This window comes from Streptomyces cupreus (assembly GCF_014257025.1).
Classification (GTDB): domain Bacteria; phylum Actinomycetota; class Actinomycetes; order Streptomycetales; family Streptomycetaceae; genus Streptomyces; species Streptomyces cupreus.
Window position 1 is genome coordinate 1 of record NZ_JACMSF010000028.1, and the last position, 57,671, is coordinate 57,671.

Genomic DNA, 57,671 nt, shown 5'->3' on the forward strand with positions numbered 1-57,671 from the left:
AGCGCCCCGGCGCTGCCCAATACGCCGAACACGCCCGCCAGTTGATCCCTAACACCACAGCAAGGGACACGACCTCAGTGCGGTCTCGTTTGCTCTACCGCCGCAGATCGCGCAGTACCTCACGCGCGGCGCGTGCCCCCGAGGCCATCGCGGCCTGCACCGATCCGGTGGCCCGGTGGTCGCCGCACACGTAGCGGCCGGGGCCGACCCGAGTGGTTCGCCTGGGCGGCCGCGAAAGCGGCATCGCGGGTACAGCGTCCTCGACCGTACGCCCGTCAGCACGTCCCCGTCCTCCGTGGCCGTGTCGTAGGCCTCGCCGAATACCTCCCGCCTGCTTCTCCCGACCCTCGGTGTCGGGGCCCAGGACGGAGGTGGCGATCAGCGCGTGGCCCCCCGGGCAGCAGCGCGCTCCAACCTGCCATTGAGCTGCCAGATGACGACGATCGACAGCGCAGCGGCGCAGAGGTCCAGGCCGCAGCTGAACATGATCTGCCGCAAGGCATCACGAGCTGGGATCGTGGTGGTGGCCTCCTTCAAATCCTCGGAGGCATCACTCACCGTATACGCACTGGCTGCGACCAGGACAGACAGCCACCACGCCGTGAGCAGGGGGTGTCCGCGTCGACGTTGCGGTTCCGGCCGGCTGGCAGCCCACAGGTCGTTCACGAACATCTTGGGCACGAAGACCTGCGCAACCGGTACGACCCAGCCAAAAACCAGCCACGCCCTACGCCGACGCTTCCCTGACGCCAGAGCACGTCCGCGACATCACGCATGTTGGCAAGCCAGATGCAGAACTGAAGCAGCGCGACGAGGAACAGCCCCACCCGCCAGCCCATCAGGTTTCTGAAATACGTGTCCACCTCGACCAGCGGGTTGTCAACGTATGACCCCGACGTCAGCGGCCCCGCCAGCAGTTGGTACTTGTGCCAAGCCGCCAGCCCGGCCGCGACACTCACCAGCGCGAACGCAGCAAGCACGGCGCAGGCAAGCCGAGCCTGCCCGCGCGGCAACCCGACCGCTCCAGCCACTTCACACCTCCTGAAAGCCGCCCATTCAGACTTCCCGCAGGTCGGCAGCGGATCCTAACCCCGAGGGGAAGCGACTGACACAGCGCCCTGGCAGACCCAGACCGCCGCGGGGAGCCGGCATCAGTCACTGCGCGCTTTCAGCGCTGCCGCTCCAGAGTGAGGACGGCGGACCGGCTGGCGCCCGGGCCCCGGGCGCAGCACGTTGACCAACAGGGAGCCGGGTGTCCTGATCATGAGAGAGTCGCGGCCATGAGCGATTTCGTCCGCCCGGGGCGGCTGTTCCGGGTCGTCGGGTTCAATCCGTCCCACCGGCAGCTCTTCCTGCAAAGCGACGCAACGTTGGTTGACCGGACCACCACACGCATCGAGGTCTACATCGGGCATGTAGAGCTGATGCTCCTCCAGCCCTACTACCGCAACGGGATCCACATCCGGCGCGCCAGCCCTGACGAGTTCGCCGTGCTCAAGGAGCGGCACGGGCTGGAGTCATCCGACGCCGAGTACACCTGGATGCTGGACCCTGACGGAGGCAGCTTCGTCGTCGGAGGCATACCCAGCTGGCGCGAGGCGGAATACGCGCTGATGGACGACCGGCAGTCGCTGTACGACCTGTCCAAGCCCTGGCCACCGGACTTTCCCGTGGAATCAGGCCACGTCGGCTGACCCGTCCTCCCGACTGATCCGCGGCTCACCGCGGCGCCACGGTGCGGCCCGCGTAAGCGATCGGCCACCGGCGGACACTCAGTGCGCCTCGTGAATGGAGCGGTCGCGCTTGCTCCTACAGACCGCGCAACGCCTCGTACAGGTCGCGTAGGCATCCCAGCAGTGATGCTTCACAAGACACAGGCTGTGGAACCCGACAACCATCTCGGGGCGTGGCATCTCGTGGGCCTCGCCGAAGCCGACCCAATTCACTGGCCGATCGGGGTCGAGGGCGACAGCCCCACGGTCCCCCGATACCTCACGGATCTGCTGAAGACTCCATCCCCGGGGTAGTCGCACGTCGGCCATCCATGGATGATCCCACGCGCCCGGTGCAGATCACCACTCCAGGAGCGAGGCAGGGCGATGTCGGCAACGGCTGAAAAGGGTTCTGTAGCACGCTCGTTGGCCCTCGAGCGTGACGGTTGGCCCGCAGTTGACTCGTACTCCTTCCTGAAGGAGGGAGATTCTGGCCGTCCTGCTCGTTGCTGAGCCGCTACGCGGCACAGGTCTCGGGGGGATTCCGTGACTTCCTGTTTCCTGTTTCTTCGCGCTGTGCCAGGACGGGTCCGGTCTTACCGGCGCTCCACAGGCTGATGCCGCCAGTCCGACGGCCGCTTTCACGTTCTTCGCGGCATTGTGGTCCCGATCGTGCCGGGTGCCGCAGACGGGACAGGTCCACTCCCGTACGTCCAAGGGCTCGGGCCCGTCCCGGTGGCCGCAGGCCGAGCACACCTGGCTGGTCGGCTCGAACCGGCCGACCTTCACGAACGTGCGGCCATACCGCCGCGCCTTGTACTCGAGCATGGACACGAACTGGGACCAGCCCGCAATGCGGGATGCCCTGGTCCGACTGTTCAGGGGCGTGACATCCCGCATGGCATCACAGCCGGGGGCCCGACGTCAGCAGTAGAGGTTGCCGCCAGGGGACGTCCCGAGGATCTGCGTGAACCGCTGATAGTTGTTCACGCGGCTCTGGACCTGCGCCGGGTTCTTGCCGTCGCACTCCAGGGAGCCGTTGATGCTGCGTATTGTCTGGCCGAACCCCGCCTGGTTGACCATGGCGTTGTGCGGGGTCATGGTGCCGGGACCGGTCTGGGTGTTCCAGTACCACAGGGCCGTCTTCCAGGCGACGGCCGAGTCGTTCTGCACCAGCCAGGGGTTACCCAGCAGGTCGATGCCAAGCGCGTCGCCCGCCGCCTTGTAGTTGAAGTTCCAGCTCAGCTGGATCGGGCCGCGTCCGTAGTAGGCGGCCTGGCCGGCCGGGCAGCCGTACGGGCGGCTCCAGTCGCAGTAGTGCGGGTAGTTGGCAGTGTTCTGCTCCACCACATGCACCAAACCGCCGGTCTCGTGGCTGACGTTGGCGAGGAAGGCCGCGGCCTCCTGCTTCTTCACCGTGTCGCTGCCAGTGTTCGCGAACGCGGGGTAGGCGCTCAGGGCAGCGGTGAGCCCGCTGTAGCTGTAGAAGGAGTTCCGGTTGGGGAACATCTGGTTGAACTGCGCCTCCGTCACGACGAAGCGCGCATTGGGCGTGCCCGGCCCGCTGTCGCAGGCGTACGGCTCCCAGTACCAGGTGCTGATGACCGGGTCGTAACCCGGGTTGGCGTGCTCGGCAATGTATGCCTTGCCGTCGGTATAGCGGACGACGTCACCGGCGTTGTACGACCTGCCTGCCACCCAGTTGGGGTAGCTGGAGCACGCCGCGGCGGCGGCGTTCGTGGTCGGGAGCAGCACCGGGGCGGAGCCGGCGAGGGCGAGGACGGCCAGTACGGCGGAGACACGGCGTCTCGACACGGGATCAACTCCTTTGCAGGGCACGGCCGCACCTCGAACAGGGCGCAGTGGAGCCCGCACCGCACGCACCGGTGGACCGGACACGGCGTGGGGGCGGCCGTGGTGGGGGGCTGTCGGAGACACACTCAACCGCGTTGGTCTGTACCAGTCAAGGGTGTAGACCAGTCAGGCCTAGACCAGTTGGCGGGCACCAGTCGCTCACTGCCCGGTCGTCGAAGCCTCAAGGCACGGCCTGCTTTCCTCTTCAATGGGCTGTTGACCGCTCGTCTGTTGAGGGCGTGACCGGGAGCGGCGGGGCATGACGGACGGACGGGCTGACGGTGGCGATAACGGCGGTGACAAGCATCACCGTTGCCAGAACGCATACGGAGCCGACTGGTCCGACAGTGGTGAGCAGGTAGCCGGCGCCGAGGGAGGCGAGGGGCATGACTCCCCAGGACAGGGTCATGGCAGCGCTGGTGACACGCCCCAGTGGCTCGTTGGGGACCAGGACAGTCGCGTAACTGATGATCACGACGTTCCACAGCGGTCCGATGAACGCGCAGGCGGCGCCGATGGCTCCGATCAGCAGAGGGCTGGAGGTGAACGCGAACAAGGGCATCGTGCCGATGGTGGTGGATGTGGCGCCATGGTGTTGAGCGAGGACGACGATGATCAAGATGAGTGCCTGGAAGACCAGGTTGCTGGCGGCAATCAGCAAGATCGCGGCTCGGATGAGGGGATGACGCCAGACCCAGCGCAGGCCTGTGGTCGTCGCTCGCCACAGGGGTTCCGATGGCGTCGTCGTCGGGTTCTGCAGGTCGCTTCGGATGAACAACAGTCCGATGCTGGCAGCCACATAGGACAGCTCATCCACCATGAACGGCACCGCGCGGTCGATACCGAAAAGCGCACCGCCCAGCGGAGGACCGGCCAGAGCTGCACCGCGACTTCGGGCTTCATTGTGGGCTATCGCCGTGGGAAACAGTGCTACTGGGACGATCTTGGGAAGGGCGGCGCGCTCGGCCAGTCCGAAGAAGACGAAGCACAGTCCCTGTACGAAGGCGACCACGGCGAGGTGCGCCACGGTAACGCGGCCCAGCCATATGGCGACCGGGACGGTGGACAGTGCCAGGCCCGCACAGAGCTCGCTGAGCAGCAGGATCCTGCGGCGGTTCCACCGGTCCACCAGAGGTCCGGCAGGCAGGTGGGCGACGAGGTAGGCGTGCCGGCGGCTCCCACGACGCCGGCGTCGGAGGGCGATCCTGTGGTCGCGAGGACGAGCAGCGGCATCGCTGTCCCGCTGGTCTGGGCGCCCAGGGTCGAGACGACCTGACCGCTCCACAGGGCGAGGAACTCGCGGTTGCGCCATAACGAAGGCCGGTCGGCGGTGTCCTGTGCGGCCGGGGTGGTCACGAGGCGTCCCCGCGCTCGGGAGTGGGAAACGCGTGGAACACCACGGAGATGTGCCAGCTTGCGGGGGACGCCTGATCCGGGTCGCGGTGCCAACGCGAAAGGAACGCGAGGTACTCCTCGCCGAACTGAGCCAACTCCTCGGCGGTGAGAGTCGTCCCGCCGAAGGAGTGCATGGCCGCGGCGGCGAACTCGCCGAAAGTCTCGCGGTCGGACAGGTATGCGGTCAGGTCACGGTCAGCGCCCTTCCAGCCACTGCCGGCCGACCTCCGCCGCTGCGGCAGCAGTCCGAGGGTCCGCCGGATCGCGCGGCAGGCGCACGCCCTGGAGAATGGCCCACCAGTACTTGCGGCGCCCGGATGAACGAGCAGTGTCCTCTTCGGTGAACCCGAACCGGGCCAGTTGCCGCAGGTGATAGCTGGTTGCGCCGCGGTCCTCATCGAACTCTGCGGCCAGGTCGGCGGACGTAGCCGGGCCGTGCCGCTGGAGCCGGGTCAGCGTACGGTGGGCCCGCGGAGGGAACCTCACCCCGTCGAACTCGACCGTGCCGCCCAAGACCGCTGCCTGTCCCAAGTCGCCCCAACCACCAGGGACGGCGGCCTGGCCCAAGGTGATCTGGTCGATCGTCACACTGGGGGGACGTCTTCCCCGACATCAACGGGGCATGCCTCGCCAGCCGACCAATCGGTTCAGCCCGGTGAGCCGTCTGTCGAATCGGACTCCTGCCGCACCTACCCTGCGCATGTGTGGTCGCAGGGCCATAGCGACTCCCCTGCCCGGTTCGAGGCTGCCACACAATGTCAGGAGTGGGCACTCGCCGGTCACTTCCGCTCAGTTGGCGTACTGACGGCCACTCGGTGGTCTCGTTTCGAGGTTATGCCGTGAGTGCAAGCCGGACCGTCCACCGGTGTGGGTGCGTTGGCAGTCTGGACCTCGCCCCCGTGAAGGAGCGCGACAGGACCGCAGGACAAACGCATGTAGGTGCAGGCTTTAGCATGTCGCCCGTCGGGCTGTGTCCTGGCAGCTGTGTCTACGGGGGAGAACTTCGATGTTCGGAATCATCAGGCCATGCCGTCATCGGCTGGGCGAGGGCATGCGTACCGAGTGGATGGCGCACCTGTGCGGGCTGTGCCTGGCGCTGCGCGGCGAGTACGGGCAGTTCGCACGGGTGGCCACCAACTACGACGGCCTGATCGTCTCGGTGCTGACCGAGGCGCAGTCGGAGCGCACCGGCGCCTGGCGGCGGGGCGCCGGTCCGTGCCCGCTGCGCGGGATGCGGTCGGCAGACGTGGCGCAGGGCGAGGGTGCCCGGCTGGCGGCAACGGTGTCGCTGGTGCTGGCCGCGGCGAAAGTACGGGACCATGTGGCCGACGGCGACGGCCTCTTCGGCCGCCGCTCGGTCACGCTGGCGGCACGCAGGATCGCCAACGGCTGGGAGCGTGCGGGTGCCGCGGGCGGCGAGCAGCTCGGATTCGACACCGCGGTGCTGCTCGGCGCGGTCGATCGGCAGTCGAAGATCGAACACCTGACCGGCCCGGGCGACTCACTTCTGGCAGTCACGGAACCTACGGAGACAGCAACCGCCGCCGCCTTCGCTCACACCGCAGTCCTCGCCGACCGTCCGGAAAACGCCGAGCCGCTCGCGGAGGCCGGCCGCCTGTTCGGTCGGCTGGCCCATCTGCTCGACGCGGTGGAGGACCTGGACGCGGACGCAGCGACCGGCGCGTGGAACCCGATCACCGCGACCGGCGCCAGCCGCACCGAGGTGCGTCGCCTCTGCGACGACGCCGTCCATGGGATCCAACTCGCCTTGTCCGACGCCGAATTCGTCGACGGGCGGCTGGCGCGGGCGCTGCTCGGCGGAGAGCTGGAGCGCGCCGTCGACCGCGTCTTCGCCCCCCGGCATCGTCACCACCAGCACCGCCACCAGGCACAGGGCCCGCGCGTGCTTCCCTGGCTGGGACGCCGTGCGGCGACGGAAACGCCCTCGGGGACCGGCAGAGGCACGGACTGCGGCGTCGGGGCGCTTGCGGGCGCGGACCCACAGGGCGCGACGATGGCGTCGGACCAGACTTCTGAGGGGCAGTGTCGGCGGTGTGACCAGCGGCGCCAGTTGTGCCGCGATTGCCGCTTGTGCTTCAGCTGCTGCACCTGCAACGAGGACACCGGCCCGGATGACGCAGAGCCCTGGCAGTTCGGCGAAGGCAACCGGGGCGGCAACTTTCGCCAGGACGGCTCCGGCCGGGACAGCTCCGGGGGCGACGGCTGGTCCGGCGGACCGAGCGGCGGCAACTCGGGCGGCCCCTCCGGCGGTTCGGGCGGGGGCGGCCGGGGATCCGGTGGGTCCGGCGGTGGAGATGGTGACGGCTGCTGCAGTGGCGGGGGCTGCTGCAATCCGTGCAAGTGCTGCTGCGACTGCTGCGACTGAGCTTCTTCAGTGGGGACCCTGATCATACGTGCCGCCCCGCGCACCAGTCCCGCAAAGACGCCGAGGCCCGCAAGACCGCAAAAGCCCGCGCAGCGCCATGGGTACGCAAGGGCCGTTGACACCGGTGCAGCCGCTCGCCCAGCGAGTCTTCCGGCGGCAGTACCTCTGGGCTCGACTGGCGCTGTGACGGTCTCGGTCCCGATAGGTCCCACCAGCGCACCGGGTGCCACGGCGGGATCTCCTGCGTGATCCGATCCGTGGAAAACCAGGCAGAGCGGCGCAGACGCTGCTCGGCGCCACGGCAGGCCGGGATCGCCCGACGGGGCGCTACTCCGTTCGAGTGGTGCGTTCGGGCCCTCGGTCGTAGCGTCGGAACCGGCACATCTGTCGGCGAGCGGCAGCAGGGAACGGCTATGCACAGACGCGCACGCACAGCGATGGTCACGCTCTGCGCGGTTGCCGCCCTCGCCACCGCGGCAGGCACGCCGCCGGTGGCCCGGTCGGCACCGTCACCCGCCGCACAGACCGCACAGCAGCGCGTCGCTCTTCCGGTCCTCGTCGACTGCCTGTGGCACCCGCAGGTGCGGCCGTCCGAATTCATGCTGGCCTGCGGCGACGGCAACAGTCGCCTGGACTCACTCAAATGGTCCCGGTGGGACGCGGCTTCGGCGCGGGCCGAAGGGGTGAACTGGGTCAACGACTGCAAGCCGTACTGCGCGGCCGGCCGCTTCCACGCCTATCCGGTGACCGTACGGCTCGATCATCCCCAGCCCTGGAAGAAGCGGCCCCAGCTGTCCCACTACACCCGGATCACCCTCGTGTACACCGACAGCCGACCGGAGCAGTTCTCCCAGACCATGTCCTACTCGCTGTGGGACTGAACGGCCCGCTCCTGCCAGCTTGACTGCCGGCCCCAGGTGTTGAAGCCCTGGTCGATGGGTGCGGTGGGATGTGATCATGGGCGAGTCATGTTCATGCGCCCGTGAGGTGATTTCTTGAGGAAGGTGGCACTGCTTTCTCACGCACTGTTGCCTCGGCAGTACGACCATCACAAGGTTCTGGCGACCACCGTGGACGCCTGGGGCCGAACCCGCCGGCTCGGAATGTCGTCATGGCTGGGACCGACCGGACTCTAGAGCGCTCACGAGGACTCGTACACGTACGTCTCGCTCGATTCAATCGCCTCCACACTTGAATCGAGCGTACCAACCCGGCAAGGTGCTTTAAACAAGCGCAATGTCTGCGGTTCGGAGAGGTGCTTCATGGACGAGATCGACCGGGCCATCCTGCGGGAGCTGCAGGTCGACGGCCGGATCCCGTACGCCGATCTGGGGCCGAAGGTGGGGCTGTCGCCCTCGGCCGCAAGGCTCCGGTTGCAGCGGCTGATCGACACCAAGGCGGTCCAGGTCGTGGGAGTGACCGACCCGATGACCATGGGCCAGCAGACGATGGCGCTTTTGGGCTTGCGTGTCGACGGTGATCCTCGGGCGGTCGCCGATGAGCTGTCCCGGCACGACGAAGTGGTGTACACGGTCCTGACGGCCGGCGGCTTCGACCTGTTCGCGGAGGTGGTGTGCCGTCAGCCGCGGGATCTTCTGGACTTCATCAACGACATCGTGCGGCCCGTCGAGGGGGTCGCATCCGTGGAGAACTTCCCCTACTTCGGGATCCACACGCACCGCTTCTTGTGGCATGTCGACTGAGGGATCCGAGCGTTGCATCCCAGTTTGCCCGCACCAGCCGAGGGACCCTGCATGCAGCCCAACGAGTACCGCACGATCGACTTCTTCACCGAGGACGCCCTTCCCGCACCCCGCGTGGCGCCGGCCGAGGCGGAGCGCATCGCTGCCGAGCACTTCGGCATCACCGCTCGCGCGCAAGCACTGGGCAGCCAGCAGGACGCCAACTTCCTTCTGCACGCCGACGATGGAACGCCCACGGCAGTTCTGAAGATCGCCAACCCTGCCTTCAGCGCCACGGAGATCGACGCTCAGGACGCGGCAGCCGACCTGATCGCCTCGACCCACCCGGAACTGCGCATCGCCACGGTCCTGCGCCGCCCTGACGGCTCCCCACGTCGCACGACGGTCGACACCGAGACCGGTCCGGCCGTCGCGCGCCTGCTGCGCTACCTGCCCGGCGGCACCCTCTCGGGACCTCGGCACCTGTCACCGACGGCGGTGGCGGCCATGGGCACGATCGTCGGAAAGGTGAGCACTGCCCTGCACGGCTTCCGGCACCCGGGGCTCGACCGTGTGCTCCAGTGGGACCCGCAGCACGCCGATCGCGTCGTCGTCAAGCTCGCCGGGCACATCGACGAGCCCGACCGGCGTGCAGCCGTCCAGAACGCGACCGCCGAGGCCTGGGCACACGTCCACAAGCTCGCCGCCGCCTTGCCGTCGCAGGCCGTGCACCTGGACCTGACCGACGACAATCTGATCCGCCGTACCGACAACCGTCCGCCCATGCCGGACGGGGTCATCGACTTCGGTGACGTGACCACGAGCTGGGCGGTCGGCGAACTTGCCGTGGCACTGTCCTCACTGCTCCACCACGACGGTCTCGAGCCTCACCACCTGCTGCCGGCCGTCCGCGCATTCCACGCCGTTCGTCCGCTCTCCCGAGCGGAGGCGGAGGCATTGTGGCCGCTCGTGGTCCTGCGCGCCGCCGTCCTGGTGGCCAGTGGGCGGCAGCAAGCCGCCGTCGACGAGGACAACGCCTACGCCAAGGCCGCCCTGGACCGCGAATGGCGCATATTCGAACAGGCCACCTCGCTCCCCCTCCCCGTGATGATCCGCCTCGTCAGGGATGCGACCGGCGTGGCCGACGTGCCTGCCCGAACCGCGCAGGCCGATGCACCGGTACACCCTCTCCTGCGAGGCCTCGCCGCCGGCGACATCACGCTCCTCGACCTGTCCACCGACGCCGAGAGCATGGACCTCGGAGCCTGGATGGACGCCGGCACCGAGGACCGGCTGGCGGCCTCCGCGCTCGCGGACGGAGCGGCCGCAGTCGCCACCCGTCACGCCCGTGCGCAGCTCACGCGGACGCAGGTGCTGTCAGCGGTGTCGACCGCCACGGTGCCCACCGGAATCGACCTCTGGCTCGGCCGGGATGCCGTGCTCCAGGCGCCCGCCGCGGGCAGGGTCCTCGCCGCGGCACCGGGCCGTATAGAACTCACCTACGGCCCACAGGTGCTGTCGCTGTCCTTCGCCCCCGGGGGCCGGCCCATGGTCGGCACCGGTGCGACGGTGCAGGCGGGCGAGGAGATCGCCCACCTCGGCTCCGGCGCCATGGTCCACGTCGCGCTACGCGCTGCCGACGGCCCCGCCGTTCCGCGCCTGGTCCGGCCCGAGTACGCCGCCGGCTGGCTCGCGCTCACCGCCGACCCCGCCCCCCTCCTCGGCCTTCCGGCCGGCTCCGACCATCCGCGCGAGAGGGACCTGCTCGACCGGCGCGACGCCGTGTTCGCCACCGTGCAGGGGCACTACTACGCCAACCCTCCCCGTATCGAGCGTGGTTGGCGCCACCATCTGCTGTCCACCGAGGGCCGCGCGTACCTGGACATCGTCAACAACGTCACCCCGTTGGGCCACGCCCACCCCCGGGTCGAACAGGCGGTTTCCCGGCAGTTGCGGCGGCTCAACACCAACTCGCGGTTCCACTACTCCTCCGTGGTGGAGTTCACCGAACGCCTCGCCGAACTGCTTCCCGAGCCCCTGGACACGGTGTTCCTCGTCAACTCCGGTTCCGAGGCGGTGGATCTGGGCCTGCGGCTGGCTATCGGAGCCTCAGGGCAGCACGATGTTGTCGCACTGCGCGAGGCGTACCACGGCTGGACATACGCCTCCGACGCGGTCTCCACCTCCTTGCAGGACAACCCGAACGCCCTCGCCACCCGGCCGAGCTGGGTGCACACTGTGGACTCCCCCAATGCCTACCGAGGCCGGCACCGCGGCACGGACGCCGTACGCTACGGGCCCGAGGCCGTCGCGGTGATGGACGAACTGGCCGCTACCGGCCGCCCGGCAGGGGCATTCATCGGCGAGACCTACTACGGCAACGCCGGAGGCGTCGCCCTTCCCGACGGCTACCTCGCCGGGGTGTACGCGGCAGTGCGTCGCCGCGGCGGCCTTGCCGTCGCCGACGAGATCCAAGTCGGCTACGGCCGCCTGGGCCACTGGTTCTGGGGCTTCGAGCAGCAGGGGGTCGTGCCCGACATCGTCTGCGTCGCCAAGGCCATGGGCAACGGACACCCCCTCGGTGCCGTCATCACCTCCAAGGAGGTCGCCGATCGTTACAGCGAGCAGGGCTATTTCTTCTCCTCTACCGGTGGCAGCCCGGTCTCCAGCATCGTCGGCCTCACCGTCCTGGACACCCTGCGCGACGAGGATCTCCAGGGCAACGCGGTGCGTGTCGGCACCCATCTGAAACGCCGGCTCGAGTCACTGGCCGACCGCTACGGCATCATCGGCGCCGTCCACGGCTCGGGCCTCTACCTCGGCCTCGAACTCGTCAGGGACCGCACCACCCTGGAGCCCGCCACCGAAGAGACCGCCGAACTCTGCGACCGCATGCTCGACCTCGGCGTCATCGTCCAGCCCACCGGCGATCACCTCAACATCCTCAAGATCAAGCCGCCGCTGTGCATCGACTCCACCGCCGCGGACTTCTTCGCCGACATGCTCGACCTGGCCCTCAGCCAACTCGACCACGGCCACACCGGGTGAGACCCGGCCTCGGCGTCGGCGCCTCGCGATTCGGCGCCGAGGTGATGCTCGACCCGCACTGGCCTCACCTGGCGCTCCATGGCACGCGCCAAACCGCAGTCAGGGCCGCCAGGACGTGTGGCTGCGGGCCCTCGACCGCCTGTGTCTCCGCTTCGGCCCTGACCCGGGGCGGAACGCGGGCGGCGGCTTTCCGCAACCAGACACCAGCGGCGCGGCGGTGACCTCACGGGCCTGGATGCGGAAGGCGTTCGTCACGGTCCGACAGGACAGGTGCAGGTCCCGGGCGGCCTGGATGACCGTGGCGCCGGCATCGCGTATGCGGCGCCCGGCCGCACTGCGCAGCCGGGCGGTCAGCCTGGCCCGGCCGGTATCTGCGCAGCCGGGCGGTCAGCCTGGCGCCGGCCGGTATCTGCGCGATCTGCTCGGTGAACGACCGGCGCGGGCAGCCGGCCTCCCGGCAGAACCAGCGGCGCTTGTGCCAGCGGAACTCCAGCCCGCTCTCGCCATACGGAAGGTCGCGGGGACAGGTGACCGCGGAGCCCTTCACTCGGGTGGCGAAGACTCCGCAGGTCGGGCAGGCCCTGGCGGTCTCATCGGTGGTGACCAGGTGAACTCGGCGCCCTTCCGTCGGCCAGCCGCTCAACCCGCGCAACGGACACCCCGTCGGCATCCTGCATCCGGGGCCGTGCCCGAATGCGTCATGACAATCGGCCGGGTGTGGTTCGCTGCTGGGGTGACTCAGGACTTGGAGATCGTCGCATTCGAATCCGCCGAGACATTCGAGGCATGGCTCGGCGAGAACCACGCCGTCTCGCCCGGCATCTGGCTCAAGCTTCGCAAGAAGGGCCCCGGAATCGTCGCGCTGGACTACGCCCAGGCGCTCGACGTGGCACTCTGCTACGGCTGGATCGACGGCCAGAAAGCCAAGTTTGACGACCAGTGGTGGCTCCAGCGGTTTACCCCGCGCAAGCCGAGCAGCAAGTGGTCCAAGGTCAACCGGGACAAGGTGGCCGCCCTGATCGAGCAGGGCCGGATGCATCCGCCGGGGCAGGCCGAGGTCGACCGCGCCAAGGCAGACGGCCGCTGGGAGGCGGCCTACGACGGCGCGAAGACCGCCACGGTGCCGGACGACCTCGCGGCGGCCCTGACCGCCGAACCGGCCGCGGCGGCGTTCTTCGAGAAGCTGGACCGGCAGAACCGCTACGCGATCCTGTACCGGATCCAGGACGCCAAGAAGGCCGAGACCCGGGCGCGCCGGATCGAGAAGTACGTAGCGATGCTGGCGAAGGGCGAGAAGCTGTACCCGTAGTCGCGGAGCGGGTCCGTGGACGAAACGTCAGAGGCCCTGAGCAGGCGCACCGCTCAAGATCGAAGACCCCCAAAAGCGGACCCAGCCCGGTCGACCGTGCACGCCCGGGCAGCAAACACCACATCATCACCGCCGGCCAGGGCATCCCGCTCGCGGTGTCGCTGACCGGCGGCAACCGCAACGACGTCACCCAACTGCTGCCGCTGCTGGACAAGATTCCAGCGGTCGCGGGAGTCGTCGGCCGACCACGGCGACGGCCCGCCATGCTCTTCGCGGACCGCGGCTACGACCATGACAAGTACCGCCGGCTTCTCCGGCAGCGCGGGATCCGGCCCGCGATCGCCCAGCGGGGACAACCGCACGGCACCGGCCTGGGCACCTTCCGTTGGGTCGTCGAGCGGACGATCTCCTGGCTGCACGGCTTCCGCCGCCTACGGTTCCTCGGACTCGCCGTCTGCCTGATCACCCACCAGCACGTCCAGAAGCTTTGTTAGGGCCAGTTAGCCGCGACTTCGGCGCGCACGAGAAATCGCGGACGAAGTTTCCCATGGTCGCCTACCACATCAGCGAGATCATCTGGCATGACCAGTCCTGCCTGATCTGCGGACGGCCGGATGTGGAGTGGACCTACCGCCTGAGGCGTGGACCGTCGGCTCGCATTGGCCGACTCTCTCCGGACCGGCAGCGACTGGCCGGCACCGGAACAGCTCGTACTCGCCCTACCTGAGGCAGTCGACGGAGCGGCCGTCCACAGGTAACCGCGATGACCTGACGACGGCGCCCCGAACAGAGTGCCAGTCAGCGGCCAGCCCAGCTCACGCTTGCGCCGTTTGCGGACCTGGTGACGGCGGGTGCTGGGCGATCCGGCCGCCTGGAGTTCGGGCTTCGGCGCTGTTCGGGACAGACGCCGGCCGCCGGCGCGCCGACGGCCGGTCATGCACAACCGTTGCTCAGTTCTGACCCGGAGCCAGCCGCCACACCTTGAGGTCGAATGCGAAGGCGGTGGAGCAGGACAGCGGGACCCGCTCGCCGAGTACATCCACCGCCGCCACCGTCCGGAGCTGTGTGTTGGTGCCCGTGGTGATGACGTAGTGGTGCGCCGGGTCCTCGATGACCTCGTGCACGCGCTCGGGCTGTCCCGCGGCCGCGTAGGTGCCGCTGATGACGGCGTCACCTACCGGTTCGGCCGTGTCGTCCAACGTCTTGACCGGGATCTCGGCCGCGATCGTCCCGTTGGAGAAGAGCGTGGTGTCCTCCGGTCCGTAACCGCCGCCGTACTCCGCGTGCGGTGTCTCGACCGACAGGCTGGCGTGCGAGCCGAACGCGGAGTTCTGGTAGAGGTCCACCGTGACGGTGACGCCTCCGGACTGCCCGGTGCAGGACAGGGCGTACCCCTTCTCGATCGTCTGCTCCGGCGTGGATCCGTGCTCCGTCGCCGGGGCGGCCTGGGCGGCCGCGCCTGTGGTGGCGACCATGCCGGCACCGATCAGGCAGGCCAGTGCGACTCTTGTTGCGTTCCTCAACGTGGTTCCCCGTTCCTGGGCTCTGGGCCCATATGGCGCGTTTACGCGCGTTGCGGGAACTGAGACACGTTAGGTACGCCTTCGGTTGCACGGAACGGAAGAACTTCGTCGCCGTCTGGGAGCGTAAAGGCGCATCTCAATTGGCGGCTCCGCTCACCGGTGCAAGTGGTCCAAGCCTCCTTCGGGCGCTGGGTAGGAATGCTCTGCGGGTAGGAGGCGTCGTGCTGCAGTCAGGTCCCCGTCCCGTACGTGGTCGTGAATCGTGTGCGCAAGTGTGGTGATGTCGGTGATGCAGACCGTCCACTCGTCCGCGTAGCGGTGTGCGGCTTCTCCTGTGAGACCGAGCTGCAGCGAGCGGTGAGGAAGCGGCCGCAGGTGCAGGTCACGTTCCGGGTCCCACTGGACCCGGGCCGGAGACCGCTTCAACTGGCGTTTCCAGGTCGTGCGGTCAGGATGCAGCCCCTGCTCATAGTGGGCCAGGCAGGCATGTTCCAGTGCCCACTCGAAGCCTTCTCGGGTGATCTCGATGGCGAGGACAGTTTCCTGGCCGTCCTTGGAGCCCCATCCGCAGCGGTACATCATCCAGAGGAAGGAGGGCTTGATCCATGTCATCCGGTCCCGCTGCCAGGCCGCCGGGAAGCGACCGTCCCGGGCCGCGGGAAGGCCGATCTCCGGCCCGTACGCCTGGTAGACAGTGACCGTGGAAGCCGTGTACAGGGCGCGGATCTGGTGCTTGGGTTCTGCCACGGTGACCAGCGTGGGCGTACCGTTCGATGCGCGCCATCGAATTAGCGGCACACTTGGGTGTCGAGCCTGCGATAGCAGACGGCCCAGTCGCGTCGAGGTCTCGATGCCCTTGCGGACGATGCGGTGGTTGATGCCGCGTCCGCGTAACCATCGTCGCAGGTGGGAGTAGTCGTAGCCCTTGTCGGCGTGCAGCTTGTCCGGCCTGCGTCGTCGGCGCCCTCGGCGGGACCGGATCGGTGGTATGCCCTTCACCAGGGGGATCAGAGCCTGGCTGTCGTGCAGGTTCGCCCCCGAGATTCCGACGGACAGGGCAGACCGGTCCGCTCAGTGATCAAGTGGATCTTCGAACCGTACGTGCCCCTGTCCACAGGATTCGGAGCTGTCAGGTCCCCCTTTTTCAGAGCCCGCATGTTCACCGAGTCGATCGCGCAGCGGGACCAGTCCAACTCGCTGCGGGAGCCGAGCTCGCCGAGGACCAGGCAGTGGAGCTTGGCCCACACCCTGGCCTTCGTCCACTCGGAGAAGCGTCGATGAGCAGGGCCCGCAGGACGGTCAGGCAGGCGTGGGCGGCCATGGCCAGGGTCATGTGGCGGTGCCGGCCGGGATGGCGGCGGACCTGGTAGTCGTCCAGGCCGCATTCCTGCTTCTGCCCGGGAGCTGCTCAGTACTCGTTGCGGCGCCGCAGTCCGAAGGGCCGGCCGTCCGGGTCGGCGAGGAGGCGGTGCAGCGGCCTGGAGAGTGTCGCTGCCGTACGCGAAACGCTCGCCGAGCGGTAGGTCCGCAGGCGCCCCGGTGGCCTAGGGCCGTGACGACCGTTGGCGTGCCAGGCGTCCAGTGCTGCGGCGCTCTGCGCAAAGGCGGCGAAGGCGCGCCCGGGGTCGCAGAGCTCGTCAGTCTCGTGCGGGGCCCGGGGGTTCTCCATGTCCACGTCCTCGCAATCCAGGTGCTCGCGCGACAACTCCAAGCGCAGATTCCTGGCGAAGCGGCGAGCGCCGTCCCCGAGGGCGCCGGGGTCGCGAGGCTCACGCGGGTCCACGCACTCGTCCAGGACGGCACAGGCGAGTTCGGAGTCGTGGGTCCAGGAGCGCATATTGACGTTGTCCGACCCGACACAGGCCCAGACGTCGTCGATCACGCACACCTTGGCGTGCACGTACACCGGTGTCCCGGCACGATTCTCCAGCCCGTACACAGCCACCCGGCCGCCCCCAGCGCGCCGCAGCCTGTCCAGGGCACCGATCCGGCCGACCAGATTCATCGGCAGGGTCAGCCGGCCGTCCTGTTCGGGAAAGGAGGGGACGACCGCGATCAGCCGCAGGCCGGAGTTGGCGCTCAGCGCATCGGCGAAGCATTCCACCACGCGCGGCGACCACAGGTACTGGTCCTCCAGGTAGATCAGGGCACGGGCTCGCCGCAGCGCCTTGCGGTAGCCGCGCGCGATGCTGCGCTCGCCGTCGGGGGCGAAGTCGTAGCCGCGCAACAGCCGGTTGGGGTAGGTACGCAGGACCTGGACTGTGGCGGTGCCGCAGGGTGACGGGTCCGGTGCCTGAGGCGGCAGCGGATCGGCTTCGGTGTCCTCTCCGTGAACGAGTTCCCGCAGGCGGACGAGCGGGCTACGGCTGAGCGGCGCCGTGTCCGTCCAGCGTTCACGGAAGCAGGCCTCGATGTCGCCGACGGCCGGTCCACGTATCGCCAATTGGACGTCGTGCCACGGTGGATGCGGTCCGTACGCGGTCGCGATCCGCAGTGGCTGGGGATCGCCGCGGTGGGCCGCGTCGTCGTGCCGGTTGTGGCACAGGTCGATGCCGCCGGCGAACGCGACGTCGAGCTCGGGGCGGCCGGCATGCCGGAGCACGACGAACTTCTGATGGTGCGATCCGCCCGGGCGTACCCGCATGTCGAGCAGGCACTCCCCGCCCGCCGTCTCGATCTCTTCGCCGAGGTGGCGGTTCTCGGCCTCACTGAACTGCAAGCGGTCCAGGTGAGAGCGCCAGATCAGACCTTTGACGATCACGCCGCGTTCGGCCGCCTCGCCCAGGACGGTACCGATCTCGCTCCCCGGACCGTCCAGGCGCTCGTCGGGGTCGCCCCGCCAGTCAGTGAACATGAGCAGGTCCCCGGCGCGCTGCGCACGGATCGCGCGCAGAAGTTCCGCGAAGTACGTCGCACCGTGGATGAGAGGGCGCACCGCGTTCCCGTACGACCATGCCGCTGCATCCGATCGGCGCCTGTCCAGACACGTCGCGCCGTTGCCGCGTTCCGCCGCGGTCAGCAGCCATGCGTCGAGTTCCACAGCCAGGACCTCCAGGTCCCACCGGGTACCCCGTTCTCACCCTCTCGTCCCAAGGGTCGTGTGTCCTTTACGGACCTCTGTGCCGCGCTCGTCAAAAGCGCGGGACGAACCCGGGTGTTCAGCACCGAGCACCGTCACCCGCCCTGCTCGGACAGCTCCGCCAAGTACTGCGTGACTGGCCCGAAGGTGAGCAGTCCGCTCTGCGCGCCCGCCGGTTCACCGGCCGCCGGCTGAAGCTGCTGGGCGGCTCGTTGCATCGCCTCGCGGTCGCCGACGGCGGTGGCCGCCGTGGCCACCAGACACCACAGGGCCTCGAACATGAGGTCACGGGGCGGAGAGGCGATACCCCGCAGGCAGGCGCGCGCCGCGTGGGTGTCGCCCGCGGCCACCAGGAGGAGGGGGCGTGCCCAGGTCTCGTAGGGTCCCCAGTCGGTCTCGGCGTCCACCACCGGCGGGAGGCCGTGGCGCAGGTGCAGACTCAGTTCGACCAGGGGCAGCAGACCGTGCGGCAGGCCCGGAATTCCGGCGCCGCCAGGAGCGTGCCGGCCTCCCGGTAGGCCGCCTCGGCGACGGGCAGCGGCTGGGTCATGGCGGTGCGCAGGGCGCGGTACCAGGTGGTGAACACTGCGACGAGGGGAAGGCCGTACCGGTCGGCGGCGCTCGCGTGCTGGTCGGCCCCGGTGAAGTCGGACACCGCGCAGCGCGACTGGAGCCGGTCGAGGTGACCGAGGATCTCGTATGTCACCAGGCCGCCCCGCCCGGAGACGGAGATGATCTCCGCGCCGATGACGTCCCGGCGTGCCGCCAGTCCGGCGCGGTGAAAGGTCTGCATGAACACCACGTTCAACGCGAAGGCCGGCAGGGAGGTGTCGTCCAGCCCTCGCGCGAGCTGCTCGGCCTGCCGGGCGGCCTGGAAGGCCCGGGCTTGTCCGCCCGAGGCCGGCCGGTCGGTGGGCAGGGTTCCGCGGGACTCCACGGCGATGGTGGCCAGCAGTCGGCAGCGGGCCGCCTCGTGGCCGTCCGGCGGCAGCGTGCGCAGGGGCGCTCGGCCGCGGCCACCAGCCACTGAGCCTGTTCGGGGTCGTCGGAGCGGGTCCATACCGCGGGCACGTCGTAAATGCCGATGACGCGGGCGGTGGTTTCCGGGTCCCCGAGTTGTTCGGCCGCAGCCACCGCGGCGACCCGATGGCGCTGCGCCGCCTCCAGGCCTCCGCCCCCGGTCACCGCCAGGTCCCGCATCAGTCCCGCGGTGGATTCCAGCCGGGTGCGGGCGTACGAGGGGACAGCGCGTTCGTAGGCGGCGGTCGCCTGCGCCCAGACCTGGGCGGCCGGACCGCCCGGGCCGGGGTCGAGGTGGTCCGCCTGCCGCAGCAAGTCGCTCTCCAGTCGGCGCAGTCTCGGTCCGAGTTCGATGCCCACCTGGTCGCTCAGCGTGCGCCGGGCACGGCGGACGACGGACAGTGCGTCGCTGTGGCGTCCCGACCCGTACAGGGCCAAGGCGAGCAGGTGCCAGGCATTTTCCCGCCACGGGTGCTCGCTGACGTAGGTGTCCAGCTCGGGTACCGCCTCGGCGGCGGCGCCCAGGGCGAGGTGCGCCTCGGCCCGGGCCTCGACTGCCTGGCACTCCAGGTCGGCGAGCCGGGAGCGCTCGGAGCGCACCGGGAGGCCTCGCCGATGCCAGCGTAGGCGGGGCCGCGCCACCAGCTCAGCGCCTCGGTGAGTCCGCCCACGGCCTGGGAGGCAACTCCCCGGCCGCGCGGACGGCTCGCTCGAAACGCCATGCGTCCACGTCCTCCTCGGCGGCCTTGAGGGCGTAGCCCGGGCCCTCGGTGACCAGTACAAGGGGCCGGACCCTCGGGGGACGGTCGGGTTCCAGGGCACGGCGCAGCGCCGCCACGAAGGTACGAAGCGTGCTGACGGCGTCGGCCGACGGCTCGGTCCCAGAGGTCCTCCACGAGCCGGGACACGGGCACGACGCGGCGGCGCGCGACGACGAGCCGGGCCAGGACCGCCTGGTGCATCGGTCCCTTCACGCCGCGGTCCGTACGGGACTACGGTGCACGCGTGCGCGGCCGTGCCGCAGAACACGCCACTGGCCACTGCCCACAGCACGTCGCAGTCTCCATTGGCACCCTGCGCTGACGGCATCCACGCGGCCGCCTCGGTGAGGGTGTCGGCGTCAGCAGCTCAGGCCATGAGCATCGTGTCCCGGCCTGCGCAGGCGGCCCGTGGCAGCGGGGCGTGAGTACGTACGAGGAGGGGGCCGACAGTGGTTCGCCTCCTACGGCGTTCCCGTCCAAGGCAAGCAGCGCCAGCGCCACTCCCCCGGCGATCATGGCGTACACCAAGGCCAACACCACCGTGAGGCGGCGTTTGCGAAGACATGACCGCTCGGCACCGTGCCGTCGCCGCGGTTCCCCGGGCCCCGTCGACCGTAGAGCTGTTTGTCGTCCAGGGGTGGATGAGCCCGGCTACCGCACGGATGTCAGCGCGATCCGGGCGGCGACCGGCAGGTGGTCGCTGCCGGTGGCGGGCAGGGTGCCAATGTGGGCGACGGTTGCCGAGCAGGCCATGACCTGGTCGATCCGGGCCAGGGGGAAGTCGGCGGGGAAGCTGAAGGCGAACCCGCGCTCCGCCACGTTCATCCGTGAGGTCAGCGGGGCCAACCCGCGGTCGTCGACCGTGCCGTTGAGGTCGCCCAGCAAGATCACCGTCTTCAGCTGCTCAGCGGCGATGGCCTTGCCCAGCAGGTCGGCACTCTCGTCGCGCCAGGAGGATGCGAGGCCGCTCACCCGGATGCGCACCGAGGGCAGGTGCGCGACGTACGCCGCGATCTCGCCGCGCGGTGTGTGGACCACGGTCCGCAGCCCGCGGCTCCAGGGCCCTGCGAGCCCCTGCGGTTTGATGTCCAGTGGCCGGGGATCGGTGAGCGGGTGCTTCGACCACAGGCCGACGGTGCCCCGGACCGCGTGGTACGGGTAGTCCGGGGCGAGAGTCTTCTCGTAGGCCTGCAGCTCCTGGGACACCAACTCCTGCAACGCTATGAGATCGGGCCCTGCGTCGGCCAGGGCGCGGGCCGTGCCCACGGGGTCGGTGTTCTCGTCACTGACGTTGTGCTGCACGACCACCAGCTCGTGCGGTCCGGCCTTCGCCCCGGGCAAGAGCAGACCGCTGAAGAGGTACGTCCAGGCTGCCACCGGCAGGAGCAGAGCAACCAGAGCGGTGGCCGAACGGCGCAGCAGGCCCAGGCCGAGCAGTACCAGGACCACCAGGCCAAGCCAGGGCAGGAACACATCCAGCAAACTGCCCAGACGGCCAGGGGAGTTGGGCACCGATCGGTGGAACGCCAGCAGCCCGGCCGTCAGCACCGCGAACACGGCGGGCACTCGCCCCCGCGTCCCGACCCACCGGCGCCTCGCCTCCGCCTCACCACCCTCGCCCGGAAGCCGCTGCCTGGCCCAGCGCAGCGCCCACCTGGGCACTGCTGCTTTCACCCTCGATGTCACACCGCTGTACGACCGCTCCACCTGGCTTTCCATCCGCTCGGCTCGTCACCCAAGACGAACCGCCAGGTGATTCAGTTTCCGCTCCCCCCGTCAGCGCCTGCTCTGCTTAACCGGCTCTGTCGGCTGACCAGTTGGTGGAAAACGGTGGCTGGTTCTCTCTCCTGCCTTCTCGTCCTGCCGAAGCTCAACTGGACGTAGGTATGGACCAGTTGTCGATGTCGGCGTAACCTCCCGGCTAGCGTTGAGAGCGCTCTCACCGTCCGCGCGCCTGCTGCTGTCAGCCGGCATACCCCCACAGCGAACGGAAGGAAGCAACCCCCATGCGCCACATGCAATCACGCCCTGCTGCCGCTCTGCTGCTCGCCCTCGGAGCCGCAGGCGCCTCCCTCACCCCCACCGCCCAGGCCGCACCCGGCGTGCCCGAGATGTCGCCGGGGCTCGTGCAGGCGATGCAGCGGGACCTGCACCTGACGAAGTCCGAAGCCGAGCACCGGCTGTCGGCGGAGCGGCATGCGATCACCGTGGATCGGCGCGTCAAGAGCCTGGCCGGCAGCTCCTACGCGGGCAGCTGGTTCGACGCGGACACCGGCAGACTGACGGTCGCCACGACCGATCCGGCGCTGGCCGGGGAACTACGCGCCGCGGGCGCCGACGTCCGCCAAGCCGTCTATTCCGCGGCCCGGCTGGACGCCACGAAGAAGCAGCTCGACAAGGCCGAAGCGCCCAAAGGCGTCGCCGCGTGGCGGGTGGACCACAAGGCCAACCGCGTGGTGGTGGACGTCGTCGCATCACAGCGTTCTGATAACGATGTCAGATCCTTCGTGGAAGGGGCGCTCAGGGCCGGCCCCGTCCAGATCCGCGAAGTGAACGCGCCTCCCCAGCCGTTCGCCGCCGGAACCGTCGGCGGCGACCCCTACTACACGGGCAACGTCCGCTGTTCCATAGGCTTCTCGGTCCATGGCGGCTTCGTCACCGCCGGCCACTGCGGGCAGAGCGGCGCTGCGGTCAGGGGCTGGGACCACACCGCCGTCGGCACCTTCCAGGGCTCGTCATTCCCGGAAAACGACTACGCCTGGGTGAGTGTGGGCAACGGCTGGTGGACCGTGCCCGTGGTGCTCGGCTGGGGCACGGTCCCCGACCAACTGGTGCGCGGCTCGAACGAGGCTCCCGTCGGTGCGTCGATCTGCCGCTCCGGTTCCACGACGCGCTGGCACTGCGGGACCGTCCTCGCGAAGAACGAGACGGTGAACTACAGCCAGGGCGCTGTGCACCAGCTCACCAAGACCAGCGTGTGCGCCGAACCGGGCGACTCCGGAGGCTCCTTCATCTCCGGCGACCAGGCCCAGGGCGTCACCTCCGGCGGGTGGGGCAACTGCTCCAGCGGCGGCCAGACGTGGTACCAGCCGGTCAACGAGATCCTGAACCGCTACGGCCTGCGCCTGCACACGGCGTGAGCGTCGGGCGTCCTGCGCACGGCGACGCGGCGGAGCTCCCGAGCCAGTGACCTCCACTGCCTGGCGACTACTGGCGGCCTGGCCGGGCTAGCGGTGGATTCCTCAAACGGTGTACACATACCGGCGCCGTAAGACGCGGGTTGAAGGTGCAGGTCTTCCCATACCCAGGGCCAGGGCCGAGCTCGGGCGTTGAGCTGGGCGCTTGCGGTCCTGACCGCCCAGATCCTCCAGCCCCGTCCTGGCCAGCGCGGTTGAAGCGATGCAACCAACGGCGAACCGTCGTGGGGCTGCACCTCAACTCGTCCGCACTGGCCGGGACTCGCTCGTAGACCTGGGCGTGTCAAGGTCAAACACATCCGGTTCGCATACGAACAAGGTGGACGCCTGGCAGACTCGTGACATCGACATAGGTGGAGGCAGCATCTGATGAGCGATCCCGAGGGCGTGCCGCTGGCCGACTACATCCGCGTAGTCCGCGATCAGTTGGAGACCGCACAGCAGGAAGGGGCGGGCCGCGGGGTCAAGTTCGGCGTCGGGGCTGTGGAGCTGGAGTTCGAGGTCACGATGGCGCGGGAGGCAAGCGGGCGCGGCGGGCTGAAGCTGTGGGTGGTCGAGGCGGGCGCCGACGGCAAGCACAGCGGCGGCCGGACTCAGCGTGTGCGGATGACCCTTGCTCCCACCGACGACGCAGGCCGACCGCTGTCGGTCACCGACCGGCTGCCTGAACTCCCGCGCTGAGGCCGGTGGTGGACTCACTCGCCGGGCGGTGTGCCGAAGTCCTGGTCGAGCAGGACGGCGGTACCGGGTACGGCTCGGGGCTGCGGCTGGCGACATCCCTGGTGGTGACGGCCGGGCATGTGGTTGAGGGCGGTGGCTTGGTCAGGGTGCGACTGTCCGGCGGCGCCCCCGACGAGATCGTCGTCACCGGCCGGACGGTGTGGCGAGGTGACCGGCTGGACGTCGCGCTTGTCGAACTCGCTCCGGACGTCCCCCTCGACGAGGTCGCGCCGATGGCCATCGGAGTCGTACCGGACGAGACTGACGGACGGCTTGCGTTCACCGCGATCGGCTTTCCGCGCCATCAGAGCTGGACGGACACGGACACGGCGACCTGGCGCGACAGCGACCAGATCGACGGGGTGATCCCGCTCGGGTCGAGTGTGAAGCGGGGCCGCCTGCTGCTGCATCGGGCGGACGGCCGCCGCCTGGAAGCACGCGACTGGAGCGGCTTCTCGGGAGCGGGCGTCGTCTGTGAAGCGTCGGCCGTCGGCGTCGTCGTGGAGTCGGCCCACTCGGGCGCGCTGGAGGCCGTACGACTGGCTACTGTGATCGGCGCGTACGAGCCGCGCGCGGAAGGCGAGCGCGAGCCCGAACCGAGCGCCACCGCAGCACGTCAACTGCTGGCATCGCACGGCGTCTTGCCACAAACCCTGAGCGGGACGGAGCGGCGTCGCCCGGCCTACGAGGCGATGCTTCGTCAGTACGCAGCCCGGTGCGCCGAACTGACCGGCCGCGACCGGGAACTCACCGACCTCCTGACGTTCGCGACCGGGCCGGACCCCTACCTCATGCTCGTCGCCGGTCCGTGGGCCGGAAAGACCTCGCTGGTCACCCACTTCGCCACGGGGTCCCACCCCGCGCTGGACGTGGTGTCGTTCGTCATCTCACGGCGCGATGGGCAGATGCGCGTCCAGCAGTTCCACCGGGCCATGTGTGATCAACTCGCCGCCTTGCTGGGCGAGTTCCCGCCCGCCGAACCGGACGCGGCCGCCTTCCTCAGCCTCTGGGGACGCGCGATGCGGATCCCCGGACGGTCCCTGCTGCTGCTCGTCGACGGCCTGGACGAGAACGACTACCGCGAGCTGGCCGAGCCCAGCATCGCCGCGCAGCTCCCGACCACGCTCGGTCCGACCGCACACGTCCTGGTGACAAGCCGCCATTCCGACCTGCCGCTCGACGTCGACGGCAACCACCCGCTGCGCACCTGCCGCCGCCAGACGCTGACACCATTCCCCGCAGCGAAAAGCCTGCTCCTGCGCGCCCGCCAAGAGCTGGATCACCTGCTCACCGAACCTCTCCCGCGCACCGTCCTGACCACGATGACGGCCGCCGGCGGCGCGCTGAGCAACAGGGACATCGCCTCGATCGTCAACGACTCCCCGCTGACGATCCGCAGGACCCTGGAACGACAGCTCTCCCGGGTCGTGGAACCGCGCCCCGGTACACCGACCCGGTACACCCTCGCCCATGACACCCTGGCCGCCGCAGTCCAGGAGGACCTGGAACCCGAGGAGTTCACCCACACCCGCACCGCCATCGACGACTGGGCCCTCGGCTTCGCCACGGCCAACTGGCCCGACGACACCCCGGACTACCTGACCGAGGCGTACCCGACCCTCCTGCTCACCGAAGGCGCCGGCCGAACGCTGGCAGCCCTGGCCTCCCCCGCGCGCCGCGCCCTCCTCCGCCGCCGCACCGACGGCGATCTGGCCGCCCTGTCCGAACTGTCCAACGCAGCAAGGCTCCTCGAGGCGGCCCCCGACTGCGACCTCACCCTGCTGACGCGGGTGTCACTGCTCCGCAGGCAAATCGAGGCCGACAACTTCACCATGCCCGCCACGTATCCGCTGCTGCTGGTACGCCTCGGCCGAGCCGAGGAGGGCATCCAGCTCGCCCGTACCCTGCAGAACGTCTACGTGCAGGCCGACGCTCTGCTGGCGATCGGCGAGCACCTGCTGGACAGCCGGCCGGCCGAGGCACGGAACCTCATCCACGAAGCCATGGCCGTACCGGGGAGGTTGTCCCTGGAGCGGATGGCACATACGGTGCGCGCAGCCCTCCCGCTTGCGCGGCACGGCGAACCAGCCGCCGCCGATCTCGCTCGCGAAGCCCTCACCGACAGCGGCGACGAGCGAGGCTGGTCCCTCACCACCGTCGCCGACACCCTGGCCGAGATCGATCCCGCGCTGACACGGACCCTCATCGAGGAGGCCATCGCACACGCCGATGCCGAGGACCGCCCCGACTTCTGCGGCCTCCTCGCGCCGGCGTTCGCCGCGCTCGGCGACCTCGACCGCCTCGTCCAGCACCTCGCCGACCTGGACCGGGACGACAGGAAACGAGCCCTCCTCACCGCCTGCGGCGAGCACTTCGCCAAGGGAGGCCGCCGTAACGTGCCCGAGGTGCTCCTCACCGCCTTGAACCATGAGTTCACCGCCTCCGAACTCGTGGAATCAGCCCCCTACCAGGACGAGGACCGGGCCCGCCACCTGCTCGCCCTGCCCGCCCAGTCCTCTCCCGGTCTCGATCTTGACGAGCTCGCCTATAAGGCCCTCGCCGCCCACGGCCTCGATCCTCGCCGACCCGGGGCCTCCGACGAGCTGCTCGCCGACGCCGCAGCGTCAGCCCTGATCAACGGCCACCTCTCGCTGGCAGTCTCTCTGGCCCAGGACATCGCCAACCCCTCCGTCCGTGCGGACCACCTCGCAGAGACCGCCCTGGGGCTGCTCGACTCCGATACGCCCCAGAACGCCGCTGTCGTGGCACGCGAGGTGGAGGCTGCCCTCGACGAGACCAGGAACACGCCGCCGCCCACCGTCCTGGCGGCCTTCGCCCGGGCCGCTGACACCGCCGGACGAGCGGACCTGGCCATGCCGGCCCTGGAACTGGCCCTTCACACGGTGCTGCAGGACAGCGACGACAGCCATACCAGGTGGGAGGCGCAGGCTGTGGCAAGCACAGCCGCCCGGCTTGACCGCCTCGACCACACCCTGACGATCGCGAAGGGGGTCGAGGCAGATCAGCTCGACCGCATCGACATACTGCTGCACGCCGCCACGGCTGTCGCGGCGCACGGCAATCACCGCACCGCCGATCTCGATCTGCTCATCGCCCAGGTGACCGAAGGCATCGAGAAGTCCACGGACCCGAGCGTCGCAGGCTGGCGCACCCGCGTCACTCACGAGCTCATCTCCCTCCACCTCCGCGCCGGGCACGCCGAAACGGCCCTCGCTCTGGCACGCCGGCTCGCCAAGACCGACCTTCCCGGCCGCACACTCCAGTTCCGTGCGCACCTGGTGTCGGACGACATCCCCTCAGCGATCTCCCTGATCCACGAAACGGCCCTGACCATGCCCTCGGGTTCCCCGCGGGGCCCAGCCCGCTGTCAGGAACTGGCAGCCGCAATGATCGTCGAGATGTGCGACGCCGGCCACCAGCACCTGTGCCGCGATGTCACGGCTCTACTCGCCCGAACCGCAGACCCCGGCGTAACGCTGGAAAGCGGCCTCTGGGCCCGTCCTTGGCTCACCACAGCGTGCCTGGCCACCGGCCTCACCGACGATTTCACCCGCCTCCTGGATACGCTCCAGCACGCGACCCTGGTCACGGGCGCCGACTACGGAACCCAAACCGTGCCGGTGGAAACAGTCGTCCGCCTGCGCCTGTGGGATCGCTTTCACGCCGAAGCCCGCCGACTGAGCGAAGTGCTGGCCGAGGTCGTGCTGACCGACATGATCAAAGCGATGCTGGAGGCAGGCCTCCTGACCGAGGCACTCCCCCTCATCGACGACCTCCAGGACGACGCCGCCTACTGCCTGGCCCTCGCCGCGGCCACCACCTCCCCGCCGCCTGTCGACCTGGTCAAGCGCTCCCTGGCCCACGGCTTCACCGAGGACGTCATTGCCCCACTGGCCGCCCTGGAACCGGCGTGCCTGCAAGAGATCGCAGCCCAGCTCGGAGTGATCCGGCTCCCCGCCGAACAGATGACGCATCGAGCCCCCATCCGCACTGGGGCATCGGACCTTCCCCAGAAGCTGTGAAGCACGCGGGACGAGCCGTGTTGCGTTGCGCCAGGACTACGCGGCTGGAGTCTTCGGAGCAGCAAGGGACAGAAACTCGTTGGGACTACTCACACCTGGGAGATGTTCGGTTCCAGGGAAACCGCGACAAGCCGGTCGCTGAGGGAGTCGGCGGAGCTGACACCCGTCGTCTCGGCGCGGTACGCACGGATCGCCGGGTCGGCGAGCGTAAGGGCCAGCACCGGGCAGTCCGCGACGTCGTTGGTGTTCTCAGGCGAGCACTTGTTGATGCTGCGCAGGCTGTGGCCGGGACACACGGCCCCGGCAGGCAGCTCCACGTCCAGGAGCAACTCCTTGCCAGGATCGACACGGAAACTGCCGGACGCCGGCATTTTGACAGGCTTGCCCATGTAACCGCTGTCCACGACCGTCGCGGTGAGCCCGCGGGCCGAGGCGCGGCGGCCCTCACCGTGCGGTCCGTAGAGATCCAGCGTGACACGGCCTTTGGCCAGCGGTGCGTCGAGCACCAGGGGCCGGTCGCCTGTCCGGATGGCCGCATGGACGGTGAATCGGGGCTCGCCCGGCACCTTCGACCCCGGGTCGTAGTAGCCCCAGCCGGTGAGCACCAGCTGCGGGTCCTCGCCCCGCTCGCCTTTCCCCCGCGGTGCCGGCCGCGGCCAATCGTCCACGCCGCACCTTGAGAGCTGGGCCGTGCCGCCGCCGCGGAGCGGACTGTCCTGCAACGGCTCTGCGGGAGTCGGCAGTTCCGCGGATGCGCGCTGCTGGGACGTTGCAGTGGAATACGCCAGCACCAACAGACCCACAACGGGCACGGCGAGGATCAACCAGGAACGCAGGGAAACGCGGAACACTCAGCCACGCCCTCGCGCTCGGCCGAGCGTCCCCGCACCGCCTCCAGGACCTCCCGGGTCGCCGGCCAGCGAAAGCGAACAACGCTCCTCACCAGCCGGACGGCTGGTATCCACGCTTCGCTCGTCGGCCGGGCGGATCAGTTCCACAACGCTCATGAACCTTTCAGCGTGCCGGACAGCAAGAACATCACCACTCCGCTCCCCCACCAGACCCTCATGGAGGCACCGCTGGCCCAGCCCCAACGTGGCGCAGGCAACGGACCTCATGACGGCCAGGCGGCTACCCATGTGGCAGCCGGTGCCTTCGACGCCCCACCATGCCGCCCAGGGCGATTGCGCCGCCACGGACACCTGTTGTGCGGGGCAATCTAGGCGGACGGCCACCGGGCGGTACCGAAGAGGGCATCCCCCAGCCCTGGCAACGGCTGACTGGCTGTTCTCTGCTCGTGGCCGGCAGACCCGTCCGTCGTGATGATCGTGAACGGCAGCACGAGGCGGGAGGGGGTGTTCGGCGTCTCGGTAGATCTTGTGCGTGACCGGTGGGCCCACCGGCAGGTGGAAGGCGTCTGGCGGGAGCAGAGAGTTGTGGGTGTCGGCCAGCGGCTTGTCGTTGGACAGTCCCACCACCAGGCGGTGGCCCGGCTGGAAGGTGCCGGCGAACGGGTAGAGCCGCAGCACGTACTCCTCGATCTTTCCCAGCTCCACCGGCACTGCCCGGGTGTGCGTCGCCTCGCCGCCGTCCGGAGTAAGCGGTGCTGCTGCATGAACTCGAATACTTCAGACGCCGGGGACACGTTCACCAGCTTCAGCGCCGACCGTACGTCCCCGATTCGCAAGCCGTGTGGTCCGAGGGACGGGCCGGGAGCCGGGCAGCCAGCCCCGCAAGAGATCCATGCGCGCCGGGCCTCGTCCGAAGTTCTCCCGGCTCACAGAAGCCCCGGACGCCGCGGGGGTGCCGACGCCGGTGGGGCCGTCGTAGCCGATGACGGCTGTGCACAGGTAGGTGCCGCCGCATGAACCGTTGCTGCCCTGGTCGATGTCCCAGAAGAACCGGCGGTTGGCGTAGGGGTAGGAGTTGGGGCGGTCGTTCGGCCCCGGGGTGCCCGCCAAGGCGTAACTGGCGGCGATCAGCGGGCCGGACAGGCTGGTACCGCCGACCACTACCCAGCCCCCGTGCTGAAAGGTGTCGTATACGGCGAGGCCGGTTACCGGGTCGGCGACCGTGCGCCGGGGGCAGAGGGGATCTGTCTGCCACGGAGGCTTCGGCTGGAACTGAGAGCAGCCGGAGCCGGCGCCGGTCCATGCAGATTCGTACCAGTCTTCCCGCCGCCTCTGCGGGCCGTGCACCGACCGGCGGACACGGTCGAGGCGGGTTCGGCCGGCACCGGTGACGTACTGGGAGGCGGCGGGCCAGTGGACCTTGAAACCGCTGTCACCCGAGGCGGCCACCAACGCGATGCCAGGGAAGTTGAAGTAGATCTGGTCGAGGTTCGGTCGGAGGCGACGAAACCAGCCCGATGCCCGTGGAAGCGAGAGACCAAATCCTGCATTCGGGCACCACCGGCGCCTTCCTTGCGTTCGCCCCGAGTGGCACAGCCGCTGGCCGGCAGGCGGAGGGCGTCTATGGTACTCATAGGCGACCCGGATCTCCCACGCATGCTCGTACGCCGTCGGCTTGCGCTCGGTGTACCGCTTCACGCACGAGACGTCCTCGACGTCGAGCTGCGCGGCCAGGTGCTCGACCACGACCCACGGCACGTCGAGCGGGACACCCAGGAGGAACCGGCCGATATAGCGCACGGTGCACATCTGGAGGGCGAATCCGAGCCGACTGTGGTCCCCGCACCGTTTCGCGATCAACTTGCGGTCCTCGTCGTCCAGAAAGAAGAACCGCTCCAGCTCCGGCCGGGGTCGGCTCCTCATTGAACTTGCCGTACGACCCGGCCTGCTCGTCGGTCAGAAACTCCACTGGCATGAGCGTGAAGTTGTCGACGCCCGGAGCAGCTCAGGGATCTTCCGCCGGACCGACGTTCCCCGAGGCCGGTTTCCTATGGTTTGCGTGCCACACCGCCGAAGTCGTCGACCTCGGCAGGTGTTTCCCCACCCGTCCCCGCGGGGCGCCAACGCGAAACGGAGACCAGGCCGGGCTCCAGCAGCTGAAGACCGTCGAAGAATCGGCCAAGCTGCTCCGGGCTGCGGTTGACGCGGGGGTTGTCGCTCGCCTCGTTCCACTGCTCGATCATGCCGCGCATCTGCTGCGGGTTGATCACCTCGGTGTCGTCGCAGAGGACGAGGTAACTGCCCGAGGGCAGGGCACTCATCAGGCGGCCGACTATCTCGTAGACGGAGTCGTCGGTGACGTGGGCGGTGATCCCCAACAGCACCAGCGCCACCGGCTGGGTTAGGTCGAGCGTCTTGGTGGCGTGTTCCAGGATTGCGTCGGGATGGTGCAGATCGGCGTCGATGTAGTCGGTTGCGCCCTCGGCGGTGCTGGTGAGCAGCGCCTCGGCGTGGACCAGCACAACAGGGTCGTGGTCGACGTAGACGATCCGTGTCTCGGGGGCGAGGCGCTGGGCGACCTCATGGGTGTTGTTCGCGGTGGGCAGGCCGGTGCCCACGTCCAGGAACTGGCGGATGCCGGCTTGGGTGACGAGGTACTCCACGGCGCGGACAAGGAATGCCCGCTGCTCCCGGGCGATATCGAGGATGGCCGGGTTGGTCTCGGCGATCTGGTCGCCGACAAACCGGTCGATCTCGTAGCAGTCCTTGCCACCGAGCCAGTAGTTCCAGATGCGCGCGGAGTGCGGCACGCTGCTGTTGATGATCGGACGTTCAACTGACATTACATCTCCCCGAGTTGGCCTGATGCTACGCAATCTAGCCGCATCGGCACGCCAGGTACCGGGGCCCGCGTCGAGCACGTCTTCGCGCGGATGAAGTCCTGGAAGATCCTTCGAGACTGCCGCCTGAATGCCGACGGCGTCCACACCGCCATGCTTGGCATCGCCCGGCTGCACGACCTCGCCCTCACGGGATGACTCCCGCCCCCATACGCTCAGTCGATACAGAACTCGTTGCCCTCGATGTCCAGCATCGGGATGCACGAATCATTGCCGTCATACAGTGTTCGCACGTGTACTGCGCCGAGCGGGACCAGTCGTGCGCATTCGGCCTCAAGTACGGCGAGGCGTTCTTTACCCACGAGTCCGGTGCCGACCCGCACATCAAGATGCACCCGGTTCTTGACGGTCTTCCCTTCGGGGACGCGCTGGAAGTACAGCCGCGGGCCCACACCTGAGGGATCTACGCAGGCGAACCATGAATCCCGCTGCTCAGGTGGCTGCGAACGCTTGAACTCATCCCAAGTGGCAAACCCCTCTGGCGGCGGCGGTACGACGTACCCCAACACCTCGCACCAGAAACGAGCGAGACGCTCAGGTTCTGCGCAGTCAAAGGTGACTTGGAACTTCTTGATCGCTGACATCGGCGCACCGTACCAAGGGGACTTGGGACCCTGCCGCTCATTTTCCCCAGGGGGTTCGCCCGCAACGCCGTCAGGCCCTGGGCCGTCTTGGACATCAAGCGATCAAACCGGACAGCCCACGAGGACGACGCGACCCTGGCGGCGAAGCCCACCGGTGGCCCCATTTCGGGGCCAGAGCCCTGGGAGTGGGGGCGCCGTGCTGCCCTACGTCAACGGAGACGAGCGCGCTCCCGGTGCGTGGACTCGTCCCGCTGCCTCACCTGCTGCGGACCCGTTGCGGAGCGAAGGCGCATCCGTCCGCGTCTTCCTTGGGTTACTTGGCGAGGAAGTTGAGGAGGGCAGTGTTGACGTCGTCGGCGTGGGTCCAGAGGAGGCCGTGGGGGGCGCCTTCGATGCGGACGTAGTCGGCTTGGGGAAGGAGGGCGTGGAAGGGGTCGGCGGTGGCTTCGATGGGGAGGATGCGGTCGGCGGTGCCGTGGAGGATGAGGGCGGGGACGTTGATCTTGGGGATGTCGTTGCGGAAGTCGGTGGTCCAGGTGGGGACGGCAGCGCGGGAGGCGTATGCCGATGCGCCGGCGGCGGTGTTCCAGTTGGAGCGGACGACGTCTTCGCTGATGCGGGTGCCGAGGTTCTCGTCGAGGTTGTAGAAGGCCTGGTAGAAGTCTGTGAAGTAGGCGTAGCGGTCTTCGGTGACGGCGGTCAGGATGCCTTCGAAGACGGTGCCGTCGACTCCGGTGGGGTTGTCGTCGGTCTTGAGGAGGTAGGGCTCGAGTCCGGCGAGGAAGGCGGCCTTGGCGACGCGTGCGGAGCCGTAGGTGCCGAGGTAGCGGCCGACTTCTCCGGTGCCCATGGAGAATCCGACGAGGATGGTGTCGGTGAGATCGAGGGTTTCCATCAGGGTGTTGAGGTCGGCTGCGAAGGTGTCGTAGTCGTAGCCCGTGGTGGGCTGGCTCGACTGGCCGAAGCCGCGGCGGTCGTAGGTGATGACGCGGTGTCCGGCCTCCAGCAGGGCGGGGAGCTGCTTCTCCCAGGAGTGCCCGTCCAGGGGGTAGCCGTGGATGAGGACGACGGGCTGTCCGGTGCCGTGGTCTTCGTAGTAGAGGTTGATGTCGGTGCTGTTTTCCTGGCCGACGGTGATGAACGGCATGGTCTTCTCCTGGGGAGTGTGAGTGGCGCCAGTAGGACAGGGCGGGGTATTTCCCATGACGGGGTAACGCAGTTGCGTATGTCAGCGGGTGGTGGCGTGGGCAGCGTTTTGGATGATGCTGCTGACGGCGTCGGGCTGGGAGACGGAGACGGCGTGAGAGGCCTTGATCTCGGAAGTGTGGGCGTGGGCGCGGTCGGACATGTAGCGCTGTGCGGCCGGGGGGATGTTGAGATCCTGGGTGGCGATGAGGGACCAGGCGGGGATGGTCTTCCAGGCAGTCTTGGTGGCCTTTTCCTCAAGGGCGGCAGCGGCGATGGGGCGCTGCGTGGCGGCCATGAGGGCAGCCTGGCCGCGGGGGACGTCCGCGGCGAACTGCTGGCGGAACTTGTCGGCCTTGATGCGGAGGTCGTTGCCGGTGGTGCCGTCGGGGAGGGTGTAGGAGGTGGCTTCGATGACGTTGCCCAGCGTGCTGCCGGGATACTTGTTGGACAGTTCGAGGGAGCTTTCGCCCTGGTCGGGAATGAAGGCGGCGATGTAGACGAGTGCCTTGACCTTGTCCTCATTGCCGACTGCGGCGTTGGTGATGACGGTTCCGCCGTAGGAGTGGCCCACCAGGACGACGGGGCCGCTGATGGTGTCCAGGACGCTTCGGAGATAGGCGGCGTCGGAGGCGGGACCGCGGAGCGGGTTGGCGGTCGCGATGACCGGGTAACCCGACTTCCTCAGCCGTTCGATCACGCCGTTCCAGCTTGAGGCGTCGGCGAACGCACCGTGCTCCAGCACGATCGTCGGCCTCACTCCGCCCGGCTTGCCGCCTTCCACTGTGCCGGCCGCAACCGCGCCTGCCGAACCCGGGAATGTCGCCATTCCCACGGCCGCCAAGGTCGCCACCGCCGCTGAAGCTCCCGCCAGCGAACGATTGCGAGATGGACGGGAAGACTGTGTGTGGTTCATGACCTGCTCCTTCACGAAGGCATGCGAATGCAGCGTGGGGCGTTCTCGGCTTGTGCTGTGCACTGCTGCGGGGCCTGCACCGGTGGGTAGGTTTCGCTCCGCCCGGGGGCAGCGGACCCTGGATGACTCGAAGATCACGTCATACGGACGGGGAGGCATGACCCCGCCCCGCTTAAAGCTGCTGCGTTGCGTTAAGGCAACCGTAGGCCCCTTCGCCTCTTAATGCAACACCTTAGCCTTAGGCTGCCCAGGGGCTGGCTTCTTCCTACGGTGAAGACGCTGAAGTCGAGCCGGAACGCGGCCGTTTCGCCGGCTGGGCGGTGAGGCGTGTACAGCAGTGCGCTTCCACGACAACTGCCCCCCGTCCATGGTTGATCCCGGACCGCGGGCAGGGTTGTCGAGCGGCCCGACCAGTCAGCGACTCAGAAGTGCTCGCAGGGCGGCAGCAACATCCGCTGGAGCTTCCTCCGCCATGAAGTGGCCCGAGGTCACCGTGGTGTGCTGGAGATCAGTGGCCCAGGAGCCCCACAGTGCGGCAGCATCGAAGCCGAGGGCCGCGCCCCAGTCCTGCTGGAGCACGCTGACAGGCATCTTCAGCTGATTGCCGGCCGCGCGGTCCGCCTGGTCGTGCTCGACATCGATGGCCGCGGAGGCACGGTAGTCGGCAACGATCGAAGGCACCGCGCCCCGGCAGGCCTCCAGATAGGAGGCGCGGATGTCGGCGGGAATCGCCTGCGGGTCGTTCGTCCAGATGTCGAGGAAGTGGCCGAAGAAGGCATCCGGGCTGGCCGCGATCAACTGCTCGGGCAGTCCCGGCTGTTGCGCCATGAGGTAGAGGTGGAAGCCGACGGACGCCGTGACACCGTGCATCACATCCCACATGTCCAGAGTGGGCAGCACATCGAGGCAGGCAAGGTGGGTGATCTTGTCGGGGTGGTCGAGGCCCGCACGGAAGGCCACCAGGGCACCGCGGTCGTGCCCGGCCAGGGCGAAGCGCTCGTAGCCCAGTGCCTCGGACACGGCCACCATGTCGGCGGCCATGGTGCGCTTGGAGTAGACAGTGCCGTCGGTGTCCACAGGCTTGTCGCTGTCCCCGTAGCCCCGCAGGTCGGGACAGATCACGGTGTGGTCTGCCGCGAGGTCGGCAGCGACATGCCGCCACATCAGGTGAGTCTGCGGGAAGCCATGGAGCAGTACGAGAGGAGCGCCCGAGCCGGTCACAGCCACGTTCAGCGACACATCGTCGGCGACGTTGATCCGGTGGTAATCGAAGGTGGCGACGGTTTGTGCCATGAGCGGGGTTCTTTCTGTCGACGAGCTGGTCCTTCAACCCTGCCTGCCCCGGATGAGCATCGGATGAGCAGGCGATAGCGTGACCCCGGCAAGGCGGAGAGGGGCCGGGCGGTGAGCGTGACCTTCGGAATCCTCGGGCCGGTGACGGCCTGGGGCGCGGACGGCTGCCCGCTCGCCCTCAAGGGGCCCCGGCACCGTGCGGTCCTGGCCCGTCTGATCATTGCCCGGGGCCAGGTCGTTCCAGTGACGCGTCTGGTGGACGACCTGTGGCTCACGCCGCCCCCGAAAGCAGTCGGGGCCGTCCGTACATTCGTATCCGCATTGCGGCGGGCCCTGGAACCGCAGCGTTCTCCCCGTGCGCCGGCCCGTCTGCTGGTCACGGACGGACCGGGCTATGCGCTGCGGGTCGAGGACGATCGTGTCGACAGCCGACGGTTCGAGCAATCGGTCGCTGCGGCCGCTGCGCTCCCTGCGGAGCAGGCCCTGTCCCGGCTGCAGGAAGCGCTGGCTTCCTGGCGAGGCCCTGCTCTGGCCGACTTCGCTGAAGAAGGATGGGCTCGTACGGAGCGCTCCCGCCTCAGTGAACTACGGCTGCATGCTGTGGAGCGACAGGCCAATGTGCTTCTGGCTCTTGGACGTGCCGCCGAAGCCGTGCCCGATCTGGACGCGCATGTCACCGAACACCCGTGGCGCGAAGACGGATGGCGGCTGCTGGCCACCGCGCTGTACCGGACCGGCCGTCAAGGAGATGCGCTGGCCGTATTGCGCCGGGCACGCACGCTCCTTGTCGAGCAGTTGGGTGTGGATCCGGGTCCGGCACTGCGCGGTCTTGAGGCGGACATTCTGGCCCAGGACCGTCGCCTCGACCCGCCTCCCGGCCGCGGCGACACGGCGCAGAAGGTGTGGGCGGACGCGGCTGCCGCATACGACCGCACCGTGAGGCCAGGCACCCGGGCCCGGCTGGAATCCACGGTGGGCCTGCTGCGCAATCTCGCCGTCACCGGAGGCGGCGGCCTCGAAGTCGCCCGGCGGCATCGCATCGCCACCATCGCCGCAGCCGAAGAGCTCGGCGACCCAGAACTGACTGCCCGGGTGATTGGCACATACGACGTTCCGGCCATCTGGACCCGCGTGGACGACCCCCAGCACGCAGCGGGCGTCGTCTCCTCAGCGGAGCGTGCCCTGCAGGAGCTTCGGCCCGGGCATCACGACGCTGCCCGTGCCCGTCTGCTGGCCACCATTGCCCTGGAGTCGCGAGGGACACGCTCGGCACGAGGCCTGCAGGCCGCTCAGCAAGCGGAGCAGATCGCCCGGCGACTGGATGACCCTGCGCTCTTGGCGTTCGCTCTCAACGGCGTCTTCATGCAGACGTTCTACCGGGCGGGCCTGTCCCCGCGCCGGGACCAGACGGGCACGGAACTGATCGGCCTGTCCGCAAGACACGGCATGGTCACCTACGAGGTTCTCGGCCACCTCATTCGGCTTCAGGCCCGCAGCGCCATAGGGGACTTCTCCGGGGCGGACCGCCACGCCGCCGCGGTAGATCGCCTGGCCGAGCGTAACGAGCTGCCCCTCGCCAGCGTCTTCACCGCGTGGTACCGGGCCTTGCGTCTCTCCCTGACCGATTCCATGCCTACTGCCGAAGCAACCATCCGCGACGCGGCGGCCCGCCTTGACGGGGTGGGCATGCACGGTCTGGAGGACGGCCTGCTGCCAATGGCCCTGCTCTGTCTGCGGCTCCTGCACGGGCAGCCCCCTCAGACTGAGACACATGACCACACCAGCTGGGGACCTCATGAGCCCTGGGCCATGCCCCTGGTGCTTCTCGCCCGCGGCGACCGCGCCGAAGCCGCAGCGCGACTGCGCAAGATGCCCGAGCCCCCTCCCGGCCTGCTGTTCGAGGCTCAGTGGAGTCTCGTGGCGCAGGCTGCGATAGCGGTAGGCGACCGGGCCATGATGGAGCGTGCGCACACCATGCTCCTGCCTGCTGCGAGGGAATGGGCCGGGGCGGGAAGCGGCCTACTCACTACAGGCCCTGTGTCACGGCATCTGGGCGACCTCACCACCGCGCTCACATCCCACACCGGCCCCGCTGAAAGCTGAGGGTCTGTTGTGAAAGTGCTGGTCACAGCCACTCGTTGAGGATGCGACCAGCACGGTTGCCTTGTAGCGACGGCGAGTTCCACACCAAGGGACGGGCGTGGCGGCGGTCCGGGGTCGAGCGTCGCTGTCTGCCGTACAGGGTGTCTTCCGCGAGAGGCTGAGTGCCGTCACAGCGGCGACGGAGAGGGCGGCGACGGCCAGACCGTAGAGAAGGACGGCCGTCGTCAGCCCGTACAGCGTGGTGGCGGCGCCCGCGGCGATGGCGGGGATGCTCATCGAGAGGTAGCTGAGCACGTAGTAGGCCGCCAGGGTTGCAGCCCGGTCCTTCGCGGAGACGGGCGCGAGCGTCATGCGTACGGCGCCCTGGGACACGGCACCGAATGCGACGCCGGCCAGGATCGCCCCAGCGAACACCAGGGCCACACTCCCGGCATACATCCCGGTAAGTGTCAGCGTCACTGCGGGTACGACTGCGCTGCCCCCGACGAGCGCCGCGGTGACCGGGCGCAGGCGTCCCGCCGCCCATACCGTGAGCGCCGCCGCTGCGGAGACGGTGAAGAAGATCATTCCCCCCGCTGCGCGAGGCGCATCGGGGGCCACGAGGCGGACGAGCGCGGGGCCGAGGGAGGAGTAGTACCCGCCGAGGGCCCATACCGCCGTGACTCCCGCACCGCTGACCAGCAGAGCATGCCGGGCAGGGCCTGGCAGCGAGACTCGGGGCCTCAGGGAGTGCAGGGCGCCTTGGTGCCTGCGCACCGTCTCCGCGGAGAAGAGCACCGCAACAGACTGAACCAGGAAGAGAAGGGCCAGCAGCAGGAACACGGTGATGGTGGGGCCGGGCACGAAGCGGATCAGGACAGTGGCCACCAAGACGCCCGCAGCCATTCCGGCCACAGGAGCCACGCTGTTGGTCAGGGCGGCTCTGCCAGGGTGCTTCCGGCCCTCCTCGAGATCGAGGAGGGCCGCGCCGGCCGCGGCGGTGGCCGCGCCGGTAGCCATGCCTTGCAGTATCCGGGCGGCGGTCAACGAGCCGGGACCGTCGGCCTGGGCGAAGAGGACCATGGAGGTGGCCTCCGCTGCCAGCGCACCCGCCAGTACCGGGCGCCGCCCGACGTAGTCAGAAAGTGCGCCCGTGGTGAGCAGGGCCAGAAGGAGTGCCAGCGCGTACGCGCTGAAGACCATGGTGACTGTCAGCGCAGACAGGTCCCATTGCTCCTGGTAGATGGGGTAGAGCGGCGTCGGTGCGCTTGAGGCGGCCAGCAGGGCGACCAGAATCGAGGCGTCCAGCAGGTAGGACATCCGCGCCGCCCTGCGGGCGGGGTACGTGGAGACGCCGTTGCCAGCGCTGGGCATGAAGCTCCTTCCCGAACAACTTAAAGCTATTGATTTGCTTTAAGCCAATGTAGCCCTTACCGTCCCCTAAGGCAAACCTTTTGCTTTTACACTGGTGGTGGGGCGCACGCTCCGCCACTTCGGTCCGATGGGGAGAGAGGCGCTCATGTCTGCCGATGAACTCACGCCGCCGCAAGCGGCCCAATGGGCCGCCCGCGCCGGGCTGCCGCTGCCGGATGACCGCCACGCTGCCGTGGCCGCCACCGCCAACCACATCCACCGCGTCGTCTCAGTCCTGCGGGAACTCGACTTCGGTGACACACCTCCGGCCGCCGCGTTCTACGCGGGAGAGGATGCCTCCCGTGCAACCGTATGAACTGTCCCTGGCCTCAGCGGCCCAGAGCATCCGGGCACGGCAGCTGTCGTCCGTCGAACTGGTCGACTCCGTACTGGGCCGGATCGAGGAGACAGAGCCGCATCTGCAGGCCTACGTCACGGTGATCGCCGAACGCGCCCGCCTTGCCGCGCACAAGGCGGAGCGCGCTGCCGCAGCAGGACACTTCACGGGCCCGCTCCACGGCATCCCGATGGGCCTGAAGGACCTGATAGACACCGAAGGAGTGGCAACCACAGCCAGTTCGCAGGTCCGGGCGGACCACCGGGCGGACACAGACAGCACGGTCGCCGCACAGCTGGCAGAAGCGGGCGCGGTGCTGGTCGGCAAGACCCACACCCACGAATTCGCGTACGGCCTCACCACGCCACAGACGCGGAACGCCTGGGGCCAGGACCGAGTCGCCGGCGGTTCCAGCGGCGGGTCGGCCGTGGCCGTGGCCGCCGGTGCGGCCACGTTCGCACTGGGGACCGACACCGGCGGTTCGATCCGTGTGCCGTCCGCGCTCAACGGAGTCGTCGGGCTGAAGCCGACGTACGGTCTCGTCTCCCGGCACGGCGTGACGTCTCTGTCCTGGTCGCTCGACCATGTCGGCCCCATCACACGAACCGTCGAGGACGCATCGCTGGTGCTGGCCGCCCTTACCGGGCACGACCCGCGCGACCCCGCCTCCCTGCACGTGCCCCCGGCCGACTACCGGCTGGACAAGGACCAGGACCTCACGGGGCTGCGCATCGGTGTGCCGGGCAACTACTACTTCGATCACGTCGACCCCGAGATCGAGGCCGCCGTCCGGCAGGCCATCGCCCGGCTGAAGGATCTCGGCGCCCTGCTCATCGATGTTGAGATCCCGATGACGCGCTACATTCAGGCGATCCAGTGGGGCCTGATGGTCCCCGAGGCCACGGCCTACCACGAGCGGACGATGCGGTCCGTTCCTGAGCTCTACGCCGATGACGTCCGCATCCTCCTCGAAGCCGGCGAGCTGATGCCTGCGGGTGACTACCTGCGCGCCCAGCGGGCCCGCACGCTCATGCAGCAGGCCTGGCGGGACATGGCGGGAGCGGTCGACATCATCGCCGCCCCGACGGTCCCCTCGACCGCAGCGAAGGCCGGACAGGAAACCGTCACCTGGTCGGACGGCACGGTCGAGAGCGTCTCCGACAGTTACGTACGGCTGTCGGCACCCGCGAACATCACGGGAGTGCCGTCCCTGACCCTGCCGGTGGGCCATGACCGGGCAGGCCTTCCGATCGGCATGCAGCTGATCGGGCACCCTCTGGGCGAGGCCACCCTTCTGCGGGCCGGACACGCCTACGAGCGCAGCGAGGCCCCACGCCCGGTGGCTCCCGCGCGATGAGCTTGGCGTGCTTCCCCCCTTCGTCCAGGGGGCGAGGGCAGGAAGGACACCGCCCGGCCACGAGTGATCCAAGCCCACCCGGTCCACGTGACCAGGCCGGCTCATATCCGCCACCGAAGGAGAACATGATCCACATCAGCCGCCGGTGCAAGGCGGACCCGACTGAAACAACTGCTTCATGCGAAGGTGGTCAGCATGCCCAAACCAATGGTGCGTCCCGGCGGGCGCAGCGCCAGGGTGCAGCAATCCGTGCACGCGGCCGTTAACGAACTCGTCGCCGAGGTGGGGCGCGACGCACTCACCGTGCCGATGATCGCCGCACGCGGCGGAGTCACCCCGTCAACCATCTACCGTCGCTGGGGCGATCTGCGTGAGCTGCTCTCGGACGTCGCTGTCGAGCATCTGCGACCGGACAGCGAACCGGCCGACTTGGGCAGCCTGGGTGCCGATCTGGGCGCCTGGGCCGAACAGTTCCTGGACGAGATGGGGTCTGCCGTCGGCCGGACCTACATCCGTGACGCACTGCTCGGCGACCAGGACGGAACGAACGCCAGCCGGTGTTCGGACTACGCAGCCGAGCAGATCGTGATCATGCTCGACCGCGCCGTCGCGCGGGGTGAGACCGTTCCTCCTGTGGAGACCGTCATCGACCAGGTCGTGGCGCCGATGATGTACCGCATTCTCTTCCGTCCGAGTGTGCTCGACACCGCGTACGCCCGCAGGTTGGTGGACAGCTGTCTGCGCGGAGCGTCATAGGTCCTTCTCCCGCCTCCCCCGTCCACAAGGTGAGCGCGGGAAGGTCACCGCGTGGGCGTAAGTGGTCCTTGCTGATGACGACGCGCGCCGAGAAGGTGCCCTGCCGTCAGGTGGGCAACATACCGGCTCCGCATTGTCGGCCCGGCGCAGCGCGGTGCTCAGCGCGGCCTCCGGCTCGGTCACCAGCCGCCACGCAGCAGTCCTCGCCAGGGGATTGCTGTGCGCGGCGGCCCAGCGAATCAGACGCACAGGAGTGGGCCGGCTCGCCAACCGCTCAAGGACCGCCTGCAGTCCGGAGCTTCGTCCGCTGTACGGGAGTGTCGGCGAGCCCGCCATCTGCCGCGGCTCTTTCGCTCACGGCGAAGATGGCGGTTGTGGTGCCCGTCCCTGGCCTCAGCTTCAGCACCAGAAGTGATCCAGAACCCCATTCCGAAGTTCCCGTACACGGCCCCGTGACCGGCCCCATCGTTACGATGGCGATCGTATGACCGGACGTGCGAGGAGTCAGTGGTGAACGAAGGAAGGGGCCCCTACCGCGCAATCGGTGAAAGCCTCGCTGCTGGCCGCGAGCGGGCCTTCGTCGGGCGTCACGCGGAAATCGCCTTGTTCCGAGCCGCGCTGGCCGGAGATCCCGGAGCCTGCACCGTGCAATACCTGCACGGCCCGGGCGGCATCGGAAAATCCACGCTGCTGCGCAGGTTCGCCATGGAGGCCCGCGCGGCCGGCCGGCCGGTGGTCGAAGTCGACGGCCGCACCATCACCCCAACCCCGGAGGCCTTCGCACTGGCGGCGCGAAGGGCGATCGAGGCGCCCGGGGCCGTGCTGCTCGTCGACACCTTCGAACGCTGCCAAGGCCTTGAAGGATGGCTGTGGGATCACTTCCTGCCGAAGATTCCGGTGGACAACCGCGTCGTCATCGCGGGCCGACTGCCCCCAGACCCCGTGATGACCAGCGACCCCGGTTGGGCCGGACTGCTTCAGATCACCGCGCTTCGCAACCTCGCTCCCCAAGACGCCGCCGAGTTCCTACGGGTCCGGCGGGTACCGCCGCGGGCCCACGCGGCGCTGCTTTCCTTCACCGGCGGCAACCCGCTGGCGCTGGCGCTGGCAGCCGCCGTCGCGGTGCAGGACGAGGCGGCGGCACCACTGTGGAAGCCCAGCCACGACGTCATCGCGACCCTGCTGCCCCAGCTGATCGGGAACACCCCCGACGAACTGCGGCGCAAGGCGCTGGAAGTATGCGCCCACGCCTACGTCACCTCGGAGTCGCTGCTGCGCTCCTTACTGGGTGAGCGCACCGCCGATCTGTTCTCGTGGCTGCGCCGCCAGCCATTCGTGGAAGCGACCGCGAGCGGCTTGTATCCGCATGACGCGGTACGCGAGGTGCTGGAAGCGGATCTGCGGTGGCGCGACCCTGAGGGGTTTGCCACGATGCACCACGCCATGCGCGAACAGCTACTGGAGCGTCTGCGTTCCGCGCCGGAAGCGGAGATGCTCCAGGCCACGGGCGCTCTGATCTACTTGTTCCGGACCGACCGGTCGATGTCGGACTTCAACGGATGGCGCGAATCGGGCCTGGTGGAGGACCGAGCTTACGCAGCGGGTGACCGGCAACGGGTGCTGGACCTCGTGCGCGAGGCGGAAGGCGCGGAGTCCGAGCGGATCGCCTCGTTCTGGCTGGACCGCCAGCCGGAATCCTTCCGTGTCTACCGCTCCACCCAGTCCGGCCGGCTCAACGCGTTCTCGGCCTGGCTGCGGCTTTCCGATCTCGAGGGGACGGACATTGACCCGGTCGTCGCGGCCGCCTGGGCACATGCGCGCGCGACAGGCCCGCTCAGGCCGGGCGAGCATCTGGGAATGGCCCGCTTCTCGGTGGCAGACCAGGCGTATCAGCGGCCGTCGGCGCCCATGACTCTGACCCAGTGGCGCGCCACCGGAGAGATGATCCGGGCGCGACGGCTCGCCCATTCGTACGTGGTGATGCGCGATGACGGTTTCTGGAATGCCCACTTGGGCGACATCAACATGCTGCCCATCGACGCCCGCCCCAAGGTGGGCGGCAACGCGTACGCCTTGTTCTCACACGACTGGCGTGTCCAACCCGCCGGGCCCTGGCTGCAGGAGAAGAGCAGGGCGATGCTGACGGGCTCACCCATGGTCCAGGTGCGGCAGGCGGCTTCGGGTGAACTGAATGTCTTGTCCCAGCCCGAGTTCGAGGTCGCCGTGCGCAATGCCCTGCGGTCGCTGCGGCAGCCTGAGCTCCTTGAGGCAAACCCGTTGCAGCGCAGCCGCTTGGTGGCCGAGAGCGGCCAGCCGCTGGCCGAGATACTGCAACGGGCGGCGAACGCGCTTTTGGACGAGCGCGGAGGCGACAAGCGCCACCGCGCCGTGATGACGACCTACTTCAGGGGCGCGCCGACTCAGGAGGCCGCTGCCGAACGTCTGGGCCTTCCCTTCAGTACCTATCGACGCCATCTCACCGCAGCTGTCGAGCGCATGTCCCAGTTGCTGTGGCACCACGAACTCAGGGGCACCGCGATCACCCGCACCTGACGTCCTGTCACCGACTCGGTCCGGTGGATCGTCAGGGTGTTCAGCCTCCGCTTGAAATGCGCGACGGGGGCGCCTCTGGCCGTCCCGCGACAAGCTGCCGCGCGCGCTGCCACACCGCCCTCGCGGTTTCCCTGTCACCCGCGTGCAGGTGAGTGTCTCCGAGTCGGAGCAGCGTCCCCACTGCCGTGTACGCGTCGCCGGTCTCAGTCATCAGGTCCAGCGCCGTGCGGTAGCAGTCCACGGCCGCCTCGTAGTCTCTGAGGTGGTGTCGCACGTGCCCCAGACTGGCCCAGGCGTATGCCTCATGCTGCGGGACGTCCAGAGGCCGGAAGCACTCCACGGACCTGCGACAGTATGGGAGTGCTTCAAGGTGCCGGCCAAGGAGCGTCAGGCTCCAGCCGACCGCATTGCAGCTCTCTGCCTCCAACAGCCGGTCCTGGGACTGCTCCGCCAGGCGCAGCGCCTCCAGGGAGCGGAGCAGAGCGGCGTAGTCCTGGCCTGCATTGTGCGGGAGCGCGGCGAACTCAAGGTGGACGCGGGCGCGTTCGACGTCCTGGGCGCGCACAAGGGCCTCTGCGGTGTCGAGGTGCTGGAAGGCTTCTTCGTGCTGGTGCATTCTGCCTAGGCTTGCGGCCATGGCCCGGTGAAGCCTCGACTGCTCGGCGGAATCCGCGCCGCGCTCGGCTGCTGCAAGTGCGACGCTCAGGACCGCGATCGCCTCGAAGGAGCGGCCCTGCGTGGTGAGGTAGCTGTACAGGGGCCAGGCCAGTTGGCAGGCGTAGGAGTCGAGGCCGGTCTCGGCTTCCTGTCGCAGGCACGCCTGGAGCACACGCTCCTCCGTGCAGTACCAGCGCATCATCTCGTCGAGGCCGACGAATCGTTCTGGGGTAACCGGATCTGACGGCTCCGTGATGTTGTGCACGTCATGCCCGAGCCGCGGGTCACCGGCGGAGGCTGTGTGGAGATAGTGGTTGTACATACGCCGGGAAGCTTCGTCGCGTAGTTCGTTCGTCTCGTGCTGTTGGGTGAGTTCTCTCGCATACGTCTTCAAGAGGTCGTGGAAGACGAAGCGGCCGACCCTGGTTTCGTTGATCATGCGTGTCCGGGTGAGCTCGGTCAGCAGGCGGCGTGTCGTGGACGGGAGCAGGCCGGCAAGGCTTGCCGCGGCTGCGGTGGAGACGTCGGGGCCAGGGTGGAGGGCCAGCAGGCGGAACAACCGGGCGGCGGGCGGCGTCAGGGCCTGGTACGACCAGGAGAAGACCGTCCGTACGTCGGCAGTGTCGTCCGTTCCTGACCACGCGTCGAGGCTGCTTTTGGTGGCGCGCATTTCGTCAGCAAGGGAGCGCAGTGAGAAACCCGGATGCAGTGTGGCCCGCGCGGCGGCAATGGCCAGAGCCAGGGGCAACCGGGCGCAGCTGCTGATGATCTCCTCGACGGCCTGCGGTTCGTCACGGACTCGTATCGCTCCTAGACGCCGGGTCAGTACTTCCCTCCCTTCTGAGACGGGCGGCACGTCCAGGTTCAGTGCCTGTACCCCCTCCATGGTGACAAGGCCGTGCAGTTGGTTGCGGCTGGTGACGATGGCCATGCATCCAGGTGCCGCTGGGAGGAGGGGCCGGACCTGGTTCTCGTCGCGTGCGTTGTCCAGAACGATCAGGACCCGTAGGCGGGCTAGCAGCGTACGCAGCAGTGCGGTACGCGCGCCGCGAGCGGAAGGCAGGGACACGAGTGAAACACCCAGGGCGGTGAGGAATCCGTGAAGTGCTTCCTCGGGGTCCATGGCGGGGCCGTCCGCGCCGAACCCGTTCAGGTCGACGAAGAGCTGTCCGTCGGGGAAGCGGTCGCTCACCTGGTGGGCGAAGTGCAGGGCGAGCGTGGTCTTGCCGACGCCGGGGACACCGCCGATTACGGTGATCGACGGTGCTGTGCCTCCCCGCTCGGCGTCCGGCAGCAGGTCGTGCAGCAGGTCGAGTTCGGCCTGGCGTCCGGTGAAGAAGGCTGAATCAGCCGGCAACTGAGCGGGCCTGGCCATAGCAGGTCGCTCCAACCGATCGTTCGGCTCGCTCTGAGCGGTGAGCGGATCGGGCCCCGGTGGCCCCACCGCGGCGGGCGCCACGTCTGCTGCCGGGCGGGCCTCGCCGTGGGCTTCCGGGGTGAAGCCCACGTGGAGCTCCGGCTGGTCATGGCCGAGGGCGAACCCTGGCTGTGCCATCCGCTTGATGAAAGCGAAGTCGTGGCGCAGGATCGCCTCCTGCAGGCCTCTGATTCGGGGGCCGGGCAGTAGGCCGAGCTCGCTGGACAGATACGCACGAAGCTGTTCGAAACGCGCCAGCGCGTCAGCGTGACGGCCGGTGAGGTAGAGGGCGCACATCAGCAGACTCCAGGCCACCTCCCTCAGCGGCTGGCGTGCGGTGAGCGCTTCCGCGGCGGTCACGGCAAGTTGGGGGGCCGCGTCATGGACCAGCGTGCAGATGTGCAGTTCCTCGGCCGCCCCCCAGGCGGCTTCCATCTGAGCCGCGTACCGGGTCGCGAAGGGGTAGTCGCGGGCATCCTCAAGCGGCGTTCCCCGCCACAGAGTCAGGGCGCGCTCTACCTCTCGGCGGGCGTCTCGCACCCGGCCTCTTGCCAGCGCATGGGCCGCCTGCCTCACGCCGTGCTCAAACTGCACTGTGTCCAGGCTCTCGCGAGGAACGCGCAGCGCATACCCCCGGGACTCCCTCACCAGCAGACCCGCCTTGCCGTGAGGAAGGCGCCTCGGCTCCAGCACGGAGCGGATCCTGCTGACGTTGGCCTGCAGGGATGCCACGGCCCCCGACGGCGGGCGCCCTGCCCATAGGTCCTCGCAGAGGCGGTCGATGGAGACCGCCCGTCCCTCCTCCAGTAGCAGCCGCACCACAAGCACGCGCCGTTTCGGCGGTCCGAGGTCCAGATCGGCCCCGGCCCGCCTCACTGCCAGCGGGCCCATGAGACCACACCAGAGGCCTCCAGCTGTGCTGTCCACCGTCCGCTCCTCAACCAAATCCCGCTCCTTGGCCGCCCCCGGGCGGCGTCCTCCAAGACCGGCGACGGCCGGCGCTGCTCTGCGTGACGCAGCAGCTTCACGCGCTCGACGTCGCCCGGCACCGCTGCCTTTGGGGCGCTCAGCTCTGCGCCCAGAACCGTTCAAAGGCTGCCGCTGCCACATCAGTGCGCTCGTGCATCCACAAGTGGCCGCGCCCGGCAAGTCCTCGCGCTGCTCGACGAACGTGCAGGTCGTCACCGGCGCCGACAGCCGCCTGGTGGTGGCGATCGGGCTGCCGCTGCCCGGCAGCCGCAACGACTGCCGGGCGTTCACGGGCCCGGCGTCGACCGGGCCTGTCGGCGGAGCACCGATCATCGCCGACGGCGGATGCCAGGCACCGGCCTGCCCATCCCGCACCGCAAACGCCCCGCGGGCAGACACAACTCACCCGCAACAAGAAGCGGAGAACGCCGTCCATCGCCGGGCGCGAGCACGGTGGAGCACGCCCTGTCCCGGTTGAAGAACGGGATCCTGCGCGACTGCCGGCTCAAGGCAACGGCGCCCACCAGGCCACACTCGGCATCGCCCGGCTCCACAAATCGAACGAGCGCAGCGGCTCCCGGCCACCGTTCCTCCGCTCGCCCTGCCCTGACCCCACAGGCGCGGCGGCTTGCCGCCGCGTCGGCGAGCTCCGGTGTCAGTGCGCCTCAATAGTCGCCAGCAGCTGCACACGGTCGAGGCCGGGGTAGGCGTAGCAGGGGCCTCCAGCCCCGAGTTCACTGATGCGCTCCACCAGTCCCGGTCGGGCCAGCACCTCTGCTGGGCCGGCGAGCATGCAGCCGACCTCGGCGTAGCTCCGCAGCACCCAGGGGTCACGGAGGCGGACCGCGTCCAGCATGCTGCGCAGGTTCCAGTCGCCGTCGTCAGTTGTGTAGCTCTCGCCGCGGATCTCGGCATCGATCTCGGCGAGCCGGTGCTCGTCCCAGTTCAGGGATCCGCGCCAGATGGGCTCAAGCAGTTCCTTCGTGTCACGGTCAAAGTGCTGTGCGAGCTCGACCGGGTTGTACGGCCCGAACTTGCGGAGGGATTCCCGGAGCAGCAGGGCATGGCGGACCCCCATCGTCATGCCCATGCCGTTCTGTGGGTTGGTGGTGGCCCATGAGTCGCCGACCGCTACGAGTCCCGTGACCACCGGTGTCTCATCCACGATGTATGTGCGGCGCCTGCTTTCGGTCCCGCCCATGACATTGACCCCGGTGATCGGTTCGCCGGCCAGCCAGTGCGCAACGTCGGGATAGCCAGCGGCAACTCGGGTCCACACGCCCGCGTCCTTGAGACCTCTCAGCTGTTGGTCACGGCCGGAGGTGACGAGAGTGAGCGACCACGTTCCGTTGTCCCCGGGCGCGGTGATGGCCGAGACGCTGTTGTAGTGAAAGATGGGCCACGTCGGCTGGGCGGGCAGGTCACCGGTCTGGGAGCGGAAGTAGCGGGTGTAGTAGCGGAAGCCGACGTTGGTCCGCTCTTCCGTCGGCGTGGCACCGATGTCGGCGAGCAGGGTGGGTATCTGGGTACTGCGGCCGGTGGCGTCCACCACGAGGTCAGCGGTTATCGTCTCACCGGTGTTGGTGATCACCCCCACGACGTGGGGAGCCCCGAGCGTCCGAGCGTCGCCGGTCACCAGGCCGGTGACTCTCACATCACACCTCACGGTGATGCCCGGCGTCTCGCTCGCCTCCGCGAACAGGACCATCTCCAGGACGGGGCGCCTGGCGGCAACGGTCTCGAAGCGCCAATCGCCCTCCTGGCGTTCACCGACTTCGCCGACCCCGAAGGCCCCGCCGATCATGTTGTGCGGCCGTCCCCCGGCGGCCAGCAACCGGGCTGCGGCAGATGGAAGTTCCCGGGCCAGCGTCTGGTAACCGGCCGGCATGAAGATGTGCGTGTGCCCGAACTGGGCAACGCCCGGTCGTTTCCATTCCCCGGCGAACACGGCGGCCTCTGTACGGGAGTCGGCGGGGTCACGGTCCAGCACGGTCACGCGATGTCCATCCGCAGCGAGAAGCATCGCGGTGACGAGCCCCACCGGGCCGGCGCCGAGCACAAGAGTGTGTGGCATGAACAGACTCCTCTGGTTAGTCGGTGCCGCCACTGTGTCTGCAGAAACTGCTCATCTCCCAGACCGAAAGATTGCTCAGTTTTGGCTTCCTCAGGCAGGCAGGAGCATCGGCCCCGCGTCCTCGGGCAGTTCTCCGCACGCCGTGCACTCCGCTGGAGGTTGTCGTGATCTCGGCGGATGATCCGAAGTGGATGGGTTACGGCTTCATGCAGGTGCTTGCGACATGCTCCGACGTAACGGGACGTTTGTTGCGGCCTGGTGTCTCATCGATCGTCGAATCCGGGTCGGCGTCGTCCCGTGCAGACCGCGGAGCTATCAGATCGGGCGTGGTGCCGTCAGGGGTGGAGGACGCCGCGGCTTTGGAGGATGGTGCGCAGTGCGCGCATGGCGTAGTGGCTGCGTGATTTGACGGTGCCGGGGCGTACGCCGAGGGTTTCGGCGGCTTGGGCGATGCTGTAGGCGCGGTAGTGCATGAGCGTGATGGCGTCCCGTTGGGCAGGCTTGAGCTGGTTGAGGGCGTCCAGGACAACCTGTGTGGTGAGCATGGGCTCGATCGCGTCGTTGACGGTCAGGCCGACGTCGTCCACGGGTGGGGTCTCCTGGGGCCTGACGGCCCGGGCCCGGTGGTGATCGACGGCGAGGTTGCGCACGACGGTGAACATCGAGGGCCGTATCGCAGTGTCAGCTCAAGTGCGGTGTCTGGGAACTGAGATGAGTTCCGCGAGATCGGCGTAGCAGGGACCGGGCCGGGCTGAGGGGTCAGCCTCTGCCGCCAGGCGAACCGATCGAGTCAGCAAGGCGTGGGCCAGACCGGCCGTAGTCGGCCCTGGCCCGGCCGGCACCTCTGGGGCTTCCATCGCGCGGGAGGGGGCCCGCCGGCCCCTGCCCGCTCGCACCTGGAGCCGTTCCTCCCAGGCGGTGATCCCGTGGAGAAGCGGTGTCAAGGAGCTCTCGGTGAGACGGTCGAGGCGCATGGCGACCTCGTCGGGCACGCCCTGCCGCACGGCATCCCTCAACAGGACAGCATGCAACAGGCCCATCGAGGGTCCGAGTCCGAGCAGCGGATTGACAGCCCCCCACGCGTCGCCGACGCTCACCGTTCCCGTCGCAACCGGCTGGCCGCCGCGGACGAACCGCCGATAGCAGCTCTCCAGCCGGGAGGTCACCCACACCCCGGGAAGAACCGGTTCGCCGAGCCGAGGCAGCCACGACGCATAGCGTGCGGCTACGCGGTTCCGCATGGACAGCTGGCCCAGGGCGTACAGCTCGATGTCGTCGTCGTTGATGCACAACGTCATCGACCGGTGCCCACGCCTCGTCGAAGCCACCGCGGCAGATACGCCGTCGAAGTGGTGCAGCGACCATGTCCCGGGATCGGTGGTGCTCTCCGGCGAACTGAAATGGCGTGTGTAGAACCGGAATCCGGCCTGCTGGTGCTCCTCCAGCGGTCTGGGAGCGCCGACATCGCTCAGCCACTTGACCATCTCCGAGCCACGGCCGGTCGCGTCGACGACCAGATCGGCAAGAACGGCCTGAACGGTGTCGGTCAGTACCCCCTGGATGTGCGGCCTGCCGCGGAGGCGTTCCGTGCCGACCAGCAGAGAGACAGCACTGATCCCGTGCTCAACTGTGATCCCGTCGGTTCGCGCGAGCTCCTCCCGGAGCACTGAGCAGACGAACGCCCGCGGCGCCACCCGGTCCGTCTCCTCGTCGCCGAGGAGAGGCGCAAGCCTTCGGGCGGCTTCGGGCAGTTCCTGGGCCAGGGCGTTCATCGCTGCGGGCAGAAGGAGAATCGGCGGCTCGTCGGCCGCCCCGGCCCGGCGTAAGCGCCAGGGAACCGGTCGACACCATCGGATCCTGCCGGCGAGCGCACAGTCTGAGGCCGCTTGTCGAGAACCGTCACCCGGTGCCCCTCGCCCGCCAGCAGCAAGGCGGTCACTGCGCCAACGGGACCCGCACCGCACACCACGACATGCATCTCTCAGCCCTCCGTCTGACCGAACGACGAGAGCGTGCCTGTGCGTGTTGCTCACTTCACAGATCGGCTTCGTGCTCAAAAAGCGCCATCAGGGTGAGCAGGCAGTTGTCCAGTCGGCGCTGGCAGTGAGCCGTCGGCCGACGCAACTCCCGCTGCTCCTGAGCCACCGCGGCAATGCGAGCGGCACGGATGGCGTGCTCAGGGTCAGGAGCGGGCAGTGCGTCCAGCTCGTAGGCATCACGGCACCACACAGCCCCTTCAGGCAGGTATGCCCAAGCGTCTGGTCAGCCCATTGAGGAAACGAATGCGTGCGTCGAACTCCTCGGGCGAGTAGCGGAGCGCCTGCCATGCCTCAATCGCGAGGGCGTCCGCGCGAACGCGCAGGGCGTCGCCCGCTTCCGTGGTTGACACAAGTACTTGACGTCCCTCGCTCCGGCTCCGCTGCCTGTGCACGTATCCCGTGAGTTCCAGTCGCTTGACAAGCGGCGAGAGTGTGCCGGAGTCCAGGCTGAGGGTTTCGCCCAGATCCTTGATTCCAAGCGGCCCCTGGGCCCAGTGCACCCGCAGGACCAAGTAGTGCGGATCAGTAAGTCCAAGTTCGGCCAGGGACGGACGGTAGAAGTTGGCCAGGACCCGTGCAGCCACGTATAGGGGGAAGCCAGGGTCGTCGCGCAATGCTCGGTCGTTGTGTTGAAGGTGAGCCGATGCAGGGCCGGCACAGTTGCCGTGGAGGATCTCCCGTCGCCGCACGTGTACCGGTCGTGGACGACCGGGTCGCGGTATGTGCCGATGCGTCACACTCAGCTGAATGCCGATCTCGGCGTTGGACAGGCCCGAGGCGATCAGCAGGGGTACCTAACGCTCCCGGGCGTCGAAACGTCCAGGCCCGCGCACACCGTCGTCGGTACGGACGCATTGCCCGCGCAGGCGCTTCAACCGATGTGTGACAGCGGGAGTCAGGATTCTGTCCGGCCACGACACCCTTCGCGGCGGTGATCGCGCCGAGTCCGGCCTGTCCGCAGTCGGTGGGGCTGGTGCCGGCGCCCTCCCTGATGGAACGGCCCCGGCCCAGTGTCGTACCCATAGACATCGGCAGGCCGCCCGGGATGGATGGGCTGACAGCGACGTGGCTGATCACCTCGTCGGACGGATACCGACCACCGGCTCCAGCCGGAAGGCGTCGCCCCTGGTGACCACACGGCCCGCGGTCGGCGGGGGAAAATGGGTACCGAGGACCAGCGTCCCGGTGTCGGCGACAGCGGCAAGCAGTGCGCGGCGCGTGATTTCTGCCTGTGCAGGGCCGATGTCGACACAGCTGCCGATGTCCGGATGCGCGAACTGTACGGGGTGGTGGATGCAGTCACCGGTGATCAGCGCCTTGGCATCACCACCGCTGATCTGTACCGCCACATGACCGGGAGTGTGCCCGGGAGTCGGTATCAGGCGCACCCCGTCGGCGATGTCGATCCCCCCGGTCGGCACCTCGACCCGATCGAGGAGCCCGGCGTCCTGGATCGGGTATACGGAGTCAATGAACATGTTGCGCCGCGGCTCGTCCATGTCGTAGGCGGCCCAGAAGTCGTACTCCGTCTTCGAGGTCACGTAGCGCGCGTTGGGAAAGGTGGGTACCCAGGCGTCGCCCTCGGCTTGTGTGTTCCATCCGACGTGGTCGGTGTGGAGGTGCGTCAGGACGACCCGGTCAATGGAGTCCGGGGGAAAGCCTGCGGCCGTGAGGCGGGCGAGATAGTCGGTGCGCAGGTCATGCCAGGCCGGGTTCGCGCGTGTCTTGCCGTTGCCTATTCCGGTGTCGACGAGAATGCGAAGCCCATTCACGACCAGCGCGAAGCTGTGGCTGTCGAGGTGCAGGATGCCGTCGCGGTCCGCGAAGTCGGGGCGGAGCCACTCCTGGCGGTTGACGACATTCTTGGTGGCGTGGGGCAGGAGCCAGGGACCCGTCTGCGGCGGCAGGCCCATCTCGTCGATGCGGTGGATCATGATGTCGCCGACGGCCCAGGGCGGGGCGGTGACGGGCGCGGCGACTTCGCTGAGCTGTGCTGGGCGCATGCGTGCTTCCATCATCTCTGGAGAAGGCGGTTGCCTGCGTGGGAACGCGCGGGGCCGGACAGGACCCCCGGCAAAAGCTATAGATTAGCCTTAAGGAAGAGTATGCCCCTGGGTACGTTAATGCAAGTTGTTAGCTTTAAGGGGCGCCCTGGCACGAGGGGGCCGCTGGCGCCGTCCTGCCGCCACTGTCAGCCCCATGCACCGACCGGCATCTGCCGCCAGGCAGGTGACCGAAGGGCAGTCATAGTTCTGGTCGTCGAACCCCTGGCTCCGTCCGTCCAGGCGCTGGATCCGCACCCGGCCCGCGATCTCCCCGGCAGACAGGGCGGGCATGTCCACGTCTGTGGAGGGTGACGGGTTCCCACCAGGCGGGCGGGGCGGCGGACCCGACGCACGGTCGCCTCGCTGGGCGCCCGGTAGGGCCGGGCCCCATGCTGCCCCGACTCCGAAATCTCCGACAACACTCAACACAAAGGATCTGTCGGCAAGCTGACGGGCCCTCATGAACGATCGAGGTCAGTACAGTGCCGTGATCCGGCCCGCAGTGGTGAGTGCGGTCGAGATCACATGTCTCCAGTGGCGGGGTGGAGGGCTATCGCCCGGCATCCGCAGAGGGGCAGCCCGTGAGCTGGGCCGCCCCCCTTCGGTATTAGACGTTGCCTCCGATGTTGAGCCAGGCCACGACGGAGCCGCCGGTGTAGATACCGACGTAATCGGCTCGGCCGTCACCGCTGATGTCACGGAAGGTCATCTTGCTTCCGGGCATGTCGATCGGCGTGACGTAATTCAGATAGGGAGTGAATCCCCCTGCGCCGGCCCCGCCGTTGTTGATGTAGGCGTGGACCCTGGCATCGCTGCCCACCATGAGGTAGTCGGCTTTGCGGTCGCCGTTGACGTCGGAGAGCCTGAGCTTGTCGAGCGTGCCGTAGGAGACGCCAGGTGCCCAGTTCAGATGTTCTTCCCAGTGGATGCTTCCGGTGACGGTCTGGGTGTTGAAATAGGCGTGGATGGCGGCGGTGTCGGAGACACGCAGGTAGTCGTCGCGGCCGTCACCGTTGACATCGGCGAAGCGGAGGTGATCACGGGTGATGCCACTGACGCCGGGGGCGATGACTCCGAGGTCTGTCCAGTGGTAGGGACCGTCCGCTGCTCCGGGACCGTTGTTGCGCCAGGCGCGTACGGATCCGGCCTCGCCGACCACGAGATAGTCGTCGCGGCCGTCGCCGTTGATGTCTGCGAAGCGGACCGCTTCGGGCCCATGGCCACGGCCCGGGGAAATGATGCCCTGGTCGACCCAGTTGGGCTTGCCCGGCTCGCCTTGCGTGTTCAGTGCCGCCCGCACGGAGCCGTCTGCGGCGATGCGGACGTAGTCCGCGCGGTCGTCGCTGTTGAGTTCGACGAGATCGGTGTGTCCCTCAGGCGTGGTCATGCCCGGGGCGATGACGCCCAGCGAGCGCCAGCCCAGGCCCGCATCGGTGTCCTGCTGTGTGTCCTCGGTCGAGCATTCGGCGCCGGCGGTGGGATCGGCGGGCGGCTCCAGCCAGCCGTCCGCGTTGGCCTCCAAGATTCCGCCGATCCAGGCCAGCGCCATCTTGAGGTAGCCCTTGTCGCTGGGATGCGCGGGCTGGGCCAGGTCCGCTGTGGTCACGGACGTCATCTCGACGAGCCGGACGTGCCAGCCGTGGCTCCGGCGCTGCTCGACGAGCGTGCGGACCTGGGCGTTGTAGGCGTCGATGCGCGGCTGGAGATTTTCCTTCGTGGCAGGTACCAGCGTGGCGACCAGTACGGTGGCGTTGGGAGAGCTGTTGAGGATCTGGTCGATCAGAACGCCCAGGCGGTCGGGTGCCGTCGCCAGGTCGGACACGTACTCATCCCGCATGTCGTTGGTACCTGCGTGCAAGGTGACGACGTTGGGCCTGGACTTCGCAACGGAGCAGGATGCCGCCCGTGCGATCGAACTGATGCGGGCACCGGGATATCCCTCGTGGTCCCTGTCAATGTATGACGGGCCATCATGCTGGGTGCCGACCATGTTCAGGGACGCTGTGGGCGAGATCATCCTGAGGAGACTCTGTAGAGGAAGCCGGTATCCGGCGTTGGTCGAGCTGCCTACGCCGTAAGTGATGGAGTCGCCCAATGGCATGATCCTGAGCGGTGGAAAGACCGGTGCGGCGGGGTCGTCGGGCTTCGGCGGAACGTAGTCTTCATGGACGTCGAAGTCGATCCCCTCCGGCTTGGCACGCTCCAAGTCCGTCACGAAGGTGTCGCCTTCGTCCGAGAGTGCCAGATGGGCCTTGCCGAAGTCGGCGCCGGTCAGTATGTCTCGGATGCCTGGCGGGTAGTTGTCCCAGCTCACCAAGTCCGGATACTGCCATTCACCCTTGTGGTTTTCCGGTACTTCACCGGCGCTCGCAAAACGAAAGGCGTGAGTACTGATGCCGTCCTTGTGATAGACGACCTTCGGGTGCGTACCCTCGAACTGGACATCCTCGGCAGGGCGCGTCGTGTAGCCGCCGTGGGCCGATACAGATACGTATGCGGGCTTGTTCGGGTCCAGGGCTTCGTTCACCCAGACGACGATGTGTTCCCAGTCGTGTGTGTGGCCGAAGAAGTTGGAATCGCTGTCCTGGTCCTTCTCGAAGTACAGGGCGTACTTGTAAGCGCACCAGCCGTTGCTATTGCAGCGGGACCGCGAGTAAGCGTTGGTGTTGTCCAGATCTGCCAGGTCACGGCAGTCGTTCGACAGGCTGCCTTCCAGGAGCAGCCCTTCGTTCAGCGTACCGTCGGGGCCGATGGCCGGAGTCGGGTAACAGCCGTCCGTGTCGTAGTCCAGGGCTGGTTGCCATTTGCCGTCGGCTGCGGCATAGCTGGCGGGTAGGGCCTGCGGGGGTGCCGCCCAGGCTGGCTCCGCAGTAACGGCTACGGTCAGCGAGGCCAGTAACGCGGCGCCAAGAGTGAGTCTCCCCATCCTCGCTACACGGTTGAACATGGTCATGTTACCTTCCACGAATCATGGTCATGTCCTCGCCAAGCTGATGCGGCGCGGCCAGCCGGCAAGGCAGCCCGCTGAACGCGTCGTCGTGGCTACAGTCCGGTCGGCGGTGTCAGCCAGCGCCATACAGAAGGCTGAGGATCCTTGTCGCTCGTCATCATGGCTTCGCCGCCTTGCCTATTTCTTGCCGCAGACGGGGGCCTCTCAGCGATGTGACGTCATGTCAGTGGACCTCAGCAGCAGATGGATTTGGGGTGTTGCCCGCGTGCAGCAGTCGGTCGCTCGCTACGGTCATGTACTCCTGGCGCCGAAGCTTCACGCTCTGCTGTGACCTGCTGGCCGTTGCGGCACAGCCTTCCTGTACTCGTTACATGGCCCGCAACCTGGTGGCCGCCATCGAGGTGGGCCCCGGCATGCCCACTGACTTGCTCGTCGGTAAAGGCTCGGGACGTTGTGCATGGCCGAGCAGTGCCATGGCGTGGCCGTGCTCGCTGATGGCGCCTACAACACCGGCCTGATCGTCCCGCACCGCAAACGGCCCGGACGGCCGCTGCTGAAGGGCGAGGAGGAAGACAACGCCGAGCACCGCAAGGTTCGTGCTCGCGTTGGAGCACGTGATCGGCCGGATGAAGAACTACAAGATCCTCCGTGACTGCCGCCGGCGCGGCGACGGGCTCCACCACGCCGCACAGGCCGTCGCCCACATGCACAACCTCGCCCTCGCCGCATGATCCGACCTACCAACCGCCCAGCTCAGGCTGCCTGTTCAGAGCCTTGCGCAACACGCTTTAGCCCGGGCGACCAAGCTCGGCTGACCGGAATGGGGGGAGGGGCCCCTCCCCCAACCAGCTCGTCCCACGTGGCGCAGGACACGTTCATGACAGGATTGCGCTGGGGAAAGTTCAGGGAAGTCATAGGGGCGCCCATGAATGCCGTGAAGGGATGACCCGTGACGTCCACTGCGCCTCCCCCCATACCCCGAGCCGCAGGATCGTTTCCGTTCATTGGCCACGCTCTGAAAATGCGCGACAACCTCGGCTTCATCGACTCGCTGCGCGAGACACGGGAACCACTCGTCGAGATCGTCCTGCAACCCGGGACGCGCACCGTCGTGGTCCAGGACCCGGCCCTGATCCACCAGATGCTCAAGGCCCTGGCGCCCACCCTCGACAAGGGCCGGCTCTACGACAAGCTGGGCCAACTGCTGGGCAACAGTGTCGTCACCGCCACCGGCCGGACCCACGTACGCAAACGCCGCCAGCTGCAACCGGCGTTCGCCCACAACGAGATCAGCCGGTACGTCGACATCATGCGCGCCGAGGTGACGGCCACGGTCGCCGGCTGGGAGCCCGGGCGGGCCCTCGACGTACGCGAGGCGATGGTCGGGCTCAGCCTCGACATGCTCGCCAAGACGGTGTTCGCCGGCAGCCTCGACGACGCCGTCTTCCGCCGGCTGCGCAGCGACCTGTCGGTGGTGATGAACGACGTCGGTATGCGCATGATGCTGCCCGACTGGGCCGAGCGCCTGCCGCTGCCCTTCAACCGCCGCTTCGACCGGGCCCGG

At 68.4% G+C, this 57,671-nt stretch carries 42 protein-coding genes and 10 pseudogenes (1 of these 52 running past the window's edge); 19 read left to right on the top strand and 33 right to left on the bottom strand.

All coding sequences use genetic code 11. The annotated features are described in order from the left end of the window. Positions 1 to 378: 378 nt before the first annotated feature. Entirely contained in the window at positions 379 to 753 is a 375-nt protein-coding gene (locus tag H4N64_RS24215) for a DUF4328 domain-containing protein (RefSeq protein WP_186284597.1), read from the bottom strand. Further along, positions 663 to 1,031 (bottom strand): hypothetical protein, encoded by a 369-nt coding sequence (locus H4N64_RS24220; protein WP_186284527.1) that lies wholly within the window; start codon positions 1,029 to 1,031, stop codon positions 663 to 665. Before H4N64_RS24220 ends, H4N64_RS24215 begins: the two co-directional genes overlap by 91 nt. Positions 1,032 to 1,280: 249 nt before the next feature. Between H4N64_RS24220 and H4N64_RS24225 the strand changes: the two genes are divergently transcribed. Then, the gene (locus tag H4N64_RS24225) at positions 1,281 to 1,694 is read left to right on the top strand and encodes a hypothetical protein (RefSeq protein WP_186284528.1); all 414 of its coding nucleotides are present in this window, start codon (positions 1,281 to 1,283) and stop codon (positions 1,692 to 1,694) included. A gap of 378 nt (positions 1,695 to 2,072) precedes the next feature. Here H4N64_RS24225 and H4N64_RS45445 read toward each other — a convergent pair whose 3' ends face one another. The 5 genes from H4N64_RS45445 to H4N64_RS24250 form a co-directional block, all read right to left on the bottom strand. Beyond that, on the bottom strand, positions 2,073 to 2,612 hold the full coding sequence (locus H4N64_RS45445; RefSeq protein WP_418896287.1) for a zinc ribbon domain-containing protein: 540 nt from the start codon (positions 2,610 to 2,612) through the stop codon (positions 2,073 to 2,075). A gap of 24 nt (positions 2,613 to 2,636) precedes the next feature. Then, positions 2,637 to 3,527, bottom strand: a complete 891-nt coding sequence (locus tag H4N64_RS24235) for a glycoside hydrolase family 19 protein (protein ID WP_186284529.1) — start codon at positions 3,525 to 3,527, stop codon at positions 2,637 to 2,639. A gap of 244 nt (positions 3,528 to 3,771) precedes the next feature. After that, entirely contained in the window at positions 3,772 to 4,878 is a 1,107-nt protein-coding gene (locus H4N64_RS24240) for an MFS transporter (RefSeq protein WP_260859935.1), read from the bottom strand. A 40-nt stretch (positions 4,879 to 4,918) separates the two neighbouring features. Further along, the gene (locus H4N64_RS24245; protein WP_186284530.1) at positions 4,919 to 5,095 is read right to left on the bottom strand and encodes a hypothetical protein; all 177 of its coding nucleotides are present in this window, start codon (positions 5,093 to 5,095) and stop codon (positions 4,919 to 4,921) included. Positions 5,096 to 5,156: 61 nt separating this feature from the next. Next, complete coding sequence (locus H4N64_RS24250; protein ID WP_186284531.1) at positions 5,157 to 5,549, bottom strand: winged helix-turn-helix domain-containing protein; 393 nt, start codon at positions 5,547 to 5,549, stop codon at positions 5,157 to 5,159. 418 nt (positions 5,550 to 5,967) lie between these two features. On the opposite strand from H4N64_RS24250, the gene H4N64_RS24255 reads away from it, so the two are divergent. From H4N64_RS24255 to H4N64_RS24270, 4 genes are all read left to right on the top strand, one after another. Next, on the top strand, positions 5,968 to 7,347 hold the full coding sequence (locus tag H4N64_RS24255; RefSeq protein WP_186284532.1) for a DUF5685 family protein: 1,380 nt from the start codon (positions 5,968 to 5,970) through the stop codon (positions 7,345 to 7,347). A gap of 413 nt (positions 7,348 to 7,760) precedes the next feature. Continuing rightward, complete coding sequence (locus H4N64_RS24260) at positions 7,761 to 8,228, top strand: hypothetical protein (protein WP_186284533.1); 468 nt, start codon at positions 7,761 to 7,763, stop codon at positions 8,226 to 8,228. Between the two features lie 381 nt (positions 8,229 to 8,609). Then, positions 8,610 to 9,050, top strand: a complete 441-nt coding sequence (locus H4N64_RS24265; RefSeq protein WP_186284534.1) for an Lrp/AsnC family transcriptional regulator — start codon at positions 8,610 to 8,612, stop codon at positions 9,048 to 9,050. A gap of 51 nt (positions 9,051 to 9,101) precedes the next feature. Next, positions 9,102 to 12,077 carry an aminotransferase gene (locus H4N64_RS24270; RefSeq protein WP_186284535.1) on the top strand — a complete coding sequence of 992 codons (2,976 nt, stop codon included), beginning with the start codon at positions 9,102 to 9,104 and terminating at the stop codon, positions 12,075 to 12,077. A 223-nt stretch (positions 12,078 to 12,300) separates the two neighbouring features. Here H4N64_RS24270 and H4N64_RS46835 read toward each other — a convergent pair whose 3' ends face one another. Further along, positions 12,301 to 12,747, bottom strand: a complete 447-nt coding sequence (locus tag H4N64_RS46835) for a transposase family protein (RefSeq protein ID WP_418896288.1) — start codon at positions 12,745 to 12,747, stop codon at positions 12,301 to 12,303. Between the two features lie 30 nt (positions 12,748 to 12,777). Here H4N64_RS46835 and H4N64_RS24280 point away from each other — a divergent pair, with 30 nt between their 5' ends. Both H4N64_RS24280 and H4N64_RS24285 read left to right on the top strand, forming a co-directional pair. Continuing rightward, entirely contained in the window at positions 12,778 to 13,386 is a 609-nt protein-coding gene (locus tag H4N64_RS24280) for a YdeI/OmpD-associated family protein (protein ID WP_186284536.1), read from the top strand. A 71-nt stretch (positions 13,387 to 13,457) separates the two neighbouring features. Next, a pseudogene (locus tag H4N64_RS24285) lies at positions 13,458 to 13,880 on the top strand (transposase); the annotation flags it as partial. A gap of 456 nt (positions 13,881 to 14,336) precedes the next feature. On the opposite strand, the gene H4N64_RS24290 reads toward H4N64_RS24285, so the two are convergent. The 7 genes and pseudogenes from H4N64_RS24290 to H4N64_RS24320 form a co-directional block, all read right to left on the bottom strand. After that, the gene (locus H4N64_RS24290) at positions 14,337 to 14,861 is read right to left on the bottom strand and encodes a hypothetical protein (RefSeq protein WP_186284537.1); all 525 of its coding nucleotides are present in this window, start codon (positions 14,859 to 14,861) and stop codon (positions 14,337 to 14,339) included. A 201-nt stretch (positions 14,862 to 15,062) separates the two neighbouring features. Next, complete coding sequence (locus tag H4N64_RS24295) at positions 15,063 to 15,656, bottom strand: DUF4291 family protein (RefSeq protein ID WP_186284598.1); 594 nt, start codon at positions 15,654 to 15,656, stop codon at positions 15,063 to 15,065. A gap of 78 nt (positions 15,657 to 15,734) precedes the next feature. After that, positions 15,735 to 16,192, bottom strand: a pseudogene (locus H4N64_RS24300) (transposase); the annotation flags it as partial. Then, positions 16,117 to 16,302 (bottom strand): annotated as a pseudogene (locus tag H4N64_RS46840) (IS701 family transposase); the annotation flags it as partial. The pseudogenes H4N64_RS46840 and H4N64_RS24300, both read right to left, overlap by 76 nt. A 15-nt stretch (positions 16,303 to 16,317) precedes the next feature. Then, on the bottom strand, positions 16,318 to 17,949 hold the full coding sequence (locus H4N64_RS24310; RefSeq protein WP_186284538.1) for a phospholipase D-like domain-containing protein: 1,632 nt from the start codon (positions 17,947 to 17,949) through the stop codon (positions 16,318 to 16,320). Positions 17,950 to 18,083: 134 nt separating this feature from the next. Continuing rightward, positions 18,084 to 19,982, bottom strand: a pseudogene (locus tag H4N64_RS24315) (AfsR/SARP family transcriptional regulator). A gap of 438 nt (positions 19,983 to 20,420) precedes the next feature. Further along, positions 20,421 to 21,335, bottom strand: a complete 915-nt coding sequence (locus H4N64_RS24320; protein ID WP_418896289.1) for an endonuclease/exonuclease/phosphatase family protein — start codon at positions 21,333 to 21,335, stop codon at positions 20,421 to 20,423. Between the two features lie 440 nt (positions 21,336 to 21,775). On the opposite strand from H4N64_RS24320, the gene H4N64_RS24325 reads away from it, so the two are divergent. Further along, positions 21,776 to 22,909, top strand: coding sequence for a S1 family peptidase (locus tag H4N64_RS24325; RefSeq protein WP_186284540.1), 1,134 nt, complete (start codon positions 21,776 to 21,778; stop codon positions 22,907 to 22,909). 67 nt (positions 22,910 to 22,976) lie between these two features. Here H4N64_RS24325 and H4N64_RS24330 read toward each other — a convergent pair. Further along, positions 22,977 to 23,222 (bottom strand): annotated as a pseudogene (locus H4N64_RS24330) (helix-turn-helix domain-containing protein); the annotation flags it as partial. A gap of 113 nt (positions 23,223 to 23,335) precedes the next feature. Between H4N64_RS24330 and H4N64_RS24335 the strand changes: the two are divergent. Both H4N64_RS24335 and H4N64_RS24340 read left to right on the top strand, forming a co-directional pair. Then, a complete protein-coding gene (locus H4N64_RS24335; RefSeq protein ID WP_186284541.1) occupies positions 23,336 to 23,647 on the top strand; it encodes a trypco2 family protein in 312 nt (103 codons plus the stop codon). A gap of 5 nt (positions 23,648 to 23,652) precedes the next feature. After that, positions 23,653 to 27,729, top strand: a complete 4,077-nt coding sequence (locus H4N64_RS24340; RefSeq protein WP_186284542.1) for a trypsin-like peptidase domain-containing protein — start codon at positions 23,653 to 23,655, stop codon at positions 27,727 to 27,729. An 89-nt stretch (positions 27,730 to 27,818) separates the two neighbouring features. Here H4N64_RS24340 and H4N64_RS24345 read toward each other — a convergent pair whose 3' ends face one another. The 3 genes and pseudogenes from H4N64_RS24345 to H4N64_RS24355 form a co-directional block, all read right to left on the bottom strand. Then, positions 27,819 to 28,397, bottom strand: coding sequence for a hypothetical protein (locus tag H4N64_RS24345; protein ID WP_186284543.1), 579 nt, complete (start codon positions 28,395 to 28,397; stop codon positions 27,819 to 27,821). A gap of 1,599 nt (positions 28,398 to 29,996) precedes the next feature. Beyond that, a pseudogene (locus H4N64_RS46845) lies at positions 29,997 to 30,555 on the bottom strand (DUF4158 domain-containing protein); the annotation flags it as partial. Positions 30,556 to 30,628: 73 nt separating this feature from the next. Continuing rightward, positions 30,629 to 31,423 carry an SAM-dependent methyltransferase gene (locus H4N64_RS24355; protein WP_186284544.1) on the bottom strand — a complete coding sequence of 265 codons (795 nt, stop codon included), beginning with the start codon at positions 31,421 to 31,423 and terminating at the stop codon, positions 30,629 to 30,631. Between the two features lie 60 nt (positions 31,424 to 31,483). On the opposite strand from H4N64_RS24355, the pseudogene H4N64_RS24360 reads away from it, so the two are divergent. Next, positions 31,484 to 31,618, top strand: a pseudogene (locus H4N64_RS24360) (IS5/IS1182 family transposase); the annotation flags it as partial. Positions 31,619 to 31,635: 17 nt separating this feature from the next. Here H4N64_RS24360 and H4N64_RS24365 read toward each other — a convergent pair. The 4 genes from H4N64_RS24365 to H4N64_RS24380 all read right to left on the bottom strand — a co-directional run bounded on the left by H4N64_RS24365 (position 31,636) and on the right by H4N64_RS24380 (position 35,458). Continuing rightward, positions 31,636 to 32,064, bottom strand: a complete 429-nt coding sequence (locus tag H4N64_RS24365; RefSeq protein WP_186284545.1) for a VOC family protein — start codon at positions 32,062 to 32,064, stop codon at positions 31,636 to 31,638. 313 nt (positions 32,065 to 32,377) lie between these two features. Further along, positions 32,378 to 33,211, bottom strand: a complete 834-nt coding sequence (locus H4N64_RS24370) for an alpha/beta fold hydrolase (RefSeq protein ID WP_186284546.1) — start codon at positions 33,209 to 33,211, stop codon at positions 32,378 to 32,380. Positions 33,212 to 33,292: 81 nt separating this feature from the next. Next, positions 33,293 to 34,165: an alpha/beta fold hydrolase gene (locus H4N64_RS24375; RefSeq protein ID WP_186284547.1), complete on the bottom strand. Its 873-nt coding sequence runs from the start codon at positions 34,163 to 34,165 to the stop codon at positions 33,293 to 33,295. Positions 34,166 to 34,579: 414 nt separating this feature from the next. After that, positions 34,580 to 35,458, bottom strand: coding sequence for an alpha/beta fold hydrolase (locus tag H4N64_RS24380; protein WP_186284548.1), 879 nt, complete (start codon positions 35,456 to 35,458; stop codon positions 34,580 to 34,582). Between the two features lie 111 nt (positions 35,459 to 35,569). On the opposite strand from H4N64_RS24380, the gene H4N64_RS24385 reads away from it, so the two are divergent. Next, complete coding sequence (locus H4N64_RS24385; protein ID WP_186284549.1) at positions 35,570 to 37,561, top strand: BTAD domain-containing putative transcriptional regulator; 1,992 nt, start codon at positions 35,570 to 35,572, stop codon at positions 37,559 to 37,561. Here the strand turns inward: H4N64_RS24385 and H4N64_RS24390 are convergent. After that, complete coding sequence (locus H4N64_RS24390) at positions 37,499 to 38,914, bottom strand: MFS transporter (protein WP_186284550.1); 1,416 nt, start codon at positions 38,912 to 38,914, stop codon at positions 37,499 to 37,501. The two genes, H4N64_RS24385 and H4N64_RS24390, sit on opposite strands and share 63 nt — an antisense overlap. Positions 38,915 to 39,059: 145 nt before the next feature. Between H4N64_RS24390 and H4N64_RS24395 the strand changes: the two genes are divergently transcribed. The 4 genes from H4N64_RS24395 to H4N64_RS24410 all read left to right on the top strand — a co-directional run bounded on the left by H4N64_RS24395 (position 39,060) and on the right by H4N64_RS24410 (position 43,956). Continuing rightward, positions 39,060 to 39,269 carry a hypothetical protein gene (locus H4N64_RS24395; protein ID WP_186284551.1) on the top strand — a complete coding sequence of 70 codons (210 nt, stop codon included), beginning with the start codon at positions 39,060 to 39,062 and terminating at the stop codon, positions 39,267 to 39,269. After that, entirely contained in the window at positions 39,256 to 40,647 is a 1,392-nt protein-coding gene (locus H4N64_RS24400; protein WP_186284552.1) for an amidase family protein, read from the top strand. The genes H4N64_RS24395 and H4N64_RS24400 overlap by 14 nt, the downstream gene beginning before the upstream one ends. A gap of 195 nt (positions 40,648 to 40,842) precedes the next feature. Continuing rightward, the gene (locus H4N64_RS24405; protein WP_260859937.1) at positions 40,843 to 41,403 is read left to right on the top strand and encodes a TetR/AcrR family transcriptional regulator; all 561 of its coding nucleotides are present in this window, start codon (positions 40,843 to 40,845) and stop codon (positions 41,401 to 41,403) included. 510 nt (positions 41,404 to 41,913) lie between these two features. After that, positions 41,914 to 43,956 (top strand): ATP-binding protein, encoded by a 2,043-nt coding sequence (locus H4N64_RS24410; RefSeq protein WP_186284553.1) that lies wholly within the window; start codon positions 41,914 to 41,916, stop codon positions 43,954 to 43,956. A gap of 40 nt (positions 43,957 to 43,996) precedes the next feature. On the opposite strand, the gene H4N64_RS24415 is transcribed toward H4N64_RS24410, so the two are convergent. Then, positions 43,997 to 47,140: an AfsR/SARP family transcriptional regulator gene (locus H4N64_RS24415; RefSeq protein ID WP_336246794.1), complete on the bottom strand. Its 3,144-nt coding sequence runs from the start codon at positions 47,138 to 47,140 to the stop codon at positions 43,997 to 43,999. Between the two features lie 22 nt (positions 47,141 to 47,162). Between H4N64_RS24415 and H4N64_RS24420 the strand changes: the two are divergent. Continuing rightward, positions 47,163 to 47,553 (top strand): annotated as a pseudogene (locus tag H4N64_RS24420) (transposase); the annotation flags it as partial. Positions 47,554 to 47,654: 101 nt separating this feature from the next. On the opposite strand, the gene H4N64_RS24425 reads toward H4N64_RS24420, so the two are convergent. From H4N64_RS24425 to H4N64_RS45455, 8 genes and pseudogenes are all read right to left on the bottom strand, one after another. After that, a complete protein-coding gene (locus tag H4N64_RS24425) occupies positions 47,655 to 49,073 on the bottom strand; it encodes an FAD-dependent oxidoreductase (protein WP_186284555.1) in 1,419 nt (472 codons plus the stop codon). 335 nt (positions 49,074 to 49,408) lie between these two features. Further along, positions 49,409 to 49,735 (bottom strand): sigma factor-like helix-turn-helix DNA-binding protein, encoded by a 327-nt coding sequence (locus H4N64_RS24430; protein WP_186284556.1) that lies wholly within the window; start codon positions 49,733 to 49,735, stop codon positions 49,409 to 49,411. Between the two features lie 24 nt (positions 49,736 to 49,759). Then, entirely contained in the window at positions 49,760 to 50,767 is a 1,008-nt protein-coding gene (locus tag H4N64_RS24435; protein ID WP_186284557.1) for an NAD(P)/FAD-dependent oxidoreductase, read from the bottom strand. A 74-nt stretch (positions 50,768 to 50,841) separates the two neighbouring features. Next, positions 50,842 to 51,051, bottom strand: coding sequence for an FAD-dependent oxidoreductase (locus tag H4N64_RS24440; RefSeq protein WP_186284558.1), 210 nt, complete (start codon positions 51,049 to 51,051; stop codon positions 50,842 to 50,844). Positions 51,052 to 51,309: 258 nt separating this feature from the next. After that, entirely contained in the window at positions 51,310 to 51,849 is a 540-nt protein-coding gene (locus H4N64_RS46850) for a MarR family winged helix-turn-helix transcriptional regulator (protein ID WP_418896290.1), read from the bottom strand. Positions 51,850 to 52,185: 336 nt separating this feature from the next. Further along, positions 52,186 to 53,115, bottom strand: a complete 930-nt coding sequence (locus tag H4N64_RS24450) for an MBL fold metallo-hydrolase (RefSeq protein ID WP_186284560.1) — start codon at positions 53,113 to 53,115, stop codon at positions 52,186 to 52,188. A gap of 649 nt (positions 53,116 to 53,764) precedes the next feature. Beyond that, positions 53,765 to 55,258 (bottom strand): FG-GAP-like repeat-containing protein, encoded by a 1,494-nt coding sequence (locus tag H4N64_RS45450; RefSeq protein WP_260859950.1) that lies wholly within the window; start codon positions 55,256 to 55,258, stop codon positions 53,765 to 53,767. A gap of 69 nt (positions 55,259 to 55,327) precedes the next feature. Beyond that, positions 55,328 to 56,110: pseudogene (locus H4N64_RS45455) on the bottom strand (NPP1 family protein); the annotation flags it as partial. A gap of 484 nt (positions 56,111 to 56,594) precedes the next feature. Between H4N64_RS45455 and H4N64_RS24460 the strand changes: the two are divergent. Both H4N64_RS24460 and H4N64_RS24465 read left to right on the top strand, forming a co-directional pair. Continuing rightward, positions 56,595 to 56,838 (top strand): annotated as a pseudogene (locus H4N64_RS24460) (transposase family protein); the annotation flags it as partial. A 218-nt stretch (positions 56,839 to 57,056) separates the two neighbouring features. Continuing rightward, a protein-coding gene (locus H4N64_RS24465) for a cytochrome P450 (protein WP_186284562.1) crosses the window boundary here: on the top strand, positions 57,057 to 57,671 show its beginning. Its footprint extends 750 nt past the window's final position; only the first 615 of its 1,365 coding nucleotides appear in the window; it begins with the start codon at positions 57,057 to 57,059; the stop codon falls past the right edge of the window.

Bases quoted from the DNA above. Each gene is read 5' to 3' on its own strand.
- H4N64_RS24225 (WP_186284528.1), top strand. From the start codon at position 1,281: ATGAGCGATTTCGTCCGCCCGGGGCGGCTGTTCCGGGTCGTCGGGTTC.
- H4N64_RS45445 (WP_418896287.1), bottom strand. From the start codon at position 2,612: ATGCGGGATGTCACGCCCCTGAACAGTCGGACCAGGGCATCCCGCATT.
- H4N64_RS24240 (WP_260859935.1), bottom strand. From the start codon at position 4,878: ATGGCGCAACCGCGAGTTCCTCGCCCTGTGGAGCGGTCAGGTCGTCTC.
- H4N64_RS24245 (WP_186284530.1), bottom strand. From the start codon at position 5,095: ATGCACTCCTTCGGCGGGACGACTCTCACCGCCGAGGAGTTGGCTCAG.
- H4N64_RS24255 (WP_186284532.1), top strand. From the start codon at position 5,968: ATGTTCGGAATCATCAGGCCATGCCGTCATCGGCTGGGCGAGGGCATG.
- H4N64_RS24260 (WP_186284533.1), top strand. From the start codon at position 7,761: ATGCACAGACGCGCACGCACAGCGATGGTCACGCTCTGCGCGGTTGCC.
- H4N64_RS24265 (WP_186284534.1), top strand. From the start codon at position 8,610: ATGGACGAGATCGACCGGGCCATCCTGCGGGAGCTGCAGGTCGACGGC.
- H4N64_RS24270 (WP_186284535.1), top strand. From the start codon at position 9,102: ATGCAGCCCAACGAGTACCGCACGATCGACTTCTTCACCGAGGACGCC.
- H4N64_RS46835 (WP_418896288.1), bottom strand. From the start codon at position 12,747: ATGCCGACGGGGTGTCCGTTGCGCGGGTTGAGCGGCTGGCCGACGGAA.
- H4N64_RS24280 (WP_186284536.1), top strand. From the start codon at position 12,778: ATGACAATCGGCCGGGTGTGGTTCGCTGCTGGGGTGACTCAGGACTTG.
- H4N64_RS24290 (WP_186284537.1), bottom strand. From the start codon at position 14,861: ATGGTCGCCACCACAGGCGCGGCCGCCCAGGCCGCCCCGGCGACGGAG.
- H4N64_RS24325 (WP_186284540.1), top strand. From the start codon at position 21,776: ATGCGCCACATGCAATCACGCCCTGCTGCCGCTCTGCTGCTCGCCCTC.
- H4N64_RS24335 (WP_186284541.1), top strand. From the start codon at position 23,336: ATGAGCGATCCCGAGGGCGTGCCGCTGGCCGACTACATCCGCGTAGTC.
- H4N64_RS24355 (WP_186284544.1), bottom strand. From the start codon at position 31,423: ATGTCAGTTGAACGTCCGATCATCAACAGCAGCGTGCCGCACTCCGCG.
- H4N64_RS24365 (WP_186284545.1), bottom strand. From the start codon at position 32,064: ATGTCAGCGATCAAGAAGTTCCAAGTCACCTTTGACTGCGCAGAACCT.
- H4N64_RS24370 (WP_186284546.1), bottom strand. From the start codon at position 33,211: ATGCCGTTCATCACCGTCGGCCAGGAAAACAGCACCGACATCAACCTC.
- H4N64_RS24375 (WP_186284547.1), bottom strand. From the start codon at position 34,165: ATGAACCACACACAGTCTTCCCGTCCATCTCGCAATCGTTCGCTGGCG.
- H4N64_RS24380 (WP_186284548.1), bottom strand. From the start codon at position 35,458: ATGGCACAAACCGTCGCCACCTTCGATTACCACCGGATCAACGTCGCC.
- H4N64_RS24390 (WP_186284550.1), bottom strand. From the start codon at position 38,914: ATGCCCAGCGCTGGCAACGGCGTCTCCACGTACCCCGCCCGCAGGGCG.
- H4N64_RS24395 (WP_186284551.1), top strand. From the start codon at position 39,060: ATGTCTGCCGATGAACTCACGCCGCCGCAAGCGGCCCAATGGGCCGCC.
- H4N64_RS24405 (WP_260859937.1), top strand. From the start codon at position 40,843: ATGCCCAAACCAATGGTGCGTCCCGGCGGGCGCAGCGCCAGGGTGCAG.
- H4N64_RS24415 (WP_336246794.1), bottom strand. From the start codon at position 47,140: ATGTGGCAGCGGCAGCCTTTGAACGGTTCTGGGCGCAGAGCTGAGCGC.
- H4N64_RS24425 (WP_186284555.1), bottom strand. From the start codon at position 49,073: ATGCCACACACTCTTGTGCTCGGCGCCGGCCCGGTGGGGCTCGTCACC.
- H4N64_RS24430 (WP_186284556.1), bottom strand. From the start codon at position 49,735: ATGTTCACCGTCGTGCGCAACCTCGCCGTCGATCACCACCGGGCCCGG.
- H4N64_RS24440 (WP_186284558.1), bottom strand. From the start codon at position 51,051: ATGCATGTCGTGGTGTGCGGTGCGGGTCCCGTTGGCGCAGTGACCGCC.
- H4N64_RS24450 (WP_186284560.1), bottom strand. From the start codon at position 53,115: ATGCGCCCAGCACAGCTCAGCGAAGTCGCCGCGCCCGTCACCGCCCCG.
- H4N64_RS45450 (WP_260859950.1), bottom strand. From the start codon at position 55,258: ATGCCATTGGGCGACTCCATCACTTACGGCGTAGGCAGCTCGACCAAC.